A 57,671-nucleotide genomic window follows, 5' to 3' on the forward strand; every position below is an offset into this window, starting at 1 on the left:
TAGCCACACTCTTAACCGGAAGTTTTAACAGTTATGGACAGGATATCAAGCAAGAATTTTCAATTTCAGCAGGCGGACCATTTTCATTTATGAAATATTCAGGAGGCTATGTTGCCGGAAATGGTTTTAATGCAGGACTTCGTTATTCTTATTATCTAAATGAAGGACTAAGTCTAGGGATTGGAGTCGAATACCAAAGCTATTCTTCAGATTTTACATCTACAGCTTTAAACGGAAGTTATAATACTGTAGATAGTGAAAACGAAGCATTCCAATTTAGATACAGAACTACCAATTTCAGAGAAGAACAAAATCTGGGTTATATTAATATCCCGCTTAATATTCAATTTGAAACACCGGGAACTTCTAAATTATATGTAGCCGCAGGGGCAAAAATCGGATTTGCAGTAAACGGATGTTATACTACTACAATGCAAAATCTGACTACAAGCGGTTATTACCCGCAATATAATGTAGAATTGTTCTCTCCTGAATTTGCTGGATTCTTTAGTAAAAACAATGTAGATATCGGAAAACAGGATTTGGAAACAGAGATTTCTTATTCTTTTACTTTCGAAACCGGTTTAAAACAGCTTATCGGTAAACACAGTGCTTTTTATATTGGTGCATATCTCGATTACGGTCTAAACAACATTTACGATAAAGGTTCAAACAAACCTGTTGTACAATACAGTCCCGAACTTCCGGTTCAGTTGCAATACAACAGTGCTTTAGATTCTCAGTTTGTACATGATGTAAGACTCGTTTCGTACGGTATAAAGCTACGATTTGCAGTACATTAATTTCGGTACCAAAACAAAACTAAAAAAGCTATTCATTAAACTTGAATAGCTTTTTTTATATGCCTATAATGATAATTAAGAAAGAAAAAAAAAATAAACTACCTAAGTTATTTAAGAAAAATCAAGTCAAAACTTAAATTGTCTTATATAACTTATATGGTTCGAAATTTTGAATCTTTGCGAGAGACAAATTTAATTCACTTTTACATCAATAACTGAAGCTTGCAAACCAGCAGTAGTAGCTTTCAACTGAATATTTTCTTTCTTTCCATTCGACTGAATAATAACAACACATTTTCCATTAAACAATTTACAAGAATTCACTTTAAACGATTCCAAATTGGCTTGATATCCATTATCAACTCCTACTAATTTTCCTCCTCCAGTTACTTCAAAATTAATTAAATCCATGGCATTTGGCACTAAGTTTCCGTCTTTGTCCAACATTGAAACGGTTACGTAAACCAAATCGTAAGTATCGTTTTTAATGGCCGTTTTTTCCGCTTTTAAATCAATTTTAGAAGCTTCTCCTGCTGTGTGGATTTCCTTTTCTAAAACTACTTTTCCGTTCTTTCTGGAAACAGCTTTTAAAGTTCCCGGTTCAAATTTCACTTTCCATGAAATATGCAGATCATCATTTTGTTTTGATTTCTTGCCAAGCGATTTTCCGTTTAAGAATAATTCTACTTCATCAGCATTATTGTAATACGCCCAAATATTAATCTCTTGATCTTTTGTCCAGTTCCAATGCGGTAAAATATGTAGAACCGTTTTTTTCGACCATTCACTTTGGTACATATAATATACATCTTTTGGAAGTCCAGCTAAATCAACAATTCCGAAATACGAACTTCTCGCAGGAAACGGATACGGATCTGGTTCTCCGATATAATCGAAACCTGTCCAGATAAAAGTTCCAGCCATAAAATCCTGACTTTTGATAGTTTTCCAGTTTTCTTCGTGTGTTGCACCCCAATACGACTTCACCTGATCGTAAGCCGAAACTGTCCAATCGGCATTTCCATCAAAAGGAGCTCCGTATTTTGTCGGCCAAGCTTTAATAACATCTGACTGGTCATAATGTCCGCGAGTTTCTAAAGCCGAAACACTTTCTGAAGCCAAGATTTTTTGTCCTTTGAATTTAGTTGGAAAATCTTTATAATCTTCATGTTTGTAATTGAAACCCAAAAGATCCAAAGCTCCAGATTGATAAATAAAGTTTTTCTCTATTACATTTTCGGTCAAAGCCGAAGTTACGGGACGTGTTGTATCTAACGACTTTACAATTTTAGTCAATTCTCTTGTAATCGCAATTCCAGTCGAATCAAATTGTTCTCTGATTTCGTTACCAATACTCCACATCATAACCGATGGATAATTACGGTCTCTTTTGATAAAATCTTCTAAATCTTGTTTATGCCAAGCATCCCAATCTTTGTGGTAATCATTGGTTACTTTTTTCTTTTTCCAAACATCAAAAGCTTCGTCCTGAACAATGAATCCCATTTCGTCGCACAATTGCATCATTTCCAAAGAATGCGGGTTATGAGACATTCTGATTGCGTTAGCTCCCATCTCTTTCATCAATGTTAGTTTTCTTCTAACAGCGTGAATGTTTTCTACCGCTCCCAAAGCGCCGTTATCGTGATGCAAGCAAACTCCGTATATTTTGGTTGGAACACCATTTAATGAAAATCCTTTCTCTGAATCAAAACTGAAATATCTAAACCCAAGTGGTGTCTCATAATTGTCAACCAACTTCGATTTCTCGTAAACTTTGGTAATGACTTTATACAAATAAGGATTTTCAGGACTCCATAATTTAGGCTGTTTTACTTCTAAGTTATGAGTCTTTTTCTCAGATGTTTTAGCTCCAATTTTCTCTGTGGAAGCAAAATTGGCAACTTCAACATTATCTGAATTTACAATCGAAGTAACCAGTTTAAATTCTTTTGAAGAAGCATTGTCATTATCAACAGTAACTTCTAAATGTACTTTTGATTTCTCTGTTGAAACTTCTGGCGTTGTTACAAAAGTTCCCCATTTTCCAACATGCAGTTTTTCACTGGCAACCAATCTCACATTTCTATAAATTCCAGAACCTGTGTACCATCTCGAATTGGGCTGTGCATCGTTATCCACTTTTACGGCAATTACATTTTCTTTTCCGAAGTTCAAATATTGCGATAAATCATATCCAAAAGAAATATAACCATTCGGGCGAATTCCTAATGATTTTCCATTAATGAAAACTTCACTATTCTTAAAAACACCATCAAATTCAATCGAAACTGTTTTGTTTTTCCAATTACTTGGAACAGTAAAAACTTTACGATACCAGGCCTTTCCAGCCGGTAAAAATCCTTGTGCTTGCTTAGTCTTATTATCTTTATCGAAAGCGCCTTCAATACTCCAATCGTGCGCTAATTGAAGCGTTCTCCAGTCAGAAGCGTTGAAATTGACATTTATTGCTTCGGGATAATCTCCTAATTTGAAGTTCCAGTTTTTATTGAAATCCTCGACAATTCTGGCTTGCTTTTGTGCAAAAATTGATACTGAAAACAATAAGACAATTGTAATTTTTTGAAGTATGTTTTTATGTTTAATCATAAATATGTTTTTTATTCTAATCTAAATATCTTTTTGTCATTTCGACCGAAGGGAGAAATCACACTAGAAACTCCGTACAGTTATTTCCAATCTTTGTAGAATCCCGCGTGTGATTTCTCGTTCCTCGAAATGACAAACTGGATGGACAATTGGAACGTAGACGCACTGCAGTGCGTCTCTACAGTAAAAACCTTTGCGTCTTTGCGTCTTCGTGGCAAATAACTAGTTATTGAAACTCAAAATTATCCAACAACAATCCTTTCAAATCATCACCTTCCAATGTAATTTTATAGGTTCCTGCATTAATATATCCTCCTGATGTTGTATTCAAAATCTTCCATTTTTCTGTCGAAGAAGGAAACTCAATCATATCATTTCGCATTAAAATTCCATAGGCATCTTCCATTTTGAATTTCACTTTCATAGGAGTTTCATTTCTGTTCATAAAACGGAAACGCATTAGATAGATTCCTGCAACTCCTGGTTTAACTTCAAACTCAATGCTATTGTTTGTCTTTTTTGTAAACTCGATATAATCAGCTTTTTTGAAATTTCCTTTTTCGATTCCGTCTCCAGTTGTTTTTGTCTTTTCGGCTTCGATGATTACGACAGGTCTCGAATCGTCTTTTTCGCCCATATCATAAGTTGGAACGACAGCAATTGTAGAAATTGTTTCAGAATTATCAAAAAGAACTTTCTCGTCTTTCTTTACTTTTTTAATAAAAATATCAAATAAAATCCCGTTGCTGTTCTTCGCTTTTTCTTCTATTTTTTTATAATCCGAAAGCCAATTTAATACTTTGATTTTACTGTCAACAAAAACATAAACAGTCGATTCTTCTTTAGCTGTAAACGAACCTTTGTTTTTAGAATTACTTGAAAACTGTAAATAATCTGCTCCAAAAATTTCCGAAGGCAATTCGGTAAAAACAACATCAGAATCTGAATATTGTTTTGAATTAATATCCAGCCATGAAGCTACTTTGTTGGTTTTATCATAAGAATCTAAAACCAGATTTTGAATGTTTTTTGAAGATTCGGCTGCTGGTCTTGCATGAATATCTTTTGTCGCAATCGCAATCGCAGAAATAATCGCTTGCGAAGCTTTTACATTCGGGAACAAAATCACAATTTTTCCGTTTGTGCTTTTTACTTTGAATGTTTTCTTCAAAGCATTATCATGGCCAGCTTCTGCCCAAATATCAAAATCTTTTAAAACTACATTTTCATTGATAGCAACATCAAACAAACGCCAGCCTTTGCAGTCTAAGCCTCCGCCAGTTCCATACCAAGGTTCTGTAAAATACAATTCTACCAAATATTCTCCGTTTGGTGCAGGAAATTCATAGCGTAATTTGTCAGCACCATATCTAAAACTTTGAAATAACTCCGGATCTTTTGTCCCGTTTATTGGGTCGAAAGTTTTTCTTTGGCTGGCGAAAAAATCAGGGAGTTTTTCAAAATTATCAGTCCATGAAAGTGAACCCCAAGTGTTTTTTCCGTTTTTGTGTGTATCAGTTAACCAAGTATTTCCCGCTGAATCTGTCAATTCAGAACCTCCGCAATTAACTCTGTAAATGTAATTGTAACCACTTTTAGCTTTTGTAATATCGGTTTTTTCTGTAGTTAAAGCATCGAAATTTGGTGCATTCGGAAGATTATTTAAAACAATATAATCTTTCGCAACCGCTTTTCCGTTTACATAACCAACTGCAAACAAAACATTATATTGAATATTGACATTATTAAACTGAAAATGCTGTCCGATTCCTGGATTTTTTAATTTTCCTAAAGAAGATTTATTGACGTCATTAAACAATTCTACTTCGTCGCAATTCGAATAAATATCGATTCCGTTTTTGATTCCTGGCTTTTCCCAACGGCTTGGCCAAGTATGCGAAACGATATAAACCATCGGATTGGCTTTGTTCGAAACATAATTTGCTCGATACATATAAAACGCATCCAAAGGTTCGCCCCAAATCGTAAAAAGACCTTTGTAGTTTACTGGACCAACTTTGTCAATATCTCTAAAACCTTCTCCGTTTTGCACGCGTCCTGGATTTTCATGCGAAGCAAAAAGCCAGTTAAACTGTCCCGCAATTTTATCTTTAACCGATTCGGCTTCTCTAACTTTAATTTCCATTAATTGAGAAAAACGATTTTCGCTTAAAGTCCCTTTTTGGTCAAACTCGCCCTCGGTATGTAAATCGGTAGAACGCCATGCGCCGTATTCTCCGTTTAATAACTGAGTAGTCATCTCCAGATGGTATTTTAGCGGATCTCCGCCATACGTTCCTGACCAGTTCTGAACGACATTCCAATCTGTTCCTTCTCCGCCGTTGCAAGTCGTTACAATTCTTTGCGAAGCTGATAACGGATCCATTTCACGAATAATCTGCGTGCATTCTTCAGCAAATTCTTTTGGAATCGTGCTTTCATTCTGCAATCCCCACATTACAACTGATGGACTGTTTCTGCGTTCTTTAATCCATTCTCGTAATAATGTTTTAAAGTTTTCTTTGAATTCTGGCGTATCGTACCAAATATGTGCCGAAAACTGACTCCAAAACAGAATTCCGTTTTCGTCCAATTCTTTTTGATATAATAAATTATGAGGCTGATGTGCTTCTCTAAACGCATTAAATCCGCCTGCTTTGATTTGTTCGATTCTGGAATGAATCATTTCGTCTGAAAACGAATGGCTTTTTCCAATCAAATGTTCGTATTCGCAGACTCCATTTATAAAAACAGGTTCATCATTGATAAAAAAACGATTGTCTTTTCCATCACGACTAACTGGCCAGCTTACCCAACGAATTCCGTAAGACGTTGTCAACTGATCAATTATTTTTCCATTTTCGTAAACTGAAGTAACCAATTTATACAAATTCGGATTCGATGGTGACCATAATTTTGGATTTATAATCTCAGGAAGCGTCTGTGCTATTTCTTTAGTTTCTCCAGAATTAATTTTGTTGTCGGTTTTTGTAATGACAACTTTCTTTCCTGAAGCATCAAAAAGAACATTTTCGATTGTCAAATTTCGCGGTGAGGTCGCGTAATTCTTGATTTCAGTTGTACTATGAAGAATCGCTTTTTGTTTAGAAACCGATTTATCATTCCAGATATGAACACCAAAAGGCTGAATTCTCACATCATTTGTAACAACTAAAGTAACGGGTCTGAAAATCCCCATTGGCTGAGAACCTTCTGAAAATCCCCATTCGCCAGAACAGCCTCCGCAAACCCAAGGCAAATCGGCAATAAAAGAAGGATGCGAAGCTTTTACTAAAATTTGATTTTCTTTTTCTAAAGAAACTGCTTTGGTAATATCAAGCGTAAAAGTGGTACGACCACCTTTGTGTTCGCCCACTTTTTTGCCGTTTACCCAAACAGTCGCGTAAGAACTAACGCCTTCAAAAAACAAGAAAAGCTTTTTCCCTACGTTAGTTTTGTCGAGTTTTAATGTTTTTTTGTACCAAGCGGTACCGTGTAAATTTCCATGTTTTGTTCTTCTAAAACCATAATACTGATCCCAATTGTGAGGCACACTTACCTTTTGCCAATTGGAATCAGTTTTTGGATTTTCTACAAAATCTTCTTCTTTCAGCGGAAGATTATCCAAGATTACGGTCTCCCAAGATGAATTCAGCGAAATTTCTTTACGAACTGAACCTTTGCTCTGACTCCAAACAAAGCAAAGACTTGAAAAAAAACAAAAAATAAAAAAAACTATTCTATTCATATTTTCTAAACCATATAAGTGATTATAAGGTTGTTTAAGTTTTTATTTTACGCATTCTTGTCATTTCGACCGAAGGGAGAAATCACACGCGGAACTCGACAAAGATTGGCGAATTTCTGAACGGAATTTCTAGTGTGATTTCTCCCTTCGGTCGAAATGACAAGATTGTGTTTATACTTTTAGCAAACCTGACGGGTTTTGAAAACCCGTCAGGTTTAACTTTGCTTACATTCGCGTGATGGATTGAGGCGGTATCTCCCGATTTAGAAAAACAAGGCTTTTTAGCCGTAGTTTTTGTTAATCGGAAATATAGCCGAAAGCCCGACCCGGAGGGGCACGCCCACACGAGCGATAGCGAACTGACGCAGTAAATTATTAATAAAACAACCAGTCAATAGCTGCTTTTTCTCCTGCATCAATATATCCCACATCACGTGGTGTTATGGTTTGATCTGCATCGATAAAACCTAAAATCAATACTTTTCCTTTTCCTAAATCTAATTTATTCTCGCCCGGCTGGAAAGTATAGGTATGAATGTTTACACGTGGTAAATCCTTTAAATTCATGGCGCTTGCCAGAATTACTTCGGCCTGACCGTGCGCATTTCCTGCTGCATCTGTTTCTAAACTTGGCGGCAATAAAAATCTTTTTTGGTCGGAATTGAAATAACCGACCACTAATTTAACTGCTTTTGTGTTTCTAAACTTCAAATGGGTTCCTTTTTCGTTTTGGTCGTTTTCTGCGAAAGTAAATCCTTTCAGGTTTTGAAGCTCTGGAGCGATTTTAGTTAATTCAGAAATGTCTGTTCCGTACACTTTTGTTCCTGTTTTTACTAGATAGGTACCCGGTTTTTCGTCGATAAAAGTTACTTCGGAGGTTTTCCAAGGTTTTCCTTCTTTGGTTTCGATTTTGCCGTCTTTTGAGGCTTTTAGCTTTTCTAAATTTCTTTTGAAATTAGCTAATTCACGTTCGTAATGCGGTAACAATTCAGCCCAAGTTTTATTGTTTCCGTCGTCGCCTCCAATCGGAATTCGGCGTTGCGCGGTCTGCATACTGTTCGCATAATAATAGGTATCTTTTGTCAGGTTTACCAATAATTCATAATGCTCGATGCTTTTCTCCAAATGTGGCATCGCTTTGTCTAAATCCGAAATGTCGTTTGAATAACTGTATCTTAAAACCAACAGGGCTGCTTTTACTTTTTCTGAGAAGAAATCGGCGAAAGCCTTATAGGCATGCATGTCATTTTTAAGGCGTGCAAATTCTTCTTTGTCTTTGGTTATGCTGGCTTCGGCTTTGTCAATGGCTTCAACGGCCAGTCTTCCGTGTTCTGTGATTTCGGCAATAATCTGTGTTGGCAATTCGCCTGAATGCGGTTCTTTGTTCCATTCTTTTTTGGCATATTCTAAAAGCAATTCGCCTGCTGGCCCGCAAGATTCGTGGAATCCAGGATAAACGCGCCATTTTGACGGATTTACCAATTGACTTTCGAACATTCCTAATAATAAGGTCTGACGGTTTCCTTCTGTAATTCCGAAACGTCTTAATGTTTTTGGGGCAATTTCTCCTGTTTCTTCGTAGGCTTTTAAGATTTTGTTGGCTGCTTCCTGATTGGTTCCGTATTTCGAAGCCAAATCTTTATCCCAAAATTGAACTTCTTCGTTACGGTCTCTTTTGCTGTCCCAAGCATATCTTGCCCAGGCTTTGTACCAAATCCAATCGCGGTCCATTTCTAATAAACGCTCGCCAGTTTTGGTTTTATCGGCTGAATACGGCCAATCCCAATAAGAAGCCTGAGGATATAAATGCAGTGCATTGGCACCGTGAACGCTGTGCATGGCTTTTACGGTTTTTTGGATAAAATCGGGCGAACCGTATCTGAAAGGTTCTAAGTTGGCCAAAATATGGACGTTTTCAATATGAATTGATTTAAGAGCACTCAGCTGTTTATGCGTTTCTCCCCAAGGACCGCCCGGCGTGTAAGTCGTCAGCGATTCTCCTGTATATTTGCTTTCTGTATAAAGGTTTTTGTATAACGGAAGTGATTTTTCCATTACCAAAGGCCCGTCTGTATCGTGAGAACGAAGGATAATCGGTGGTTCTTCTGTTTTTCCTAATGCCTGCAAACCATCGCGAACGCCCGGAATAATCGTTTTGGTAAACCATTCGACATCGTCATCAACGGTATTGATTGCTTCTCCCAAACAAACCATTAAGCCAACATTTGGGTATTTTTCGATAAAAGCAGCAATAGATTTTCTGGTATAATCTGAAAGCAGTGGCGTAATTGGACGTGAACGGTCCTGCGTTTTTATGTTGAAATGTTCTGCAAATGGTTTGGAAACAATAATGTTATAAAACATCTGAATGACCCAGATTCCACGTTTGTTGGCTTCAACGGTCAGGAATTTATAGATTTCTTCGTTCTTTTTGAAATCTTCATCGCTGACTTCTACCGCAAACGGATAGTCTTTTAATTTCACTAAAGATGCAAAAGGATGTCCGTTCCATAAATACAGGGAATTCATTCTGTTTTCAACCAGCATATCCAAATACTTTACCCATAGTTTTTTATCGTAAAACCAAGGAAAAGTTTCGGGCGTATAAGGATATTCGTAAACGTCACGTCCAGGAAGATAAACGGGTTTCTGCATTCCGATGCAGGCGCCTCTCAAGACCATTTCGGGGCTGTCGTCAATATTGATTTCTGACGGAAGTTTTCCTGAGTTTTTAATTTGGTCTGTTAGTTCTAATGCTCCGTATAATGCTCCAGAAGCATCTGTTCCTTCAATGTAAATGATATTTTTTTGAGTGCGGATTTGGAAGCCTTCTTTTTTAGTCAGTTTGCTATCGTCGATTTTGGCGCTTTTTGCATTTTGTTTCCAAAAATCGGTTCCTTTTTCGCCAATGACAATTAGCTGGTCTTTTGAGTTTTTGAATTTATTGACAGAAGTTACTTTGAAACCTTTTGATGAAAGTGTTTCTGATAGTTTTTCGGCTCCGAATTGTGCTCGCGGAGAACTTGCATCACTTACAATTGTGATATTCTGTGCTGTCGCGAAAGTGACGAAGAAACCTAAAAAGAGTAATTGTAAATATTTCATTGTATCGTTGTTTTTTGACCACAAATTGCGCAAATTTTCGCAAATTATAGTCGTGATTAATCTGCTGAATCTGTAAAATCTGCGTGCTGATTTTTTTTTCACGCAGATTAGGCAGATTAGGCAGATTTTTTATTTTAATTCTGAAAAATGCGTTTTAAATAGGCTACGTTAGCACCATAATTGGCTTTTACATTATGAACTTGTGTTACATCACGAGAACGTTCTACAATCAGCCATCCACTCCATTTCATTTCATCCAAAGTCTGTTTTATTTTCGGCATGTCGATTGCTTTGTCATTTTCTAACCAGAACTGATCGGTGTTTGAAGCGTGAATTTGCGCTAAATATTTTTTTCCTAAGATTTTCAATTCTGATGAAATATCTCTGCCATTATCAACCGCATTGGCAAAATTAAATGAACTTTTAATGTATTTTGAACCGACTTCATCTAAAAGTTTTTTCTCTTCTGTAGCACTCAACGAAGTTTCGATTGCGATAACGCCACCTATTTTACCCACTTCTTTTCCTGCCCATCGCAGTCTTTTAATCACTTCTGGACGCAATTCTGGATTTTTAACCAAGTCTGTTTGTGTTCCTAATGGAAGATACGCCACTTTTACGTTCATGTTTTTCATGGCTTGAATACAATCTGCAATCATGGGTGTAATTTCTCTTGTGGCAAAAGATTGTGCATAAAATCCAGACATCGCAATCGAACTGATTCCAACGCCAGTTTCTTTCGATTTATCTAAGAATTTTTGTCTTTCTACAGGATCACCTAGTTTGCTGTCAAAAGTCGGACGGTTTCCTAAACCTCCCATGTCTAGCTCAATTCCGTCAGCTTTTATTTCACTTGCTAAAGCAAAAGAACCTAATTTTTGTCTTTTTAAAATCATCCAATCACAAACCGCAACTTTATATTTTTGTTTTTTGGAAGACTGAGCCGTTGCACAGCTGTTAAATGTTGTTGACATCACAACAAGCAATGCAATTAATAGATGTTTTTTAGATTTCATTCTTATATTTTTTTCTGCCACAGATTAAAGGATTATTTGGATTAAAAATCTGCTCGATCTGCTCAATCTGCGGGAAAATTTTATTCTCGCAGATTGAGCAGATTTTAGAGATTAACTAGAATAAAAAATCATTTTAATCCTTTTAATCTGTGGCTTTATATTTTTTTATTCTTCTTCAGCTTTTACTGCTGTAACCACTTTTCCTTCTTCGCCTGGCCAGATTCCGTTTTTGATTGGAAGCGCCACCAATTTACTTGGATCTATTTTCACATATTTCAGTTTTTCTCTTCTCCAAGTATATACAATATGAACCATTCCGTCTGAACTTTGAATCATCGATGGATAAGAATATTGACTGATTTTTGAATCTTCTAAAACCAAAGCGGCATTCCAATTGATTCCGTCTTTAGAAACCGAAACATTTAAAGGTGTTCTTGGCCCTTTTGCTTCTTTTCCTGGAGGAAGTACATGATTGTAAACCAATAAATGTCTTCCGTCTTTAAGTGTTACGGCATCAGTTCCTGAGTTGTTATTTGGAAGTCCGATTAACTCAACAGCTGACCAAGTTTTTCCGTTATCTTTAGAGAAGGTGCTGAAAATTGCTCTGTTTCTCGTTCTTCCAATCGCCTGAATACTTCCGTCTTTATGAAATAAAATACTTGGCTGAATCGCATTGATTTTTTGTTTTCCTCTAGGAAGTGTATCTCCCATAACCCAAGTTTTCCCGAAATCTGGAGTAGATTCCATACGAAGTCTCCAGCCGTCGCCTTCAATACTTGACGGACATAATAAAGTTCCGTTGCTTAATAAAACTGGTTTGTTTTTGATTGGACCTAAGAAACCGTCTGGCATTTTTTGAGCTTCAGACCAGGTTTTTCCGCCGTCAGATGAAGTTCTGATTACGCCCCACCATTCCGATGGTTTTGGGCCTATTTTGTAGAATAACATTAAATCGCCACCTGGGATTTGATATAAAACCGGATTCCAAGTTGGTAATCTCGGTCCTTCTTTCATAACACCGTCAGCAACTTTTACGCCTTCGTTCCAAGTGTCACTTCCTTTTGGTTTAATAGCTACGTAGATACAAACATCAGGATTTCTTTCGTGAGTTCCTCCAAACCAAGAAGCAACTAAATCACCATTTGTAGCTTCGACAATTGTAATCGCATGACAAGACGGATAAGGCGCTTTATCGTAAACAAACTGATCTACTAAAATTCCTTCTTTCCAAGTCTTTTTCTCTAAAGCCGATTTACAACTTCCTAAAAGTAAAAGTCCAAACAAAACAAATGCTAATTTTGATATCTTCATTCTTAATAAATTATGAATTATTTTTTTTGACTATAAATACATACCCTACATTTTTTTAGGTAAAAATATTTAATAAGTGTAAAAATAACACCAAAAAATTAACAATGTATCCTGTACTGTCCCGAATTATTAAAAATGCAACTTATTTAACGTTTATCGCATAATTCCCTGACGAAAGTGTAACCTTTATTTGATTTTCCTCTGTTGAATGAGAGTATGAAGCCTTATCTAACTTTTGTTTATTGATTGAAACAACTGAAACATCACTTGCAGGAAGATAAACAACAGCAGAACTATTTGCTGGAATAGTAATATTCCAAACCAAAGCTTTTTTATCCTTTTTCCAGTCACTTTTAATAGTTCCGTAAACCGATTCGTAAGAAGCATTTACATAAGTCAATCCTGCATTGAAGTCAGGTTTCATAATAATTTGTTTAAAACCGGGAGTTTCAGGATTGCTTTTGATTCCTGCCATATTTTCATAATACCAAATCAGCAAATCGCCTAAAAGCATGACATGGTTCTGCGAATTCATTGCTGGGTCGGCAGTATTTCCGTTCCAAAGTTCCCAAATGGTTGTTGCGCCATTTTCGACCATATAACCCCAGCTTGGATAGGTTTTGTTTGAGGCCAATTTGAAAGCCAAATCGCCACGCCCAAGATTGGTTAACGTTCGCATTAAAAACTGTGTTCCAATAACGCCTGTGCTTACGTGACCGTTTTTAGTCACTTCCACTTCATGTACCAGATTTTCAAATACTTTTTGCTGTAATTCTTCCTGAACCATTCCGAAAGTTAAAGGCAGTAAATTAGCTGTTACCGTATTGTTGGCGTAACTGTTTTTTGATGCATTAAAATATTTAGTATTGAATGCTTTTTTGATTCTTGAAGCTAATTCATCATAGTGTTTAATGTCTTTTTCGGCATTCGCGATTACAGCAAATTTCTTCATGATATTCAAAAGCTGATAATAAAAAGCACTCGAAATCAATTCTCCGTCAGTCAAACGAGCTGGGTCTTTGGAACGAATTAATTCTAATGATTCTGGTGGAACACACCAATCACCGTATTTGTCTTTGGTCATAATATCATCAACCAAATAGTTTTCTTCCATATAATCCATCCATTTTTTCATCGACGGATATTGTTTCTCCACTACTTTTTTATCTCCAAACTGCTGATACAGCATATCTGCAACCGTAATGTAAGTTCCTGGCCAAGTCACATTATCGCCGTAATAACGCCAAAAAGCTGGTGCTACATCTGGAATTCCGCCATCAATAGTTTGCGAGTTTTTAATATCATCTAACCATTTTGCGTACAAAGTTTGATTGTCGAATAAAAAGCTTTCTCCGTAAGCTCCAGTAGTTCTGTCTCCCAACCAAGGCTGGCGCTCGTTTCTTTGCGGACAATCAATCGGCATTCCTTTATAATTACCGCTGATTCCCCACCAGGCATTCTTAAAAATCTGATTCATAATTGGGTTCGAAGAATCGAAAGTTCCCGTAGTCTGAATATCATCATAAACCACTTTTCCAACAAAATTTTCTAAAGCTGGCTTGGTTTTAAATCCAGAAATCTCTACAAATCGAAATCCGTGATAAACAAAACGTGGCTCCCAAACTTCTTCGCCCTCGCCTTTCAATGTATAAACATCAGTCGTTTTCGCATCACGGAGATTCGCAATGTATAAAGAACCATCTGATTGTAATGATTCGGCAAACTTCATCGTGATTTTATCGCCTGCATTTCCTTTCACTTTCAGTTGAAGCCAGCCCACCATATTTTGTCCCATATCCAAGATATAAGTTCCTTTTGATGTTTGTTTGATTGAAATTGGTTTTACTTCACGTTTTACCTTCATATTCGCCGACATCTGTCCTTCATAGAATCCACCTGGTTCCTGAACGTATCTGGCGTTTATCCAGTTTTTATCATCAAAATTGGTCGTACTCCAGCCCTTCATTTCCTTGCGGGCATCGTATTCTTCGCCGTCGTATTCATTGTTAGCCAAAATCGGGCCGTCGGTTGTTAGTTTCCATGTATCGTCAGTTCTGATAACATCTTTACTCCCATCGGTATATTCTACAAATAATTGAAGAGCCATTTTCGGCAAACCAAATGACTTGATTTTATACGGTTTGTAATCCTGACGCATGGCAAAAAAACGTCCGTTTCCTAAAATCGTTCCCAGCATATTTTTTCCTTCTTTCAATTGCGAAGTCACATCAAAAACATTGTATTTTATATTTTTGGTATAGTCCGTAGGAACGGGTGCCAAAACCTGGTCACCAATTTTATTTCCATTAATGTACAACTCGTACAAGCCCATTCCCATGATATACACTTTGGCAGATTTGACTTGTTTTTTCAGGTTGATTTCTTTTCGCAGATAACGTGCCGATAATCTCGAATACTGCGAAACGCTGTCATCTTTCGACAATTTTTCATAGCCAATCCAACGCGTAGATTTCCAGTCGGCATAAGTTAAAATCCCAATGCTAAAATGTGCGGTTTCTGTAGATTTCACTTCGCCTTTATTCGTGAAAACCGTTACTTTCCAGTAAATATCTTGTCTGTCTTTTAGCTTTTTTCCGTTGTAAATTACATTAACCGATTCGTTGCTCTGCACTTTTCCGCTGTCCCATAAATCGGCGTTTCCAGCGTTTAGTTTTTCTAAAGAGGAAGATGCCAAAATTTGATAATGAGTTTGTTTTACATCATTTATTTCTGCTTTAATTTTCCAGCTTAATCTTGGCTGTAAAACATCAATTCCTTCCGGATTGGTCAGCATTTCGCATTTTAAATCACTCACAATTATTTTGTTTTGGGCTTTCGCCGAAATTGTGAAAAGCGAGATGATTAATGTAAGATGTAAAAAAAACTTTTTCATAATTTTATTTTAAGTCCCAGAGGGACGATATATTTATAGATATTATAATGGTAATTTCATTAAGCCCCAGCGGGGCGACATAATTTTCTATAGGTATCGCTCCGCTGGAGCTTTTTATCATTTGGGTGTGTATTTTGCTATAAATATTATGCTTCTCCGAAGCATCCAAAAACTTTACTTACGATAACTTCATGCTTCCAACGGATTAAAATCCGTTGCTACAATATGATTCATTCCTCTTGAATTTCGCAGCGCCTAAAAGTTCCATCGGAACGGCTAATATTGTAGGGATGGATTTCAATCCGTCCTCAGTATAAATCCGTATTAATCTGCCTCATCCGTGTCCCATTTTCACTCCGAAATCACTCGTTCCAATCTCTCAGAAACTGCAATTTCTTTTCCGTTTTTAAAAACCCTAAAACCTTTTCCTTTTTTATATTTTTCTCCTGTTTTATCCCAAAGAATCGTAATAATATTATCATGATACAAAACATTATCCAGACAAAACCAATCCCATTTTTCTTGCGGAATCAACGGATTTACTTCAATCTTTTCATCAGCACGCGGACGTAAACCAACCAAACCTGTAATCACTAAATCATTAAATGTCGAGTGATTATAATAACGGCTTCTTTCTCTGTCGCCCATTAACCAATATCCTGTTGTTTCATCCAAATATTCTCCCAAATAAGGTCTTCCTCTGTAATATTGCGACTGAACATACAATTCCATCTGTTTGAAATAATCAGGTTTTGCTACAAAATTCTGACTGTAATTATTCAAAACATTCGCCAAAGCCGTTAACGTCTGCGAACTTGCAAAAGGCCAGATTGCACCGTCCCATTCGCAGGTTCCTGTTCCATGTGTTCTAAATCTCGGACTTCTTCTTTCAGCCGTTGTCAAACCAAATGGAGCCGAAAATCCTTTTTCATCCTTAATCTGTTCCCAGGCTTTTTCAAAGTCTTTATTTTGTTCTGGAAGATTAAAATACCACGGAATAAAACCGATGGCTTCTCTAACTTGTGCTAGAGTATCTTTTTCGGTCAAAGTCTCAAAGAATTCACTTTTTGGATTCCACAATTTCGTTTGTATTGATTGTTGTAGAACAGAAGCTAAAGCTTTATATACTGTTTCCGTAACCTTATCGCCTTTCATTTCAGCCATTTTAGAAATCGCTACAGCATTTCCATACATATAACTGTTAATCGTTGGTCTTGCATTTTGCACTTTTCGCCCGCCGCTTAAGGATTCTTCCATTCCGTCTTTTACGTCATGTTGCCAAAACAATCCATCTTTACGCTGACGTTCTTTTACCCAAACAGCATAATCGGTAAGCATGTCTGGATACAAATCCAATAAGAACTTTTCATCCTTATTTACCAAATAACGATTGTACAAAGCATCGGCTGTCCAACTGCTGAATTTATACAATTTGTTCATCGGTTTTCCGTCATTTCCTCGATACCAAAGTTTTACATCCTGCTCAATGTATTTAGAATCATGAACCCATCTGAATTCGTTGATATGATGCCCCAAAGCACAACTAATCATATTATATTTATCGGCATACGAACGATCAACTAAAAATTCTGTGATCGCAAACCCTTGTGATGTATTTTTTATATGTTTACGAACGCTCCACCATCTGAAATAATAAATCTCCTCAAAATTCTGCTGTGGACATTCAAACAACGGAATATTCTTTTCCATCCAAGTCCACGCACTGTCATTCGGAATCGCAAATTTTAAATTCTCGTCTTCCATAGTGTTGAAATAATCAACATAATGTTTGAAGTTTTTTTCTTTTAAAATAATCGATTTTCCTTTTTGAGAATGTCCCGCACTTGATTTGCAACCGCTGTTTATACAAGCAATTACTATTGAAAGTATTATTATTTTATGTTTGAAATTTGTCAACATTTAAAATTCAATCTTTTTAAAGTTAAACCATATAAGTAATATAAGTTCAATTAAGTTTTACTTTATATTTTCTTATAGTACTTATATGGTTTTAAAATATTTTTTAATTCCCCGAAAAAGTATACGTCTGCCCCGCTTTCATATTCACATCATAAATAGTATAATTTGGCAATTGTACTTTAGGCAATTTTGCTTCTTTAGAAATAATTGATTTCTTCACTTCCACATCGTAAAACAACGGATTCGGATTCTTTCCTTTTGCTTTTTTAAGTGAAGAACCTTTTAAAGTATTTTCCACTTTCAATCGGCAGTTTCCTCCAATTTTCGAATAGATTTTCAACTCCGAAACTTTATTGTTTTTCCAAGTCATGTCGATTACGAAACCGCCTCTTGCAACCAAACCTTTTATGCTTCCGTCTTTCCAAACCGTTGGCAAAGCTGGGAGTAAATAAATCGCATCTTCCTGACTCTGCATCAGCATTTCAGCAAAACCGGCTGTACATCCAAAGTTACCATCAATTTGAAACGGCTGATGCGCATCTAACATATTCGGATACGTTCCTCCGCCTTTTCTTTGATCTGCTGTTACCAAATGCAATTGATCTTGAATTAATTTGTAAGCGTGATTTCCATCTAATAATCTCGCCCATAAATTCACTTTCCATCCCATTGACCAACCTGTAGATTCGTCTGTTCTGTAAATCAAGGATTGTTTTGCTGCTTCAAATAACTCTGGTGTTTTTATTGGAGAAATCTGATTACTTGGATACAAGCCATATAAATGCGAAACGTGTCTGTGATTGTCCTTTGGATTGTCCCAATCTTCCTGCCATTCCTGCAGCTGATTGTGTTTTCCCACTTTCATTGGAGGCATTTTTGCCAAAGCATCGCTTACTTTTTTCACATAAACTGCGTCTGGCGAAACCAAAGCCGAAGCTTCCATAACATGGGTAAACAAATCAAAAACCAATTGATTGTCCATTGTCGTTCCCGATGCAATTGTCGCTTTTCCTGTTCCGCCTGCGTGTGTATTTTCAGGCGAACTTGACGGCACCACTACCAAATATTTGGTGTTTGGGTCTATAACCATAAAATCCAAAAAGAAATCGGCTGCGCCTTTCATAATTGGGTAAATTTCTGCTAAATATTTTTTATCTCCTGTATATAGATATCTTTCCCACAAATCCTGACAAACCCACGCACCACCAGTCGGCCACATTCCCGAAGCAGCTGAATCTACCGGAGCAGTTACACGCCAAATATCGGTGTTGTGGTGTAAAACCCAACCGCTGGCATTGTACATTGTTTTTGCCGTTTCTGCGCCTGTCACTGCTAATTCTTTTGCCATTTGTACAAAAGGTTCGTGCATTTCCTGCAGATTGGTTACTTGTGCCGGCCAATAGTTCATTTCGGCATTAATGTTTGTGGTGTATTTGCTGTCCCAAGGCGGTGTTACCATATCGTTCCAAATTCCTTGTAGATTGGCTGGCTGACCGCCCGGCTGGGAACTCGAAATTAAAAGATAACGTCCAAACTGGAAATACAAACTCGCCAATTGCGGATCAAACTGTTTCGAGAAATCTCTGATTCTTTCGTTTGTTGGCCTTTTAACCAAATCATTTGAACCTAAATTTAAAGATACTCTGTTGAAGAATTTTTGGTAATAGTCAACATGCGCTTTCTTTATGGTTTCAAAATCTTTTGCTTCGGCTTTCGCTAAATAGTCTTTGCTTTTTGCAATTTCATCACCAGAAATGTCCTGATAGTTTTTGAAATTGGTTGCAATCGAAATGTATAATGTCACTTCATCGGCTTTGCTGATGCTTAAAACACCGTTGCTGGCATCGATTTGGCCACCTTTATTTTTTGCCGTAAGCCTTCCTTGAAACTTTACTTTTCCTTTTACACCTTCAAAGTTAGTTCCAACTCCCGAAAGTATAATCTGGTTTCCTTCTGTCGAAGCGACTGTTTTATCAATCGGACTGTTCATGAAAACGTTACAAGTAATCTGTCCCGGCTGACTCGCACTAAGTTTTACTACAATAACCTGATCTGAAAATGCGGTTAGAATTTCTCTTGTAAATTCAACACCGTTTACTTTGTATTTTACTTTCGCCGTAGCATTGCTGATGTCTAAATCGCGATAATAATCGGTATATTTTTGATGTCCTGCAAATGATATATAAACGCTTCCAAAAGTCTGATATGGCATTCCGTCATTGGTCTGCGACATAATATCCTGCGTAGCCAAATCTTGTGCTTCATCAAATTTTCCGTCAAAAATTAACTGACGAACAATTGGCAATGCTTTTATCGATTTAGTATGTGAATTGCTGTTTGGTGAACCTGCCCAAATCGTTTCTTCGTTCAATTGCAAACGTTCTACTGCCGGATCACCAAAGACCATGGCACCTAAACGTCCGTTGCCTAATGGCAAGGCTTCGTTCCAGATTGAGGCTGGTTTATCGTACCATAATTTTAAGTCGCTTTGAGCTGTTGCTGTTAAGGAAAAAATTCCAAAACAGATTGCCGTTATTTTGATTTTTAACTTCATAGTATATTTTTTTTTCGCCACAAATTCACGAATTGGCTCTAATCAATCTTTATGCTTTATTTCTCAAATTTATTTTGCCACAGATTTACATGATTAAAAAGGATTTTTATCTCCATAATCTGCTAAATCTGCGGGAAAAAATTACTCTCGCAGATTTAGCAGATTCAGCGGATTTCTAATCTGTGAAAATCCTTTTAATATGTGGCAGAAAAAAATAATTCGTGCCAATTCGTGAAATTCGTGGCTATCTCTTTTATTTCTTAACCTCGTAAACTTTCAGATTTTTTTCTCCGAACATTTCGTATAATTTATTGATGTCTTTAAGTGCATTTGCTGGCAGTTTTTCGCCTTTATCTCCAAAAACAAGCAACTTTTCTTTTGGTTCAATCACACAAGTCGATTCGTCGATTTCGCCTTTATCGTTCTTCACTTTACTCAAATCTAAATTTAAATATTTCGCCATAAACGGATACAAAGCCATGCGTTTTGAGATTCCGAAATCATGTCCTTCTTTGGCAAAATGCGCATTTTCTACTAGATCTTTCTTTCCGTACAATTCATAAGTTCTTTGAACAAAAGGAAATTCCAGTTCAGGAACCGCCAATGTCCAGTCTTTTCCGTCAGAAACAATCAATTGTGGTTTTGGCGCCATCATAGCTGAGATTTCGGCATTATTAGTTCCGTTTCCACATAAATGGATTCCACGACCGCTTTCACATGGGCAACCACCTGAAAAGTGAGAGGAAACCATTACAACCGGAGCTGAAACTTTAACTCTGTCATCAATCGCTGATAAAAACATCGTGTGTGATCCTCCGCCAGAACCACCTGTAACGCCAACTCTTGACATATCAGCATTTTTTACTGTTGACAGATAATCTAATAAACGAATTCCTGTTAGCAACTGAACAGTAGATGCAATGCTGTTTCTGTGCGTTTCTTCTGGAAACTGCAATAACGATTCTCCCCACGCAAATAAATCGTAACCTACTACAATTGCGCCCATTTTCGCCATCATGGCACAACGGTACTGCTCATCTTTTCTGTATCTTCCGTCACCAAAATGTCCGTCAGGAGTTAGAATAACAGCTGCTTTTTTATTTAGCGGGTACGGTTTGTAAATCGAACCCGTCGCGTAAACACCTGGCAAAATTTCTAAAGCAATATTCTCTACACTGTAATCTTTGTAGGTTCTCTTTGGAGTTAAAAGTGGTTTAGATTTTGGCATTGGGGGAGCCTTTTCTAATCCAAATGACGTTATCATACAAGCTTTTAACTCCGTTTTACGTTTTTCCCATTCTTCTTTGGTCGAATAAAGGCTTTCTAAGTAAAACAAGCGTTCTTTTCCTTTATCGACCGAAACTTTATGGTTTTCATACTTGCGTATGATGTAGGTTCCATCGGGTTGCTTAAAATACATCAATTCAAACGGTGCTAAAATATTGGTCAGAGAAAGTGGCAGATTTCCCGGTTCAATTCTCCAATCGGCATAGTCTAGTTCTTTTCCTTTTAATAAACCTCTGTCATCGTTGATGGTTACGTTAAAAATAGTTTCGATTTTTTTCAATGTTTCTGATACTGGTTTTCTAAAATTAGTATCAGAAGTACTTTGCGCATTGGCAAATGTCAAAGCTAAAATGGAAACTAAGAAGATGTATTTTATTTTTTTCATTTTGATATTGTTGTGTATTGGAACGCCGATGACACGGATTCGCGTTCCATTATATTGTGCATTCTATTGTATAAATTCCTGATCCTAATTCCAAAACACGCTTTTGTACTTTTTCATCAAAACCTGCTCTAACTCTTTTACCATCCATTTTTATTTCTGAATTTTTAGCAACCGGTAATTTTACTGTTGCTGTTGTATTCACTGGAATTTGAACGGTCAAAATAAACTTGCCGTCTTTCTTCCCCCAAGAAGAAGCAATTTTTCCGTAAACCGATTGATAATCCGCTTTCGCGAAAGTCATATCGCCAACCACTTCTGGCTGAATAAAGAAATGTTTGAAACCTGGTTTTTCAGGATCCGATTTGATTCCCGCTAAACTTTGATAAAACCATTCTTCGATTTGCCCTAGCATAAAGTGATTCCACGAATTTCCTTTTCTCGGATCCCATTGTTCTGTTAAAGTGGTCAAGCCAAATTTAATCTGAAAACCATAACCTGGTGCATCGTAATGATTGTGCATTTTGTACATGGTTTCGTTTTCACCATTTCTTGCCAATGTTTGAAATAAGTACCTATTTCCAACATCTCCCGTTGTTAAACGATCTCCTTTTTCTTTGATATCAGCTAGTAAATTCTGCATTACAGCCTCTTTATACTGCGGTTCTACGATATCCATAAATATCGGAACGGCGTTGCTAAACTGACTGTTTGTTCCATATTGTTTGGTTTCTTCATTAAAAAATGCCGCATTGAAAGCCGTTTTAATCTCAGAAGCCAACGTATTATATTTCTCAAAATCTTCAGTTTTACCTAATAATTTTGATGCTTTTGCTACTAAATAAGCTCCATAATAATAGTGCGAAGTCGCAGAAAGCGCAATCGGACTGTTTTTAGAATATCCAGCAGGATGCGTTCCGTAATCGTACCAATCGCCTAATCCGTGTGAAACGATATGATTTGTTGCTTTTGTTCCTAAATAATCCACGTAATTTTTCATTACTGGAAAATATTTCTCCAACAATGAAGCATCTCCGTAATATTCATAATACATCCAAGGCAGAATTACGCCTGTTACACCCCACTCTGGAGAATCGGTAAAATCGCCTCCAAAGATTACATATTCAGGAACAATTGTCGGAATTAAACCGTTTTCTCTTTGTGAATCCGAAATATTCTGCATTGTCGCAGGAAGGAAAGTCTGAAGGTTGTAATTGAACATTAAACCCGGGCCATTCAACTGGATTTCTTCCAGCCATCCTAACTTTTCACGTTGAGGACAATCGGTAAAAACGCTTTGGAAATTACTTTTGATCGAATTATTTATCAATTCGTGTGTCTTATTAAAAATTTCATTCGAACATGAAAAACTTCCCGCTTCTCCTGCCGAATTGTAAATGAAATTCGATTTTAAATCAACTAAAGTTGGAAACTCTTTATTCTTATCTTCTTTATAATTAATGTTTTCAATTTGAACATATTGATAACCATAGAAACTGAATTTTGGCGTCCATTCTTCTGTTCCGTCTCCTATTAAAGTATAATCATAATAATAGGGTTTTCCAGATCTTCCCTGCGCTATTGTACCCTCTTCATTTAAACCTTCAGCAACCCAAACACGAATGGTCTGTCCTTTTTTTCCTTTTACTTTGATGGTTGGAAATCCCGAAAGATTCTGTCCCATATCAAAAACATAGAAATTCGGTTTTAGCTCTTTTACAGTTTTAACTTCATATTGTTTCTGAATCGTAACTGGCGGAGCTGTCTGAGGTCTTAAAACTCCTTTTGGCGCTTCCTGAACGACTACTTTTTTCCAATCTCTATCTTTGAAACCTTTTCGATTCCAACCTTTTTGTTCTAGATTGGCATTGTAATCTTCTCCACCAAAAATACTGTTATAGGTAATCGGACTTTTGCTGTATTTCCAAGATCCATCTGACTTTATAATTTCTTCTGAACCGTCATTATACTTGATTTTCATCTTGAAGAATAAAGTCGGCGGGCCAAAACTCACGAAGAATTTGGTATATCTTTCTGCCAGCGTATTGTACATTCCGTTGCCTAAAAAAACACCAATTACGTTATCGCCTTTTTGAAATTCTTTTGCGCTTAACTCGTAAACATTATAATTAACCGTTTTATCATAATCTGTCCACAGAGGTGCAAATTGGCTGTTACCCACTTTTTTTCCGTTGATAGTCAATTCGTAATGTCCTAAACCTGAAATGTAAACTACGGCTTCTTTGATTTCTTTTTTTACTTCGAAAGGCTTACGTAACATAATGCTTCTTCTTGCTAAAGAATCGGAAGCATTGATAATCGCGTTCTTTTTTTCTCTGTTGAAAGTGGCGGTGTGGTAATTTCTTCCTTCTGGCAAATGACTGTTGGCTTTTGTAATGGCACCAATCCAAGTCGGATTTAAATCGGATTCTAATGAAGCTGTTCTGAAAGTAGCCGTTTTGCTCCATTTAGAAACTTTTCCTTCTTGATTCCAAACTTTAACTTTCCAGAAGTATTTGGTTTCATTTTTTAATGGTTTTCCACCATAAACAATATGCAGGTTTTTATCTGTATTTACTCTTCCTGAATTCCAGATATCTCCATCGTCATTGTTTAGTTTTTCTTCTGAAGAAGCTACTAAAATCAAATAAGCGACTTGTGACGCATCCGATTCTTTTGAAATTAATTTCCAACTCAATCTCGGCTGATTCTGAACTACCGCTAATGGATTTTCTGCCATTTCTGTTGTTAGGTGTACAGGCAGAATTTGTCCTTTAGAAACTACAGTTGCTAGAAGACAAACGGCTAATAATATGCTTTTAAAAAACTTCACTTTGTATATTTTTTTTTTTCGCCACGAATTCACGAATTAACTCAAATTTTTACTTTGCGTTTAATTTCTCTAATTTTTTCTGCCACAGATTAAAGGATTAATTGGATTATAATCTGTGTTAATCATTTTAATCTGTGGCAAAAATTACGCAACGTTTATAAAATAATTCGTGAATTGCTTCGCCCGTTCGCTATCGCTCGGGTCGTGGCTATTTTTCTTTACAACTTTTTAGTTATCAACGATTCGATATTGAATACTGCTTCTGGGATTAATTTTCCGGTTTGAGACAGATCGTCGTAATCGTCTGTGTCCGGCGATGTGTCCGGATCTGGCGAATGTCTCTGCTCTCCTGTGCGGAACATGATTCGCTCAAAACCGTCTGTTGGCGCATAAAATATCTTTGTTGATTCTTTTCCATCGTTTACTTTTATAGTGTACTGACGGTTTTTAGCATCTAATTTAACTGCGATTGTATAGGCTTTGTTTGCTTCGTACTTTGTAACTGAACTCAAACGCGCACCATTTTTAACCTTTACTTCTCCATCCGAATCAAAAATCAATCTTACAGAAGGTAAACCTTGTTTATTTTGAAACTCAATTTGTAATAAACCATGATTGTTTTGTTCTGGTTTTACGGTGAAAACCGCTTCCATTTTTGAGGCGAAAGGAATCACTCTTTCCGCACGGGAATAATCAAAATAATCCTGATCTCTTAAAGTCAGCCATTTTTTATCATCGGCTTTCTTTTCGATTTTGGTTGATGCCCAAGAAAGATCGTACGTATTCCATAGCTTTAATTCTTGTCCGTCTGGAAGATTATTGAAAACGTCATTTACATTTTCTGTTACTACCGAAGTTACAGGAACAGGAATCGAAGCCACCCAAATATCTTCTTTGTTCATACTGTAACCTACCCAGATTTTTCCGTCTGGTGGAGTTCCGTTCTTTTCTGTAATTCCACGAACGTATTGCGGACCTGCCGATTTGTAGTTTCCGCCATAACGCATCGGACTTACTTCTCCATGAACCAACAATAAATCTTTATAATTTAAACCGTCGTCACTTGTTGAAATAGCCAAAGGCCAGCGATATTCTGACGGATTGTAAAGTGTCGCATAACGATTATCTGATGTTTTTTGTCCCCAAATTTTAGCGTTGCTGTTTACAAATCCCGGAGCACGCAATGGCATATAATCCCAAGATTTTCCTCCGTCTCTACTGATAGATGTTAAAGCATGTTTCCATAAACCCACTACATTTCCGTTTGGTAAATGGTAATAACTAAACGCTTTGTAAGGTTTCTGTAACGGAATCAATTCATCGTCACGATCGGCTTCTTCAACCCATTGCTGTAAAACCAAAGGTTCTGATAAAATTTCTTCGCAGGCTTTTTTCAAACCTTTGTCTTTTGATGTGGTATAAAATGGGAATTTCGATTTCGATTTGTCCCAGGTTTTGTTGTATCTGATGAAATAGATTTCGCCAAAACTTCCATCTTTCTTGATTTCGCGAATCACACGACCAATTCCTTTTCCGTCATTTGGATCGTCTTTTTCATCCATCGCAATTCCGTAATACGCTAACGCAAAAAGGCGATTGTCTTTTGAGGTATAAAAGCCCATTCTTTGGTGCATAATCGCATCCAGATTTTTGGCAACGCCTTCAACGCCATCTTTTTTCCATCCGTCAGGAATTCGGTAAATTGGGAAAATCACTTCAGGTTTTGTCCACGTTGTGCCGTCTTTAGAAGTCATTAATAAAGTTTGGCTTGGCGGAATATGTTCGCCTGATGGATCACTTAAATAATGCAGATAAAAAGTATTATTCCAATACGCCATCATCGGCTGGTGATTGTATGTCCATCCAAAACCATCTGCTTTTTCAGGATGTTCACGGCTTGCACGCATAATTTGCGTAGCGTGAACTCCAACCGCAGGACTTAATTGTCCGTGATGGTAATCGATGCTTGAAAGTGTTTTGCCAACATAACGTACCGTGTCGTTTTGTGCATTTACAGCGGTACAAGCCAAGATAATTGTGGCTGTGATGATGTTTGTTTTTATGTTTTGGAAAGCAATCATTTTATATTTTTTTGTTTCACGTAGATTTTGCAGATTTTGGCTGATTTGAGCAGATCTAATTTTAATCTTTTTATTTAAACAAATTAAAAAATCTGCATGATCTGCTTAAATCATCTTAAATCTGCGTGAAATTTTCTAACCATTTCTTTTAACTGCTTTATCTGCTATCCCCATAGCTATAGGGAGCGGAGAAAAATTTTACTCTCGCAGATTTGGCAGATTTAGCTGATTCTTATTTTTTCTTTTGCCACAGATTACAAGGATTAAAAAGATTATTCAAAATTTAATCTTTGGAAATCTATGTAATCTGTGGCTATATAATTTATTTTCTATCAATTAATCCTTTTAAAACGTCTGCAGAGATTGTTGTAATCGTTCCGTGTTTGTGTCCTTCGGGGAGGCTTATTTTGGAGGATACATCTTCAAAATGAACAAAATCTGTTGTGCTTAATGCTTTATAGTTTTTTGAACCGTAATTGTCATAATACAACAGCCAGTTTTTACCTACTTTCACTACCGTTGGGCCTTCTGACAAATATTCGGTTAAAGGCTCAGAACTTTTTTCAAACGGACCTAAAGGCGATTTTCCGAAGGCTACTTTTATGTTTCGCATGGGTCTTGTGTTGTCTTTCAAAACCAAAACGTAATCTTTCTTTCCTTTTTTGACAATCACACAGTCGATTACGCTGAAACCGGGTTCGTAATATAATTTTGTATCTGAAAAGGTTTTGAAATCCTTTGTCGTTACATAATACATTCGGTGGTTGTTTTTCTCTTCTTCTACTCCTTTTTCAAATCGGAATGGGATTGTCGATGCCCAGATAATGATGTATTCTTTTTTGACATCGTCATAGAAAATTTCGGGAGCCCAAACGTTTACGACTTCTGGCTCGTTTTTCATGACTGGAATATATTGCTGTTCTGACCAATGAATCAAATCTTTTGAACTTGCGTAGCCAAAACCATTTCCGCCTTTCCAATCGGTTGTCCAAACCATGTGATACGTTCCGTCTGCTCCTTTTGTGATTGACGGGTCGCGCATGATTTTACTGGCTCCGATTTCGGGTTTTAAAAATGATCCTTCCAGTCCTTTCCAATTGTAACCGTCTTCGCTGTATGCCAAATATAAACCTTCTGTTGCGGGTTCTCTAAACGACGTAAAAAGATATAAATCTTTCTTTTTCTGCGAATAACTCACAGCAAAAAACGAAAGGGTTAGTATGATGAATATTTTTTTCATGTCTTGTTTTCTTTTCCTGCAAGGTTTTCAAAACCTTGTAGGTATATTTTATGTTTAATACAGAATCCTACTGATTGCAAAAAAGCCAAATCTTTCTCTCTAGCCCCGATCGAAGTGGAAATCCTTATAAGCCGGTGTTCGGCTTATAAGATTGTAACGAAGAGCGGGACGATGCTTCCAAAAATGCCTATTGTTTCTGCTTCTAAATTTACTAATCTAAATACCTACAAGGTCAGAAAAGGACCTTGCAGGATTTCGTTGTGTTATTCTGTAATTGCTTTTTTATCCAAATCTTTTCCTTTTTTAACTGTCGTTGTTACGTTGTTAAAAACATTGTTTTTCAGGAAAATATTCTTTGTTGCTTTTCCGTCAGCGTCGATAAAAATATCGGTGGCGTTGAATGGAAAATTATTGTTAATCATAATATTTGATGCGTTATCGATTTTGATGACCGGAATGCCTTTTATCGGAGTCGATGAACCTACGTTGTCCAAAATCAGATTTTTAGAATCTGATATTTTGAAAGAGGGCCCCACTGTTGCATTGACTTTTACATCGTGAAATTCAACATCAGTGGCTGTGTTTATGGTAAAACCTTCTTTTCCGTCCATGTTGATGTTGGAGAAAGTGATGTTTTGGATTGGCATTTCGGCAATTCCGCGAACGAATCCGGCTTTGTTGACGTTTCCGCCTGTAACATTGCTGATGTGGATGTTTCTAAAAATTGGCGTGCGTTCTGAAACTGGTTCTACAGCATTTTCTTTGTCGTAAAACAAGTCCAAAATAATGGCTTCTTGCTTGATGTTTTTCATGACGATATTATCGACGCGAATATCTTCTACAACTCCGCCTCTTCCACGAGCCGATTTGATACGAATTCCACGATCTGTTCCGTCAAAAACACAGTTTGAAATCGTGATCTTTTTGATTCCGCCCGACATTTCACTACCGATAACCACTCCACCGTGACCGCTTAACATGGTGCAGTTTGTAATGGTTACATTTTCTGTTGCTTTTCCATATTTACGTCCGTCGCCGTCTCTTCCTGATTTAATCGTAATACAATCGTCTCCAACACTGATATGGCAGTTTGAAATATGAACATTCGTACAAGAAGAAGGATTGATTCCGTCTGTATTTGGAGAATGCGGATTGAAAATTGAAATTCCGGTAACGGTTACATTATCACAGAATTCTGGGTTGATGGTCCAAAAAGGCGAATTTTTAAAAGTTACCCCTTCAATTAAAATGTTTTTGCAATTGTAAGCCTGAAAGAAAGATGGTCTGAAAAACTTTTTATCAACTGTTCTTTTGTAATACGGTTCTGTGTAAAGGCCTTTGTTTTGCTCTTCCCACATGGTTTGGTATTTGGTTGGTGGCAGTGGTTCTTTGGCAGTTTCGATTCTATAGACTTCATTCCACCACGCTTTTCCTTGTCCGTCGATTACGCCTCTTCCTGTAATGGTAATATTTTCAACGTCTTTTGCATAAAATAAGGGCTGGAAACTTTTCATTACAATTCCTTCGTAACGCATTTCTACATACGGAAGAAAATCATCGAAGTTCTCTGAGAACTTTAAAAGTGCTCCGGAATCTAAATGAATCGTAATATTACTTTTTAGTGTTAAAGCTCCAGTCAAATATTCTCCAGCAGGGAAAAAGATGGTTCCTCCGCCGTTTTTAGAAGCTTTTTCGATAGCATTCTGAATGGCTTGTGTGCATTTTATTCCTTTGTTGTTTCCGCCTTCGTTTAGAATGTTTAGCCAGCCGTCGTTTGCGAAAGTGGTGTTTAATCCAGTGATGAAACAGAGTATTATTAGTATGTTTTTCATAATTTATTTTTTGGTTTCACGCAGATCTTGCAGATTTTGGCAGATTAACGCTGATTTATATTTTAAAAATATCTGCAGAATCTGCTTAAATCATTTTAAATCTGCGTGAAATATTTTATTCTCATTTTTGTGAATCAAAGCATTTCACTAATCACTTTTTACTTTTCACTAATCACTTAAATAGATCTCAAAATCAAAACCCAGTCATTTCCATCTTCTTTTTTACCTTCTGGTTGAAAATTCTGAGTTCCTTTGTTATCAAATGTTCCGATTTTAGTTTTCTTGCCGTTTCTTGGATTATACCAACTTGCTTCGAATTTATCTCCTGAAATTTTTCCTAGTTTTACTTCTATTATTCTTCCGTTGTAAGTGTATAATATCGCGTATTTTTCTCCTTTTATAGCTGGAATATAATCGTATTTTTCTCCTTGATTTACGACTAAAGAAACATCTGGAACTCCTTCTAAAAATGGCACTTCTTCCATTAATTTCTTAATGTAAATCATTTGCTTTGCTCCAGGTGCATTAATGGCTGATGTCCATAATTCTTTGTTTCCGTACGCTGGTTTATCACCTTTTCTGAACATTTGCATTACAGCGTTGTGCCCATATGTGTAACCTGCTCCACCTGATAAAACCGACCAATATCCGTAACGGCGAATGTCGCTTGCTGTCCATTTTGGCTGTAGAGTATCGTGCAAACCGTGTGGAATTCCTTCGTAAGATGGTTCTCCGTCAAGTGTTGGTTTTGTTGGTTTTAATTCGAAATCTCTAAGAACGAATTTATAGTTGTCTTCTTTAAAATTCGTTTTTACAGAATCCTGATCGTATCTTCTGTGTCCTGATTGGAACATATTGAAATCGAGCCATTTTGCATTATGATAATCATCTGAAGAATCGGTTCTTCCAAATGGGTGAAAAGTCACCAACTGATTTGGGTTGTTGGTTTTTAAAGTATTTCCAATGGCATTCCAGATGTCCTGAAATTCGTTTCCGTGTGTGTCCCCACCGTTTAACCAGATTACATTGGTTCTGTTTTTATATCGGTTAGCTAAGAACTTAGCATATTCAGTTGCCTGCTCTTTGCTTACTTTATTTCCTTTTGAAACGTTGGTTCCCCAAACTGGAACCATCGCTACGTAAATCCCGTTTTTCTGAGCTACGTCTAAAGTGTAATCTACGTGGTCCCAATAATCATATTGTTTTGCATCTTTGAAATCATTTCCTGCCGTAATCAAAGGCTTTGAAACGTCTTCGTTGATCAAAGCTGCGTCGCCATAAACGTTAACGGCATTGATGTTATGCAAAACCATCACCTGAACTACATTAAATCCTTTGTCTTTTCTGTCTTTGAAATATTTCTCAATTCCTGCTCTGTCCAGTTTTCCGAATGCAAGCCAGCCTGTGTCGCCTAACCAGAAAAATGGTTTTTCGTTTTCGGTAACAAAATAATGCTGATTTTTAGATACTTTGATTTCAGGTAGAGATGCTTTTGTTTTGGCAGATTGCGAAAAACCGCTTTGTGCTGTAAACATAAAGCTTATACAAAGAGCGTGTAAAGATTTAATTTTCAGATTCATTTTGGTTGTTTTTGAATTTATGTTTTTTGGGTTTGGTTGCCACGAATTCACGAATTATTTTTTTATAATCTTTGTGTTTTTATTTCACGCTCCCGATAGCTATCGGGACTGCTGATTTTGGCAGATTTACGCAGATTAAAATTTAAAAAATCTGCTAAATCCGTTTAAATCTTTTTTAAATCTGCGTGAAATTTTTCTCTCACAGATTTGAGCAATTAAACAGAATTAATTGTTTCCGATTAATTCGTGAATTCGTGGCTATCAAAACCTTTTATTTTTTCACTACAAAAAGCACTTTTTCTTTTATTTCGGCTTGTGGAATGGTTATTTGTTTTCCTCCGCTGATATTTGCTTTTTTGGTTATGGTTCCTGTTGAAGCATTGATTGCAAAGACTTCAAATGTTCCTTTTTCGTTTGCTAAATCGATGGTAATATCCTGATCGTTTTTCAAATAGAAAAGATAACTTTTTCCTTTGTTTTCTAATTTCCAAAGATTGTCTGAAAACGTATTTCCTTCAACTAATTTCATTTCGCTTAAAGCGGAATAAAACTGAGGCAATTCGATTTTCGGAATGTTTGGCATTGAAGCTCCCGCCATTAAAGCCGGCCATCCGAATCTTGAAGAACCGTCTGTTGAATATAAAATGACCTTTTCAGGATATTTTTTACGGTATTCACGAACGGCACGATACACCTGATTGTCAGTTTCTTTTCCGGTTTTTAATTTTCTGGCGTGCTGTCTTGGTGCTAAATTTACACCTCCTTGCGGGGCATAAGTAGAACCGTCTTCTTTGTAATACCAATAACGAATGTCGATTACATCAACCGTTTTTACTCTTTTGACATCATTTAAAATAGCATCCTGAACGTCTTTGGTAGCACTTAAACCAATTAAGCCTTTCTTGCCAGTTTCATCTTTCCATTTTTGGGCTTGGTCAATCCAGAATTCCATAAAATGTAATGGACCTGTGTATTCGGCACTTGTCAACTGAATTACGTTGCTGTTTTCCTGAAAGTTTTCGAATGATTTTCTAATGAAACCTTCGTGCAATTTTCTTCTTTGAGCATTGGTAATATCGTAAAACTGCTCTGCCATAAAAATACGTTTGTCTCCTGCATAAGGCGGTGGTTCAGGGAATCCTGTGCTGTTAATGTTGTTTGCTGAACGCCAAGGTGAACTTGCCCAATGTGCTCCCGCTTCTAAAATATTATGCTGAAAATATTGCTGATTGATTAACAATTGTCCGTTTGGTTCTGCAAGCGTTGCGAACTGCGCTAAACGACTCCAATACCAATCGTTGAATTTTGTTAAATCGTATTTACTTAAATGGTCCCAAGCGAGATCTTGTCCGCTTCTGGCGAAAGGCTGTTCGTAAAACGGCGGCCAAACATCGTCATCAATTCGACGAACACGCTCATGATCATCCATTCTTCTGTCGTACCATAAACCATAATTGTGCTCTAAGGCAACGATATTGTTTTTAGTTAAATAATCTACCGTTTCCTGAACTTTATCTGTCAATCCGTTTCCTGTTCTTCCTGGAACGAAACGTGTGATATGTGGTGTAGATTTATTTACGAAATCATCACTTAAATCACCTCTCCACCATGCTACGTTGGTTTGTTTTCCTGCAATTACTTTTCCTTCAAATGTTAACCAGCCATTTTCTGTGATTACTTTTGAAGTCGATTTTTCTGTTTTACTTGCAATAACTTTTAAATCGTTTGCATTTTTTAAACCTTTACTATCTACATTTATTGGATTTGCTTTTGAAACTTCTGCGATTAACTCCTGTAGACTTTTTGCCGTTGTAGCAGCATTTTTAGTCAATTCTGCAGCAACTTCTACACTCGGACTTGAAGAAGCTTCTGAACCTAAATCATAGATAAAAGGTTGAACTGGAAGTTTTCCTAATCTAGCTTCTAGTTGTGTGTAGAATAAACTTCTTGGACTGATATGTTCGTTTACGTTTTTCCAATGTCCGTTTCCTCCAAATTGTCCCCAAACTCCAAAAGCCCAGTTTTGCGCTGTTGGCGGACTATAACATTCTACTTTTGATGCTGATGATTCCCATATAACAGAATTCGCCGATGTCCATCCTGCGCCTCTTCCGCCTTGCTCTCTGTTATTATAACTTAATGCTTTTCCGTCGATATTGGCAATGTCAAATAAAACTCCAGTTGCCCAGCTTCCGATTGCGCCACTGTTTTCGAAAGGCAAATGTGATTCGCATTGTACGAACGCATTTGGTCCAGTTGTTCCAAATCCGCCTACAGCGAAATCATGATATCCAAATTCTGAATAACAGCGTTGGAAAAGTGTTTGCTGACCTTCTGTATAAAAAGTATGTCTTCTGAATGAAGCGATTTCTGAAATCGGTTCTGTTGCAATACAATCTTCAACCGTAACTTGCTGACTTGTTTTTAAAACCGTAACGGCTCCGCCTGCAAAGTGTTTGAAATTCACTTGTTTTACCCACGCATTTCTAGTGTTTTCAATACTGATTGCCTGCCAGCGGTGTTCTTCGTCTTTTAAGTTTGAAGGATTGTAGGTTGATTTTATTAAGATATTCTCAATTCCGATATGCTCGATTCTTCCTGCCCATGAATAAGCAGTTACTTTTGAAGTTCCGAAAGCATCATCCAAAGACATTGTGATTGGAGCGTTTACGGTTACTTCGTTTCCGTTTATTTTGGTAACGACACGATTCCAAGTTGTAGTCCAGTCTCCTTTTTTCCAACCAATCCAAGAAGTTTCTCCACCGAAATCCTGCATGTTTACTTCTTTAATGAAATTATCCGTTAAAGGTTTGCTGATTTCGATTTCGTCTCCAACTTTTAATTTTGATGCATTTTTTAATTGGATTTTCTGCGTTCCAAGTGGTGTGTAAGCATTGGCAAATTCAAATGAATCTTTAAACACTTTATCGTTTACACCTAAAATTCTAATTAAAGCTTCTCTTTCTAATCCGGTTCCTAAAAGTACGGTTCCGTTTTCAGAATTTCCGCTTCCTCTTAAAACTACACCCGATTTTCTAATGTATAAAGTTCCGCTGATTTTGAAAGTTCCTTTGTCCAACAAAACCGCTCCACGAAAACCTGATTTATCTGGTTTAAGAGAACTTACATAATCAATCGCATTTTGGATTTTCTGTGTTGCGTCTTCTTCTTGTTTGGAAACAAAAATTTTATTCTCCAGATTCGGAATGGCAACTTCTGAGTTTCTATAGCCCGCAAAAGAAAAATCTGGGATTTGATTTCCTTGATTATCTGTTGTGAAAGAAAGTTTGCCTTCTTTAGTTTTTACGATGTCTGGGAAATTGTTTTGGGCTGCGATGTTTAAACTTAAAAGCAACATCAAACCTGACAAAATCATTTTATCTTTTTGAAGAGAGATTGTATTTTTTAACTGAATAAAATTCACCTTAATATTTTTTTAGACTTTAAAATTAAACCATATGAGTAATATAAGCTCATATAATTTTTAGGTTTGTCTCTTTCCATAATCTTGTCATTTCGACGAAGGAGAAATCGCATTAGAAATTCTACTCTGAAAATCGCCAATCTTTGTCGAGTTTCGCGTGTGATTTCTCCTTCGTCGAAATGACAAACTATGATGGATATTGTATGTGTATTTAAACCTGACAGGTTTTAAAGCCTGTCAGGTTTGCGTCGAAAATACTTTCGTTTTAATTATTGCAATAAAGACTTTAATTTCGCTAAAGTATCCGTATTATTTTCGATTTTCGTCCAGTCTGTTTTGCTATTTGGATCGATTCCGTTAAAATACTTCTCGATGTTGGTGTATCCGTCTCCGTTTGCATCTTTATTGGCATCTGAAGCATCGTTCGGATTTAAACCGTATTTCTTTTCCCAAGCATCTGGAATTCCGTCATTGTCTGAATCTTTATACGCTTTTCCTTTGTAAGTAGGATATCCTCCCACTTGGTCAGGATGCGTTATAATTCCTTTTTTATAAGAATCGGCAGGCAATCTTCTTTTAATAAATTCTTTTCCGATTGAATTTTCTAAACCGTCTTTTACTTCGATTTTTCCTGTACGAACTTGTTTTAAGATTCTTTCGTCAACTGCATCTCTTTTTGGGATTGTCGCTCCAACATTAGCCAAAACAAAATCATAAGCTTCTTCTGCCGACATTATAGGAAACTTTGGCATTGAGAAAGGTTTCGGTTGTTTGATAGATGCTAAAAATTCTTTGGTTTCAGCTTCTGGAAGATTTTCCAATTGCACTCCGCCATTCCAGTTGTCTGCTGTTACTTCAGGAGAACCTACAATAAAGTTTCCTGAAACATATGCTCTTCCATATTGTTTTGGTTCAATATAACCCGATTCAGGTTTTACGATTCTATATGAAATTGGCTCGTTTTGTGGTGTAATTGGTCCTGGTTTGAAATAGTTGTTGATAATGTTCAACATCGAACGATAATCTCCTCCGTCCAGCGTACGATTCCACCAATTGAATACTACGTTATTCACAAAATTAAAGTCGCCATACATTCCGATAGAAGCATTTCTAGAAATGTTGTCTGCCCACAAGTTGCGCATAAAAGTACTATTCAATCCGCCGATTGTACTTCCGAAAGCATGATTATACGTATCTAAACCTTCTGATGAAATAGTGTTTTGAATCGTAATATTACAAGCTGGCAGTTTTTCCAGCTTTGATTTTGCGTTAGCTGCAAACTGATGTCTGTATAAAGAAATATTCTCATCCAATCCCCAGCTTACTGAGCAGTGATCTACAATGATATTTCCCATCGGATTTCCTCCTAATGCATCATCTCTTCGTGTAACATCTGTAGCTCCACGACGGAAACGCATATGTCTGATAATAACATCGTGCGTGTCAATTTCTAAAGTTTCTCCCGCAATACAGATTCCGTCACCAGGAGCAGTTTGTCCTGCAATGGTTACGTAAGGCGCACGCATGCTGATTCTTTTTTTCAACTGAATGATTCCCGAAACATTGAAAACAATCGTTCTTGCTCCCACTGCTTCACAAGCTTCGCGGAAAGTTCCTTTACCACTGTCTTCTAAACTTGTCACTACAAATATTTTTCCGCCACGGCCACCTTGTGTGTAAGCTCCACCACCTTCAGCACCCGGGAAAGCTGGAATATCTGCAAAAACAAAATCTTTTGGGTACGAAGCCCAAGGTAAATATGGCTTTCCTTGTTTTGCTTCTTCTTTGATGATATGAAGATTGGCATTCCAGATTTCGCTCAGTCTTTTTTCTTCGTCGGCCAAAATAGCATCTGCTTTTGCTTGAACATCTTTTGGTATTACAGGATATTGGGCATAAGCCGACGACATAAGCGAACAAAATGAGAAAGCCATTAAGGTTCTCTTTAAAGTACGGTTTGGAAAAATATTTTGCATTGAATTGTGTGGTGTAGTTAATAGTAGTTAGTTTTTTTTAAGAGATTATTCTTTTGCAGTTGAATCTTTTGCTTTATTCTTTTCTCTTTCCTCAATACGTTTGTGCCAGTCAGCACTTTCTTTGTTTAAATCGTAACCTTGTTTTGATAAATAGTTATTGATTCTTCCTTTGTATTTACCAAACCAACCGTGTTTTTCTTTAGATGAACCAGCGTCCATTGCATGTTCTCTGGCTTCAACCAAAGCTTTGTAGATATAGTCTTTTTGCTCTGTCGTTAAATTTGGAAGCATGTCGTTGTAACCTGCAACTGTAATTGGAAGAACTCCATAAGTCATTCCGTCTTTAACTTCAGTAATTTTGTCTTCTGACAATTCTTTACCTAATTTTTTGATGTAAGATTTGTGCAGTTTTGCAATTGATTCGTCTGCTTTAGCTTTCAGTTTATCAATCTTTTCGTTTTGCTTTTCTTTTGCTAGAGAACTGTCTTCTTTTACTTTTTTAATTTCAGCATCTCTTCCATCCTGAATTTCAGTTAAATCTCTAAATTGTTGTGCTATAATATTTGAAACTGCTTTTTCTTTCGCCTCGTTTTTCAAATCTAATTTGGTAACAATTTTTGCAGCTCTTTCGTTGGTAACTTTTACATATTCAGGATCCAAATGCTGCTGCGCATTTAAAGTTGAAAATGCGAAAACCAGCGATAATAAACCAGCATTTATTTTATTTAGTGCCATTATTTTTCTTTTTTATGAAGTTGTTAAACTTAATTAGAAGGCCAACGGCCTTTAAGAAACACCATAGGATAACATCCTATGACTCAAAAATCATGCAAACATAGCCCTGAAAGGGCGTAAGCCTTTATCAGTAACGTCTTTAATTAATTTCTTTCACCCTTTCAGGGCTTTTTTATTCCCCTATCTTATACACAGGACGTTGTCCTATGTTACTGCCTTCAGCCTTTCAGGCTCTTTTCAAAAATATTCCTGTCTCTTAATAAAAACAGGAGTGTTTTCAAAAACTGTTCCTATTTTAAATCTAACAAAGGTCTTACCAAAGTTTCTTTGTTATTTGCCAAATCTTTCCAATTTACTTTTATTGCTGGATTAACACCATTAATATAATCTTCAATATTAGAATAACCATCACCGTTTAAATCTCCTTGTGCATCAGATGGATCATTCGGGTTTAAACCGTATTTTTTCTCCCATGCATCTGGCATACCGTCTTTATCTGTATCTACATAAGGTTTTCCTTTGTATTCTGGATATCCACCAACTTGAGAAATGTCTGTAATGATTCCTTGTTTGTATGAATCCATTGGCAAACGTCTGTGTTCAAATTGATAAAAAGTCTTTTTTTCTAAACCTTTTGCATATTCTGGAACTCCAGTTTTTACTGTTCTTACGATTCTTTCGTCAACTTTATCTCTAATTGGCAAAGTTGCTCCAACGTTTTTAAGTACAAACTCATAAGACTCTTCAGCTGTCATGAATTTATTGAACCATGGCATTGGGAAAGGTTTGTCCGCTTTCATTTTAGCAAAATATTCTTTTGCTTCATCATAAGCCATCAACTCACCTTTTTTGTTTTCGATTTGAATACCACCGTCCCAGTTGTCTTTAGTCACTTTTTCGTTTCCGTTAACTACGTTTCCGTTTACAAAAGCTCTACCAAAAACCATATAAGGCAGTTTACTTCTTCCAGATTCTGGTTTTAAAATTCTATAACTAATTGGTTGTGTCAAATCGGTTACAGGTCCAGGTTTGTAGAAGTTATTGATGATGTTGTAATTTGCAGTGTAATCACCACCATCTGTCGATCTATTGTACCAGTTGAAAACAACATTATTCACAAAATTGAAAATTCCATTCCAGCCGATTGAAGGGTTTCTTCCTGCATTATTAGCCCACATATTTCTCATGAAAGAACAGTTTTCTCCTCCCAAAGTACTACCAAAAGCATGGTTGTAAGTGTCTAAAGCTTCTCCGAATAAACTATTTTGAATTGTAATGTTTACTGTTCCAACTTTAATATCTGGATATCCTGGACCTGGATTGTACATATGTCTGTAAATTGACATATTTTCGTCTAATCCCCAAGTGGCAGAAACGTGGTCAATCATGATATTTCCAACAGGATTTCCTCCAATAGCATCATCACGACGACCTACGAAAGTTTCTCCACGACGGAAACGTACGTGTCTGATAATTACATCATGCGTATCAATCCAAGTTGATTCTCCAGCAATACAAATACCATCACCTGGAGCAGTCTGTCCAGCAATTGTAATGTAAGGAGCACGAATAATCAATGGACTTTTAAGTCTGATAATTCCGGCAACATTAAATACGATAATTCTAGCACCTCCTTGTTCGCAAGCTTCACGTAAAGTTCCAGGTCCGCGGTCTTCTAAACTTGTAACTGTGTAAACCTTTCCTCCACGACCTCCAAATGTGTACATTCCTCCTCCTTCAGCTCCTGGAAAAGCAGGAATGTCTGCCTGTGGCAAATCTGTTGGTCTTGATGCCCATGGAATGTATGGTTTTCCATGTTTAGCCTCTTCTTCAATTACTATTAAAGCTTTTGCCCATGCTTCGTCAGAAAGTTTTTGAGCTTCTTCTTTAATTGCTTTTTCCTGCGCTTGAACTTCTGGACTAATTTTTGGATACTGAGCAAAACATTTTGCACTTCCTAAAAAAAGCAGAGATGATGCGATAAATAATGCGGAATTTTTCATGTTAATTTTGAATTTTGGTAATTCTTTTTAAACAAATCACCTGTATTTTTTTTAGAAATACAGGTGATATCGTTATTAATCTCTAATTATTATTTAATAAAGATGTAATATCCCTATTATTTCGTTTATTGTTGGTAATTGTAATCTCCTTCTCCGCCTGAAGCATCTTTCCATCCAATTGTTTGTTTCAGCCATGGATTTTGTGCTAATACTGTATTTTGTAATCCTTGAATGTAATAGTTAGGGTTAAACTTGATTTTAACTCCCACATTATTAACCTGATCCATTGGTACTGGTGGTGCCACAAGGATAAAATTATTAGTATAAAAAGTTGCTAATGTTGCCAACTGAGCCTGGAAATTAGCAGCATCTGGATCTGCAGAAATACTTGCACGTGCTGCAGCTAAAGGGTCTGCAGATGTAGCTGTATTTTTATACTGTAGATAGTTTCCTGTACGTTGCGTTCCGTTGATTGGAGCTAAACCTAATTTTGAAACTGTTCCTCCTGTTGTTCCAGGAAGTGTCACATTATCATAAAGCATCCATCTTTGAATATCCCAAAAACGTTTTCCTTCATAAGCTAACTCTACTCTACGCTCATATAAAACAGCTTCAATAGCCGCGTATTTATCAACCGGAGTTCCGATTCCGTAATTGTTTCCAGATGGAATACCTACACGGTTTCTAATTCTTCCTAAATAAGCAACAGAATTACTTGTTTGTCCTAATGCAGCATAACATTCTGCAATATTCAATAACAACTCTGCATAACGGTATTCTAAAATATCATTTCCTGAATATTGAAAACTACTTGCGTTTGTAGCAGTAACATCTGTCATTTTTCTAACCAATGCAGGACTTGTTTCATTGTTTGAGTCACTATAGTATGGCTTGCTCGCATTATCCATCCAACGATAAGCCCAAATTACCGGCTTAGCATTTTCTTTATAATCCCATTTAACTCCAGAAAAAGCAAATGTTCTATAAAATCGCGGGTCACGTTTTACAAAGAATAAAAACGGGTCATATCCATTCGCTGTAGTTGGTCTTCTACCATCATCCAAAGGAAATAAATCAATCATTTCTTTTGGAGCTTCCATACCGCTTACACCTCCCTGGCTGAATAGACGAATACCTCTCTCCCAAGAGTTATTAACCCCAAGATTAGTATTATTTGTAGATAAAAGCTGCGTTGTAATAGCTTCAGGACAAAAACCATTGTTAGCAGAAATTGCAAACATATTCTGCCAATCTTTAGCAGAGCTTCCGTATAAACCATATCCAGCAGATGATAATTCTGTCTCAGCAGCCAAACCAGCTTGTAATGCAGCATTCCAACGTTCATTTGAACTATCCCAGTTTTTATTAAACAATGGACTTGCATAAGTAAGTAATACTCTTGATTTTACTGCCAAAGCAGCTCCTTTAGTAACACGACCATACTCAGCAGAAGCCCAGGTACTTGGTAATAAGCTTGCAGCCATATCCAAATCTTTAACAATTTGCTCGACAACTTCACCTACTGTAGCACGTGGTACTTTAATTGCTTCATCTATGGCACTTGGTGTTTGAACTTCTGTTACAATTGGCACACCTCCATATACTTTCATTAAATCAAAATACTGTACAGCGCGCAGGTAATACAACTGTCCTTTTGCCTGATCACGAAAACTTTTGCTCAAATTAGCTCCTTTTACATCTACCTCTGCTATAAAAGAATTACAATCTCTAATTCTGTTGTAAGGAACGTTGTTAATCTTATCTTCTAATTTACCTCCATAATATCCAGATGCATCTGCTGCATTCACATAGGTAATATTTGGATTAATAAGAGGTTGAACTCCTCCGATCTCTTCTGTCATTCTAGAATATACATCTGTAAACGAACCTACCAAACTTTGTCCTGGAGATTTAAAAGCAGAATAATAATCAAAATAAACATTATTTATATACCAAGTTGCACGTTCCTGGTTCTGATAAAATGAATCATCGACACTTCCGAAATTCTTCTTTTCTTCTAAAAAGTTGTCACTACAAGAAGTACTTAACACTGCGAAAAGTGCTAAAGCTATATATTTATTAATTTGTCTTTTCATCTTTAATTGTTTTAGAATGTAATGTTAAAAGTAACAGCCCATGTTCTAAGTGTTGGATAGTTTTCAGAAGAACTATCATACATATTACGATAATGATCTGGATACGGATTGTATAAATCCCAAAGGTTATTTCCTGTAACACCAATTGACCATTTTGAAATTTTAATCTTATCTAAAAGCTCTCTTGGCATATCAAAACCAAGCGTCAAGTTTCTAACTGTACAACGGAAAGTATCAAGCATCCAGAAATCTGAAGGTGCAGTAATATAATCCTGACCTGTTGTGTTTAAGTTTGGATATTTACCATTTACGTTATCATCTGCTGAGTACATATCGTTCCAGAATGTCTCACGAGCCCACATATTATGTGCAGATGAAGTTCCCTGTTTTACCACATCGATAGCTCGGTAGCCACCCCAAGATGTTGCAATTTGTGTTTTGATAAAAAATGATTTGTACCTTGCTCCTAAGTTAGTAGTAAAACCGTATGTTCTGTTTCTATTTACTAATTTAATATAATCTTCATTTTTTTGAATCTGACCATTTGGACCTGCTTGAGTTCCATCTGTACTGTTAAATTGCCCTCCAACGTCTTCATAAGCCAACATACCTTTTCTCATATTGGCAACATTAGAAATACCCATATAGTTAGGCTGAACACCTGCTGCAGTTGCACGCTCTGTCAAATAAGACCAATAGTTTGCAACATCCTCATCTGTACGTAAAATACCATCTCCTGTAGAAGTTTCTTTCCATGTTCTGAATCCCCATTGTGGAAAAATCAAAGAATGACCTGCTTGTGTTAAGTTATTTGATGGATGTAATGTCGCAGGTTCTGGATATTTTTTAACTTTATTATCAGCCAATCCAAAGTTTACACCTACATTATAACTGAAATTTTTGTTAACATTATCTTTCCAGTTTACACTTACCTCAGTTCCCCAAGAATCAACAGCTGCATAATTCTCTTCTGCATAGCCTCCTCCAACAGAGATAGGTACACCAACCATACCAGCCATACCTGTAAGCATTTCTTTTGATTTTTCATAGTAAAAATCAGTTGTTAGAGACAATCTATTTTTTAAGAAAGCTAAATCAAAACCTAAGTTGTTTTTTATTGTAGCATCCCATCCAACATTTCTGTTTGGTTCAACTCTTGGTGTTACAGAACCTCCAAGTACTCCTCCATTACTTCCAAATTGGAATCCTTTATCTGCAACTACATCATAAAGCTTCATCCATCTCCATGCATTGATATTATCATTTCCAGTTTTACCAATAGAGTAACGAACTTTGAAGAAATCTACCGCTGGTACATTAAACCATTTTTCTTTCGAAACAATCCATCCTGCTTGAACAGATGGGAAGAATCCCCAGTAGTTTTCAGGTGCAAACTTTGTTGATGCATCACTTCTAAAAAGAAATTGAAGCATATAACGTGATTTATAGCTGTAGTTAAGACGTCCTAAATATGATAAAGTTCCTTGCTCACCTTTTAGTGCTTGTGAGTTTGAATTTAAAACACCAGCTGTCTGATATGATCCTCCGTAATCTTTTCCTGTACCTTCATAAGCTAAACGAGTTGTATTATATTCTGTTTCAGAACGCTCAACAGAAAACATAGCTCCAATTTCATGGTTGTCAAATGTTCTGTTATAATCTGCAAAGAAGTTAGTCTGAACAGCTTTAGAGAGAGAAGTATTGTAATAAACTCTTGCACTACGAACGTTTGTTTCTATAGCATAGTAGTTATGAACTCCATCATTTACAGTTGTAGGAAGAGCTGAACTTGCTAAGTGACTATCGATTTTTTCGTAACCCATTATTCTTGCTAGGTCATATGGAAGCTGAATTTGCTCTGAACTGCTTGAAGTTTGATTTCTTGAATAAGTACCTTTAAGTGATAAACCTTTAATGAAAGGAACTTTCCAGTTTAAAGACATATTTACATTATAAGTAAAATCACTTGAGATTTGTTTAGAACCATTATTTAGTGACGCAAAGTAATTCCATCCCGCAATAGTATTATTAGCATTCGCAGATCCTAACGTACTAGTTGTACGTGGAAATGGAGACATATAATAATCTTGTCCATTTACAACAGTTTGCCAAGGAATATATTTTGGCATGTGCAACAATAATCCGTAATCGGCCTGCTCACCACCTGCCGCAGAACCATAACTGCTGTCATTAATACCAGAAGAAGCTTTAGTAAAAGACTTTTCAATATCACCTGAGTTTCCAGATACAGAAGCAGAAAAATCTAAAGAGCTACTAATTTTTGCTGTAACCCCAGTACGGAAATTCCATTTGTCATAACTTTGTCTTCCTAAATTCGCTCCTTGTGTAAAGTAGTTAATACCTGCAAAATAAGTTGCTTTTTCAGTACCTCCACTAACATTTAAAGTATGTTTTTGCTGTATAGCAGGTCTCCAAGCTTCTTCCAACCAATCATAATCAAGACCTTTCATCTCTTCTAACTCTCTATCAGTAAAAAGGTTAGACCCGTTGTTACCAATATTATTATTTCCTTTGAAATATCTATTAGAGAAAACACCATATTCGTAAGCAGACATAGTTTTACTATGACTTACAGCATCATTAACTGCAAACTGACTAAAGTATGAAAAAGTTGGCACTCCGCTTTTTCCTCTTTTTGTTTTAATTACGATTGCTCCTTGAGATGCACGAGAACCATAAATCGCAGCAGAAGCATCTTTAAGAACTGTCATACTTTCAATCTCCGAAGGATCTAATCTGTTAAATGCATCCAATGAAGGTCTACCATTAATAGGGTCAACCTGAATCATATCATCAATTACAATTAATGGCGTTTTAGAACTACCGTCTTTTGAGAAACCATATGTTTGACGAATTTCAATTGCAGCTGCATCTCCAGGACGGCTACCGCCAGTAATAACCGATAAACCAGGAACCTGACCTCTCAAGGCTTCAGATAAATTTGAAACTGGAAGATCCTGAATTTCTGATACATTTATCGTAGCGATTGCTCCAGTAAGTTTTTCCTTTTTCTGACTACCGTATCCAACAACTACTATATTCTGTAATTCATTAGAATCTTCAGATAATTTAACATTTACAGTTGTACGTGTTCCAATGGCTACTTCCTGTTTTTTCATTCCAATAAAAGAAAAAACTAAAGTCGCATTTGCCTTAACTTTAATTTGATATTGACCATTGAAATCTGTGGTCACAGTATTTTTTGTAGATTTTTCGGTTACGTTTACTCCAGGCAGTAGACCAGATACATTATCTGTTACAACTCCAGTCACAGTTACCGTACTGCCAGAATTTTGAGCGTAAGTCAATACACTCATCATCGCAAACAAAAGAAAACTACATCTTTTAATAAGTGCTTGTTTCATAAATGTCTTTTTTGGTTAGTTTATAAATTGTTAGTTAGTCATGTTAATGCGTCTTTTTTCAAAAAACAAAAATTTAATTAAATCTTAAATTCTTCAATTAAATGTCAAAAACACATTTATTTTTAGTAATCCAAAAATAGGATGATGGTATATTACAACCGTCCTGCTCTATCCTGTTTTAATCCTTTTATTTCATTAAAAGCAGGCAAAAAAAACAATATTAATAAAAATTGGATTGAAAAAATATACCTATCTAAAAAAAACAGTTGATTTCTTTGAGTAAAATAAAATTTAGGAACCTGTTTTGGGATAAATACAATAAAAAATTCATCAAAAACATTCAATAAGTAATTTTAATTCAACACAACCTTCTAGTCATACTGACATTTAGTATATTAAGATTATACTGAAAAAACAGAAAACGTTTTCGTAAAAGCACTTTTTGTGCTCCATTTTATATTAAAAAACTTATAAAATACGCTGTTTTGAACTGTTAATTATTAGCAAAAAAAAATTGAAAAAAGTTTTTTTTAAACGTAAATTCTGACCAAGACAGCTACTAATAATACGTTTTCTAATGTTTTTTTTAAGGATAAGTAGGAATTTTATTATTTCGAAAAATTAAGAATATCCAATAAACATAGTAAGTGGCAAAAAAGATTACAAATCTTTCATTGCATTAAAAACAAGGCGTGCAATTTCTTCTCCTCCTTTCGTCTGAAAATGGGTATTGTCTTTCTGTCCTTCGGGAAAAGCAGGATACTTATCTGCTTCAAAATTCATGAAATAATTTGTAGTAACATATTCCTGTCCTTTTGATGAGAAGAAGCTCATTGAAAGCTCATTCAAATCAATATACTTTACGTTCAATTCTTTTGCAACATCGATTGCTGCCTTTGGATAATCGCCGTGTACATTAGAAAGTCTTCCGTCTTTCCACGGATAATTCCTTGCAACTGGTGTCAATATAATTGGCGTTCCTCCTTTTTCTTTTGTTTGACTAATAAAAAGTCGAAGAAACTCTTTATAGCCTTCAATGTTTACATAACGTTCTGTTTTGTCCACAGCTGCATCATTATGACCAAACTGCATCATGACGATATCTCCTTTTTGAAGTGATTTGTAAACCGAAGCCCAACGTCCTTCCTGAAAAAAAGTTCTTGTGCTTCTGCCACCTTTTGCTCGATCATCAATTTTTACCTCTTTGACAGAACCTAAAATATTTTTGACGAGTTTTAAGCTATCTTTTTGAAAAAAAGGCTGAAAAACCTGTCCCCAACCTACTTGTGGAAATTTCTTTGTTTGATAATTTTCTTCCAACGAATAATCAGCAACCGTAGAATCACCAATTAAATAAATAGTCGTTACTTTTGACTTAAAACTAAAAGCGCCCAGTAATAAAACTGAGCACGTTCCTAGTATAAAAAATTTAATTTTTCTCACAATCTTACTTATTTGGATTCCATCCGTTTAACACTAAATCCTTATTATATTTCTTAATCTCTTCTTTTTTTAGTTGATGCGACCATGAAACACGCTGTCCTAAATCTTTTGCGCTCGCTCCATTACTACCATATTCAGCATAATAAGCTGTTTTGTCTTTGTCTGGGAATCGAGTATCAATCCAAGCATTCCAACCTTCTGGAATAATATGCGAACCTAAATCTGTATTGATAAAAACCGTTTGTGCATAAGGTCTCCATGGTCTTCCTAAAAAAACTTTATCTACCGATTTGTCATTAGCGGTAAGTTTACAATCTGTAAAAACAAAACCATAAGCCTGTCCTTTTGGAGTTGAAGCAGCTGTTATATAAGAATTAACTAAACTTTCAATCGTGCATTTATAAAAATAAGCCGTAGCAGCTCCAAAAATGAAATCGGTCGTTCCGTTGATAAAACAGTTTTCAAAATAGATGCGAGTTTTTTCTTCAGATAAATAAAGGGTATCTTGATTTCCTAAAAGATTACAATTTTTTACAGTAACTCTATCGCTTTTAATATGAAGAGCTACCGCCTGTCCTACTCTTCCTGCTGTATTTTCAACCGTTAGATTTTCCAGTGTACAATCATTTCCTTTTATTAAAAAGGAATAAGAAGTTCCTGTTCCAAATTCCTTTTTACCTGATGAATCTGGTTCACGAAGTGGTTTTCCAGAATAATCATCAAATGAAATAATGGTTTTATTTCTGTCTATACCTTTTAAAGTAATGAAAGGTTTAGAAGCAGGAATTTCCAATTTCTCGATATACTTTCCTGACTTTATTGTAATTATGACTCTTTTCTCTGAATTATCTTTGACATTATTAATAGCTTCCTGAATTGTTTTGAAATCGCCCGAACCATCTTGTGCAACGGTTAATGCGAGTTTATTATCAAGCGTTTGGGCTGATAGAGAGAGTGTTGTTAGTAAAAGTAGCGTTAGAATGTATTTCATATATTTTTTGTTTTTTTTTGTCATTTCTGACCGAAGGGAGAAATCACACACGGGATTCGGCAAAGATTGGCGATTTACTATGAGGGGCTACTTGCGGAGATTCCTCGTTCCTCGGAATGACAAACTGAGCGTTGCAACTTTGACAAAAATGTTTGAATTTCAAGAAAATTAAAAAATCCGTTTTTAATCCGCGCCTTTACGAAGTAAATCCGTTTCATCCGCGTACCAAATTAATGCGACATCCAAACCGTCATTTCTCCTTTTCCTTTATTTCCCCATGCAAAATACGGAATCAATTTTACTTGTACCATATTTTCATTTTTAGAAGAAAGCGGTTTGTATAACGTTTTCTCCCATGAATTATTAGAATTTATAACCGCTTCAGCATCAATGCTTACTAAATTTCTATTGTTTAGTGTAAAAGGATTCGTTTTAAATTGTGAATTCACTTTTAAAGCCACATCATTCACACTAATTTTAGCAGGCAATTGATCTGATTCTAAACAATAAACTAATGGTCCTCTTTTTACCGCAACCTGATTTTTAGCTTCTTCCACCAACGGATTGGCTTCCATCAACTCAACTGGCATTGGAATGTTTAATTCAATAACATCTCCTTTTTTCCATTTTTGATTCAATTTCAAATAAGTTCCAGAAACAATTTTATCTGTAATTTTTGAATTATTTATTGAAACTTCAGCATTCTGACTCCAGCCTGGAATTCTTAAAAAGAAGTTCTGCAAATCTTTTGGCGCTTTTATAATTTTCAAAGTTATTTTTCCATCCCAAGGATAATTGGTCTGCTGTTCAATTTGCAACGCTTCTCCATTAATTGTTTTGGTATTCAAAGAATTGCTTCCGTATAAATTGACAAACAAACCTTCTTTTGAAAGACTGTAAGCATAATTTCCAACTTCGGCAATTGTTCTGGTTACGTTTGGCGCACAGCAATTTGACAAAGCAATGTAGCCCTCACGTTCATTTCCCCATCTTTGATGAAATGGTAAATCATTTGAAACGTTCAGCGGATTATTATACAAGAATTTTTCTCCTTCCAAATCCATTCCCGAAAGCACACTGTTGTAAAGTGCCAACTCTACAATATCAGCATATTTGGCATCTCCCGTAATTTGAAGCATTCTCCAGTTCCATAAAACATTTCCAATATTGGCACAGGTTTCGGTATGAGCCGTTGCATTTGGTAATTGAAAAGGCCTTCCGTACGCTTGATGGATTTTCTGCACCACCGTAGGATCATAAGAAGTTCCGTCTGGCGAAACTCCGTCGTATAAAGAACCACAGCCTCCTGTAATGTACATTTTTCGATACGTTACATCATCCCAAATCGATTCTAGATTATCTAGCAGTTTCTTTTCTCCAGTTTCGGCATATAAATCAGCTATTCCAGCGTATAAATAATTTGCTCTTACGGCGTGTCCCATCGCAGTTGTCTGCTGTCTAAACGGAATTCGATCTTGATTATCATCAGTTCCGTCATTTGTAGTTCCTCTAATATCGATTAGATTATTGGCCAATTCCAGATATTTTGGATCTTTTACTGTTCTATACATCTCAACAATTCCCATATAATGTGATGGACAAATTGCATTTCTGGCCAATTCTGGCGATGCTTTTTTGTAGAAATCATATAAGAAATCGGCAACTCCTTTGGCAATATTTAAGAAATTTGTTTTCCCAGTGGCACGATAATGAATACAAGCCGCAGTCATTAAATGTCCCATATTGTATTTCTCAAAACCTAACTGTTTCTTAACTTCTTCTGGGCCTAAAGTTCCCCAGCGTTCGTCAATTAAAACTGGCGTATGAATATAACCGTCTTTGCGCTGTACTTTCGCGAAAAGTGCAATAGCTTTATCCATTTCTGCATCGAGTTTTTTATCTTTTGTAACAGCATACGTCGCAGCCATTCCTTCAAAAATCTTGTAGAAATCACCATCATGAAATGAAGGTCCTTTAAAAGCTCCTTTGCTTAATCCTGCTGCAATTTCGAAGTTTTTGTAAGCATGCGAAATCTCATCGTTATGATACAAATCCCACATATACGGCAAGGTATTTTTGGTTTCTACATCAAATTGTTCTTTCCAAAAACCATTTGTCCATTTTACATCTTGCAGACCTACACTTTGTAATTTGGAATACGGGCTTTCTGAATTCGCAACCAAACCTTTGTTCTGGGCAAAGATTACGGTTGAAAGAAATAAGGATGATATGATGATATTCTTTTTCATTTTGAATTTAATTTTATCTGCTTGATCTGCTAAATCTGCGAGAGATTAATTTTTCACGCAGATTCGGCAGATTTTAGCAGATTATTTTTTGTTTTTTATTTCTTGTCTAAAATCTGCGAGAATAAAAAAAATTTTCTCGCAGATTTAGCAGATTCTACAGATTTTTTCTTTTTTAAATAAATCTGCGCAGATCTGCTTAAATCAGCCAAAATCTGCGTGAAACCTCTTTACTTAACAAAGAAATTAATAGTTCTGCTCATAGAATCTCCATCGGCATCTTTTACAGTTACGATGAAAGAAGCGAAACCTTTATCTGAAGCTGTAAACTGAATTTCTTTTCCTTTTAAACTCGCTTTTCCATTTTTTACTTCAGAAAAAGTATAAACGGGTTTATTTTCAAAACCTTTGAAATAATCCGCTACATTTAAAACTTTTTTATCTTTTAAATTGATAAAATAATGAGGCTGAGTCAACCAGTCTAAATAGTTATCCAACTGCGTAAATCCGTCTTTATCGATATCTGAATTCGCATCTGAAAAATCTCCTGAAACCGAGTTTTCATTTAATCCAAAAGCTTTTTCCCACCAGTTTGGCAAACCATCATGATCCGTATCCCAATCTGCTGGACGAGTTTCTGAAACAAAGTTTGGCCATCCTCCAGCATCTTGTTCGTTATCAATCATACCGCCTAAACCGCTTTTGCTTCCTTTGTAAGTAAAAGTTCCTTTTAAAGTTTCATTGATAATTCGGTTATCGTGTTTGTCAAAAAACGGCTGATTAGCACCAACATCTGAAAGCACATTTTTATAAGCCGCTTTCGCTGATTGCGTTTCTACGTAAGAAGGAAAAAATGGTTTATCGACAAAAGTTTCATATTCCACTTTTTCTCTATTTGTTACAGTAGATTTTCTGCCTTTGTCCTGAGATTTCTCATCGAAATAACCTGGCATAACATTTCCATCAAAATAATAACGTTGCATTCCTTTCCCAACGCCTTCATGCTGTGCATTTAACGCTACAAAAATTCCCGTTGAAGCACCCGGTTTATAATAATTATTGACAAAATTTACCTCATTTGCACCACCGTCAGTTGTTCTTTTTCCCCAGTTGTAAACCACATTATTAGTAATATCCAATCTTCCTGTATAAAATCCGTCACCGCTTAGACCACCACCAATACTCCAGTTTCGTCCGTAATTATGAGATAATAAGTTATGATGAAAACTACCTATATCGCCGCCAATTGTAGCTGCATAACCATGCATTTTTCCTGCTTCGTATTTATCATGTCCCGCAACATTTAAAGCTTCCGAAATTAAAGTTCGCTGTAATGTAATATGATGCGCACCACGTGAGCTAAACGACTCATCAATTGTCCAGCTTATTGAACAGTGATCGATAATACTGTAATCTGCACCTGTTAATCCCATTCCGTCAAAAGTAGTTCCGCCTCCGATTCTAACTTTTAGAAAACGAATTACTCCATCATTTCCTGTCAATCCAATTGGCGCTCTGCTGATTGTAATTCCTTCTCCCGGCGCCGTTTGTCCCGCAATAGTGATATAAGGCTGATTTGCTACTAATCTCGAAGCCAGTTTTATATTTCCTGAAACATTAAAAACAATGGTTCTTGGTCCAATTTCCTGATTGATGGCATCTCGTAAACTTCCTGGTCCGTCATCATTTAAATTGGTTACTTCAATCACTTTTCCGCCACGTCCACCAACAGCATATCTTCCGTAACCTTCTGCGCCTCGAAACGCTAGTTGAGCTGGCTTAAACGACCAAACGTTTCCTAAAGTCACTTCGCCATTATTATCCACTTCATCGACTCTCCAATAGTAAGTTGTACCACTGTATAAATCAGAAACTGTAAAAGATTTCTCAGTTAGTTTTCCTTTAAATTCTTTTGAAGATTCGGTTGCTGTTTCTACCGCATTTTTATCTTCACCAAAATACAGTTTATGAGAAGCCACATTTTTTACAGCGTCCCATTTTAAAGTTAAAGTTTTCTCCACTTCAACATGTTCATCTCTATTTTTTGGTTGTGGAGTACGAGCCTGATTCATCAAATTTGGCGTATCAATTTCGAAACCGTTGATTACGATTTGTTTTACGATATCAGGATTTGAAGTTGGATCAATTTCAAAACGAACAATTACATCTTTCCCTTTTTCAGCATTAAAAGCAATATATGCCATCGAAGCATCAATTTTAGCATTGGCTCTCTGACTTGCATTTACCGTTTCCTGAAGTTTTCCGTCTACATAGATTTTTATGGGTGAAAAAGTTTTTCCTGTAATCACATCAAAAGCGTTATGAAAAGTCAAAAGTGTATGTTTTCCCGCTTTCAGTCCACTGATTTTTAGTTCTAGATTTTCAGCCGTAACCAAACCGTCGCTTCCTAATTTGTTATAATGTGGAGCGCTCATTCCAACTTTATACCATTTTGAAGTAAAGTTTCCTTTTAACTTAAAAGATATATTATTAAATGATTTTTCGTCCTCTTTTCCTTCGTTAATCACCCATGAATCATAACTCGGATCATGAACTTCTTCCAATCTTCTTTGAAAAAAGTCAAAATCGACTTTTACGATTTGTTTATCAGTATTCTGAGCTGATTGTGCTTGTCCGTTTGTGGTCAAAAGCATGGACAAAACTGCAGCACTTATTAATTTCTTAATCATTTTTGTTAATAATAGTTAGTTTAATTTCGTTTTCTCTGCTTCAGATTTTCCGAGCAGATTTATAATGTCTTTTTTTCGTTCTTCAGGAATTACTTTTAAAACCTTTAATTCTCCATTTACAAGTTCGACTTCAATCGTAGTATTTTGTTTGGCATGTAATCTAAAATGAACGTTCCAATCTTTTGGCCAAGCCGGAAAAAGATAAATTTTACCGTCTGTTTCCTGCAAAAGCATTTCCTGCATGCCAATCATTCCCGAACCTCCCCAATTATGATCAGGAACCCAGTCAAAACCTGGTCCCCAAAAAGCAGGAAAACGTCTTTCTGAATTCGCCATTTTAAGTGTATTATATTTCATCGCTTCTTCGGTTAAGCCCAAACGAGCCGAGAAAATATTATCTTGCTTCCAGCCTACATGGCTTCTAAATTTTAATGCATCTGGATCGTATTTCCATGTATTTAAAGCGGTTTCTAAATCAGGTTTTCCAACGCCGTAAATTCCCCACGGATACACTGGATATAATTGCGGAACTTCTGTATTATTAACTCTTTCCCAAGTTTTAGCAGGAACCAAAACTTTATGATTTTCAATCTGTCCAAAATTCAAAGGCGGAATTCTTGTTTGAAATCCTTTTAAATATTCTGAGTCTTCTTTTGACAATTGATTACCCGAAAGGTTTAAAAGACTTTCGGCAATTACCTGTAAAGCCGAAATGGTACTATTGGCATTATTCGCCATTTTATACGTTTCTGCTCCAGAACCTGGATATAAAACTAATTTTCCGTTTCCGTCCAAAGCTTTTCGACCTCTTTGTTTCGCCAAATATTGATAATGTTCATCAAAAAAACGAAGACAGCTGATGATGAATTTATTATATTTCTGAATGTCTTCTCCAGCATATTCTTTCTGTTGCAACATCATTTGACAGAATTCTAAAACCGTATCCCATTCGTATTCTAACCACGCATTATATTCCATTCCCGGATCATAATCTGCGGGACGTTTCCATTCGTATTCAGCCGGATTTGGAAGTGCAAAATTTTCTAATTGTTCGGTGAATGATGCTCCGTTGTGATTCCAATACACTTTTGAACGTAATTCAGCATTTTTTTGAAGACTTACGTAATAATCCAATTGAGATTTCATCATATCAAAATCCCCACTTTTTACCATCGGAAAATAAACCAATCGTTGGTTTTGAGCTGTCATGGTTCCTCCTCCCCAATTTCTGAAATCGGGCGTAAAATTCAGGTCTTTATTCGTGTAAACAGGATCAACTGTAAAAAGTCCACCGTTGAATTTCGTTGGATATTTTCCATACGCATTGCATCCAAGCATATATCGGAACAATTGATAATTCTGCCCCATTTGATAAACCGAATCTTTGGCAGTCGATTGATTTTTTTGTGTAAAAATAAAACTGCGGTTCCAGAAAGTATTCCACCATTTTTGAGTGTTTTTTTCTGCTTGTTTGAAATTGTTTTTATTAGCTGAAATCAAACTTTTCAACCCGTTATTCCAAGTAGAAAAATCAGATTGATTGGTGTTTAAATAAATTTCTAATGAATGTTTTTTGGATGGTTTAATGCTCGTTAAATTAAACCCTTTAAAATCGGTATCCTGATATTTTCCAAGATACGTTCCATCTGGCTTTAGATTATCGCCTTTCATAAATCCACCGAAAGTCAGATTCGAAATCGGGTTCAACATTTGATCTTTTACCGATTCCATTTTTTGTTGTTTTACCGCTACGTCAAAAACCGTATTATCTCTGTTTCTATGGTAAAATTTAATTCCGTTATTTTCAAACGATATAGAATCTTTATAAGTAATAAGTTCTCCCTGAGGTGCCCATTTATAAGAATTGGCATTATTTTCTTTTCCTTTCGGAAGACGGTTTTGAAAACGCCAGCTTTCATAAGAAGTTGTCATTTTCAACGATTTTTTGCTTACTAAATCAACATGAATTATCGGTTTAAAAACATCTACCCAAAGTTTGATTTTAGTATCATTCTGCCCAACTAAAACATATCCATCTTTTAGTTTCAGTTCCTGATGAAAACCGTCTTTCCCTTCAAACGGATTCGGCGTTAAAGTAACTTTTACTCTTCCTAATTTCAATAAAGTATTATCTTCGTCGAAAGTACCGCTTCGTGAAAAATAGAAATACAAATCGCCTTTCTCCACCCAGACATTCATGCCAATATCCCCGCCACCCAAAGGCATAGATTCTGATGAATTGTTGCTTTGCGTTGTCCAAACCTGATTGTAATTATCAAGTGTAGGAATTTGCGCTTTGAGGCAAAGCGTAGTGAAAAGAAAAAATAGAATTATTAAATTTTTCAACGTATTAATATTTTATATAGAACACTATTATTGAACCATATAAGTCATAAAAGATAATTTAAGCTGAGCTTTCATTTCTAAACTTATATTTCCTAAAAGACAAGCAAAACACAAAACTTACATTTTCTTATATAACTTATATGGTTTAAAAAACTACCATTCGTCTGTTCTAAACGAAGAAACTGGCAATCCTCCAGCACTAAACAATTCCGCTTTTACGAAATCCTTCCATAAATAGCGTATTGCAACAGGTTTCTTTACTTTATCTGATGTCAGCACTACTGATTTTCTTCTTACGACTGTTTTTGCAGGATAGAAAACCTTATCTTCTCCTGCGATTTCAAAACCTAAAACTTCTTTATCGTAAGATGTAATTCCGTTTGCCACATCATCAAAAGAAACGGTTACAGCACCATCCTTTATTTCCATTGATTTGTATTTCGGACTTTCGAATTCAAAACCTTCAATTCCGTACGTTCTTGCCAAAGCCTGAAAAGCCAGACGATTTCCGCCTTTTTCTTTATCCATTGGGTGAATATTGTTTTCTTCTCCAACATCCATTAAAACCGCCATTGCTGAATTCGGGATTTCCTTAGAAGCTTTAAACTGAGCCTCTCTCAAATAAGCCGAATTGTATTTTTCCTGATAATCTTTTGGATGAAAAGAAGCATAATTGAATGGTGCAATCTGCGCATAGTAAAACGGAAAATCTCCCTGTTTCCATAGCGCTCTCCAACTGCTTACCATTTTCTTCATTAAAGCGGTATACTCAGAAGCTCTTTCATAATTTGATTCTCCCTGGTACCAGATACAGCCTTTTATTCCGTAACCTATAACAGGCGAAAGCATTCCGTTAAACAAAGTCGTCGGAACACGATTTGGGTCTTTTGCTAATTCTTCTTTTGTGGTCGGAATTTTAGCGCTGGCAAAATCTTTCAGCATTTCCTGATTCATCCAAGCTTCCATACTTGAACCTCCGTAGGAAACATGAATCAATCCAACCGGAACGTCTAAAACTTCCTGTAAAAGCGAGCCAAAATACCAAGCTGTTGCACTAAAATTGGAAGTCGATTTTGGAGAAGCTTCTTCCCATTTTCCTTCAAAATCTTGTAAAGGTTCTAAAACTGTTGCACGAGGAATCGTAATTAAACGGATATTTTTATTAGTAGATCTCACAATAATTTCGTTTCCGTTTTTAACAGGCTGTCCTTGAAATCCTTTCAACGGCATTTCCATATTCGACTGACCCGAACAAAGCCAAACTTCTCCCAATAAAACATTTTTGATGATTATTTTTTCCGTTCCTTCTGAAACTTCAATCGTGTACGGTCCACCGAAGGAAATAGTTTTCAATTCTGTTTTCCATTTTCCTGAACCATCTGCTTTTGTTTTGTAGATTTTAGAATCCCAAGAAGTTTTAATAACGATGTTGGCGTTCTTTTCTGCCCAGCCCCAAATTGGTACGTTGGATTTTTGCTGTAACATCATGTTATCAGTAAACAATGCTGGCAGTTTGATTTTGGCATTGATTTGAAGACTTGCTAAAACCGTTAATAATGCAATAATTGATTTTTTCATTTTTTATTTATTTTTTGCCACAGATTAGAGGATTAAAAAGGATTATTAATCTCTTGAAATTCTTTGATCTATTGATATTTTTCTTTTCAATTGCCTCCAGCTAAAGCTGGAGGCAATTAACTTCTTTCTTTGTCAAAAAAATAATCCTTTTTAATCCTTTAATCTGTGGCTAATATTTTATTTTTCTTTTACAATACTCACTGGTCCTAATAATCCCGCTTTTAACAACGGCTCTCCTTCCAAACGAAATGGCGCTGTTGTCCATGTCAACCTTTCTTCTTTTGGCAATTTTTGATCGCCGATTAATCTGTTTGCCCAGGTATTTGTAATTTTAATTACAATTTCATTTTTACCTCTTTTGAGCACTTTCGAAATATCGACTTTATAAGGAAATGTCCAGAGTGTTCCGCAATGAATATCGTTAATACTCACTTCTGCGATATTGGCTATTTCACCCAAATCCAGCCAAATTTTATCTGTGCTTTTTCCTTTCCAGACAAAATTTTTTCTATAGATTACAGTTCCTGAATAATACTTAATCTGATCATTTTCTGAAGTACTCCAGTCAAAAAGTTTATTTGTTTTTACTATTTCTTTCGGTCCTTTAAATTCAGGATCAAATTGTAATTCCCAGTTTTCATCTAAAGTCTGAACTTTTTCAAACTTAGATGATTTTCCTTGAGCTAAAACTTCTTTTGTTTCTTCTTTAAAAATCACAAAACCAGATTCGTTGGCTTCTAAAGTTATCGAAACAATTGTTCTTCCGTTTTCTATTTTCCAATTGGCTAAAGCCGAAGTTTGATCTGTTACCGGATTGTACCATTGCGGCACTTTTCCTGAGATTCTGAAAGAAGCATCGAACGTTCTTTTTTCTCCTTTTTGATTGGAAATGAAATAAATATCTTCCGTCTCCGATTTTCGATGTGTCCACGCTAATGTTTCGGCTTCAGAACGCCTTAAATTTGGAAAATAAATATCCTGAGTAATTCCGATGGAAGCAAAATCATTTCCTAAATACGGTAATTTAATAACCGTTCCTTTTCCAATTTTCCAAGTTGATGAATTGGCATTATTCCAGATTTCATCAATTATATTCTGCCATTTCTTTTGATTGGCTTCTGATTGAATTCCCGGTTGAAGGTTTGGTTTTTCATCCACAAAAATGGTTCCACCGTCTTTTAGCAATTGCAGGATTTTTTCGGCGCAAGCCAAAGAAAGCATTTTATTCGGTGCCATTTTATGACTTCCTGGAAAGAATAAAGCGCCGTATTCAATTCCACCCTCAAACGAAATTTTTCCGTTTACTACTTTCGCACGATTGATTAAAACATCGGCATTGAAAGAATCATATTGATATCCATTTAGCGGATTAATCCATTGTGATAAATCGGTTATGTTTTTAGAATAGGTGACTTCTTTTGGCATTTTTGCCGTTGGCTGACCTTCATTTTCTAAACGGATTTTCTCGCTTTCCAATCTTTCTTTTCCAAACACATTCGGAATAAATGGCACTAAACGATCTGGAACAAAAGAACGCGAAGGAAAATCTTCTCCAATAAAAA

The 57,671-nt window shown here is 36.2% G+C and carries 28 protein-coding genes (2 of these 28 only partly in view); 1 reads left to right on the forward strand and 27 read right to left on the reverse strand.

Annotated features, from left to right (window positions below; translation table 11 throughout):
* Window positions 1-803, forward strand: the 3' portion of a protein-coding gene (locus tag ACFFLS_RS13110; RefSeq protein WP_379682030.1) for a porin family protein. The gene continues 31 nt to the left of window position 1, outside the view; the window shows 803 of its 834 coding nt (coding positions 32-834); its start codon lies beyond the left edge, outside the window; its stop codon occupies window positions 801-803.
* Window positions 804-995: 192 nt separating this feature from the next.
* Here ACFFLS_RS13110 and ACFFLS_RS13115 read toward each other — a convergent pair whose 3' ends face one another.
* The 27 genes from ACFFLS_RS13115 to ACFFLS_RS13245 all read right to left on the reverse strand — a co-directional run.
* On the reverse strand, window positions 996-3,413 hold the full coding sequence (locus ACFFLS_RS13115) for a glycoside hydrolase family 2 TIM barrel-domain containing protein (RefSeq protein WP_379682031.1): 2,418 nt from the start codon (window positions 3,411-3,413) through the stop codon (window positions 996-998).
* A gap of 226 nt (window positions 3,414-3,639) precedes the next feature.
* Entirely contained in the window at window positions 3,640-7,161 is a 3,522-nt protein-coding gene (locus ACFFLS_RS13120) for a malectin domain-containing carbohydrate-binding protein (protein ID WP_379682032.1), read from the reverse strand.
* A 375-nt stretch (window positions 7,162-7,536) separates the two neighbouring features.
* Window positions 7,537-10,266 carry an alpha-d-galacturonidase gene (locus ACFFLS_RS13125; RefSeq protein ID WP_379682033.1) on the reverse strand — a complete coding sequence of 910 codons (2,730 nt, stop codon included), beginning with the start codon at window positions 10,264-10,266 and terminating at the stop codon, window positions 7,537-7,539.
* A 134-nt stretch (window positions 10,267-10,400) separates the two neighbouring features.
* Window positions 10,401-11,282, reverse strand: coding sequence for a sugar phosphate isomerase/epimerase family protein (locus tag ACFFLS_RS13130; RefSeq protein WP_379682034.1), 882 nt, complete (start codon window positions 11,280-11,282; stop codon window positions 10,401-10,403).
* A gap of 165 nt (window positions 11,283-11,447) precedes the next feature.
* Entirely contained in the window at window positions 11,448-12,593 is a 1,146-nt protein-coding gene (locus ACFFLS_RS13135; protein ID WP_379682035.1) for a sialidase family protein, read from the reverse strand.
* A 142-nt stretch (window positions 12,594-12,735) separates the two neighbouring features.
* Entirely contained in the window at window positions 12,736-15,486 is a 2,751-nt protein-coding gene (locus ACFFLS_RS13140) for a glycoside hydrolase family 78 protein (RefSeq protein ID WP_379682036.1), read from the reverse strand.
* Between the two features lie 351 nt (window positions 15,487-15,837).
* Entirely contained in the window at window positions 15,838-17,406 is a 1,569-nt protein-coding gene (locus ACFFLS_RS13145) for an MGH1-like glycoside hydrolase domain-containing protein (protein ID WP_379682037.1), read from the reverse strand.
* A 103-nt stretch (window positions 17,407-17,509) separates the two neighbouring features.
* Window positions 17,510-19,960 (reverse strand): glycoside hydrolase family 95 protein, encoded by a 2,451-nt coding sequence (locus ACFFLS_RS13150; RefSeq protein WP_379682038.1) that lies wholly within the window; start codon window positions 19,958-19,960, stop codon window positions 17,510-17,512.
* 253 nt (window positions 19,961-20,213) lie between these two features.
* A complete protein-coding gene (locus tag ACFFLS_RS13155) occupies window positions 20,214-21,632 on the reverse strand; it encodes an acetylxylan esterase (RefSeq protein ID WP_379682039.1) in 1,419 nt (472 codons plus the stop codon).
* Between the two features lie 49 nt (window positions 21,633-21,681).
* The gene (locus tag ACFFLS_RS13160; protein ID WP_379682040.1) at window positions 21,682-24,462 is read right to left on the reverse strand and encodes a glycoside hydrolase family 78 protein; all 2,781 of its coding nucleotides are present in this window, start codon (window positions 24,460-24,462) and stop codon (window positions 21,682-21,684) included.
* A 218-nt stretch (window positions 24,463-24,680) separates the two neighbouring features.
* A complete protein-coding gene (locus ACFFLS_RS13165; protein WP_379682041.1) occupies window positions 24,681-26,543 on the reverse strand; it encodes a six-hairpin glycosidase in 1,863 nt (620 codons plus the stop codon).
* Window positions 26,544-26,865: 322 nt separating this feature from the next.
* Window positions 26,866-27,783, reverse strand: coding sequence for a glycoside hydrolase family 43 protein (locus ACFFLS_RS13170; RefSeq protein ID WP_379682042.1), 918 nt, complete (start codon window positions 27,781-27,783; stop codon window positions 26,866-26,868).
* A 263-nt stretch (window positions 27,784-28,046) separates the two neighbouring features.
* Entirely contained in the window at window positions 28,047-29,615 is a 1,569-nt protein-coding gene (locus ACFFLS_RS13175) for a glycoside hydrolase family 28 protein (RefSeq protein ID WP_379682043.1), read from the reverse strand.
* Between the two features lie 176 nt (window positions 29,616-29,791).
* Window positions 29,792-31,195, reverse strand: a complete 1,404-nt coding sequence (locus tag ACFFLS_RS13180; protein ID WP_379682044.1) for a glycoside hydrolase family 140 protein — start codon at window positions 31,193-31,195, stop codon at window positions 29,792-29,794.
* Window positions 31,196-31,466: 271 nt separating this feature from the next.
* Window positions 31,467-34,619 (reverse strand): DUF6298 domain-containing protein, encoded by a 3,153-nt coding sequence (locus tag ACFFLS_RS13185; protein WP_379682045.1) that lies wholly within the window; start codon window positions 34,617-34,619, stop codon window positions 31,467-31,469.
* A gap of 269 nt (window positions 34,620-34,888) precedes the next feature.
* Window positions 34,889-36,595, reverse strand: coding sequence for a polysaccharide lyase (locus tag ACFFLS_RS13190; protein ID WP_379682046.1), 1,707 nt, complete (start codon window positions 36,593-36,595; stop codon window positions 34,889-34,891).
* Between the two features lie 45 nt (window positions 36,596-36,640).
* On the reverse strand, window positions 36,641-37,330 hold the full coding sequence (locus ACFFLS_RS13195; protein WP_379682047.1) for a DUF3826 domain-containing protein: 690 nt from the start codon (window positions 37,328-37,330) through the stop codon (window positions 36,641-36,643).
* Window positions 37,331-37,620: 290 nt separating this feature from the next.
* The gene (locus ACFFLS_RS13200; RefSeq protein WP_379682048.1) at window positions 37,621-39,333 is read right to left on the reverse strand and encodes a polysaccharide lyase; all 1,713 of its coding nucleotides are present in this window, start codon (window positions 39,331-39,333) and stop codon (window positions 37,621-37,623) included.
* A 125-nt stretch (window positions 39,334-39,458) separates the two neighbouring features.
* Window positions 39,459-41,429: a RagB/SusD family nutrient uptake outer membrane protein gene (locus tag ACFFLS_RS13205; RefSeq protein WP_379682049.1), complete on the reverse strand. Its 1,971-nt coding sequence runs from the start codon at window positions 41,427-41,429 to the stop codon at window positions 39,459-39,461.
* 11 nt (window positions 41,430-41,440) lie between these two features.
* The gene (locus tag ACFFLS_RS13210) at window positions 41,441-44,815 is read right to left on the reverse strand and encodes a SusC/RagA family TonB-linked outer membrane protein (RefSeq protein ID WP_379682050.1); all 3,375 of its coding nucleotides are present in this window, start codon (window positions 44,813-44,815) and stop codon (window positions 41,441-41,443) included.
* Between the two features lie 660 nt (window positions 44,816-45,475).
* Window positions 45,476-46,258 carry a rhamnogalacturonan acetylesterase gene (locus tag ACFFLS_RS13215; protein WP_379682051.1) on the reverse strand — a complete coding sequence of 261 codons (783 nt, stop codon included), beginning with the start codon at window positions 46,256-46,258 and terminating at the stop codon, window positions 45,476-45,478.
* Window positions 46,259-46,262: 4 nt separating this feature from the next.
* Window positions 46,263-47,249: a pectinesterase family protein gene (locus ACFFLS_RS13220; RefSeq protein WP_379682052.1), complete on the reverse strand. Its 987-nt coding sequence runs from the start codon at window positions 47,247-47,249 to the stop codon at window positions 46,263-46,265.
* A 230-nt stretch (window positions 47,250-47,479) separates the two neighbouring features.
* Window positions 47,480-49,498 (reverse strand): aceric acid hydrolase, encoded by a 2,019-nt coding sequence (locus ACFFLS_RS13225; RefSeq protein WP_379682053.1) that lies wholly within the window; start codon window positions 49,496-49,498, stop codon window positions 47,480-47,482.
* Between the two features lie 227 nt (window positions 49,499-49,725).
* On the reverse strand, window positions 49,726-52,185 hold the full coding sequence (locus tag ACFFLS_RS13230; protein WP_379682054.1) for a pectate lyase family protein: 2,460 nt from the start codon (window positions 52,183-52,185) through the stop codon (window positions 49,726-49,728).
* Between the two features lie 15 nt (window positions 52,186-52,200).
* Window positions 52,201-54,531: a DUF5703 domain-containing protein gene (locus tag ACFFLS_RS13235; RefSeq protein ID WP_379689440.1), complete on the reverse strand. Its 2,331-nt coding sequence runs from the start codon at window positions 54,529-54,531 to the stop codon at window positions 52,201-52,203.
* Between the two features lie 153 nt (window positions 54,532-54,684).
* A complete protein-coding gene (locus ACFFLS_RS13240; protein ID WP_379682057.1) occupies window positions 54,685-56,109 on the reverse strand; it encodes a sialate O-acetylesterase in 1,425 nt (474 codons plus the stop codon).
* A 177-nt stretch (window positions 56,110-56,286) separates the two neighbouring features.
* A protein-coding gene (locus tag ACFFLS_RS13245) for a glycosyl hydrolase (RefSeq protein WP_379682058.1) crosses the window boundary here: on the reverse strand, window positions 56,287-57,671 show its 3' portion. The gene runs 2,002 nt beyond the window's last position; 1,385 of the gene's 3,387 nt are visible here — the last part of the coding sequence; its start codon lies off the right edge, out of view; its stop codon occupies window positions 56,287-56,289.

The sequence above is a fragment of the Flavobacterium procerum genome (assembly GCF_042431625.1).
In the GTDB taxonomy this organism is placed as follows: domain Bacteria; phylum Bacteroidota; class Bacteroidia; order Flavobacteriales; family Flavobacteriaceae; genus Flavobacterium; species Flavobacterium procerum.

Bases quoted from the DNA above. Each gene is read 5' to 3' on its own strand.
- ACFFLS_RS13205 (WP_379682049.1), bottom strand. From the start codon at position 41,429: ATGAAAAGACAAATTAATAAATATATAGCTTTAGCACTTTTCGCAGTG.
- ACFFLS_RS13195 (WP_379682047.1), bottom strand. From the start codon at position 37,330: ATGGCACTAAATAAAATAAATGCTGGTTTATTATCGCTGGTTTTCGCA.
- ACFFLS_RS13125 (WP_379682033.1), bottom strand. From the start codon at position 10,266: ATGAAATATTTACAATTACTCTTTTTAGGTTTCTTCGTCACTTTCGCG.
- ACFFLS_RS13145 (WP_379682037.1), bottom strand. From the start codon at position 17,406: ATGTTGACAAATTTCAAACATAAAATAATAATACTTTCAATAGTAATT.
- ACFFLS_RS13175 (WP_379682043.1), bottom strand. From the start codon at position 29,615: ATGAAAAACATACTAATAATACTCTGTTTCATCACTGGATTAAACACC.
- ACFFLS_RS13170 (WP_379682042.1), bottom strand. From the start codon at position 27,783: ATGAAAAAAATATTCATCATACTAACCCTTTCGTTTTTTGCTGTGAGT.
- ACFFLS_RS13130 (WP_379682034.1), bottom strand. From the start codon at position 11,282: ATGAAATCTAAAAAACATCTATTAATTGCATTGCTTGTTGTGATGTCA.
- ACFFLS_RS13150 (WP_379682038.1), bottom strand. From the start codon at position 19,960: ATGAAGTTAAAAATCAAAATAACGGCAATCTGTTTTGGAATTTTTTCC.
- ACFFLS_RS13190 (WP_379682046.1), bottom strand. From the start codon at position 36,595: ATGCAAAATATTTTTCCAAACCGTACTTTAAAGAGAACCTTAATGGCT.
- ACFFLS_RS13165 (WP_379682041.1), bottom strand. From the start codon at position 26,543: ATGATTGCTTTCCAAAACATAAAAACAAACATCATCACAGCCACAATT.
- ACFFLS_RS13135 (WP_379682035.1), bottom strand. From the start codon at position 12,593: ATGAAGATATCAAAATTAGCATTTGTTTTGTTTGGACTTTTACTTTTA.
- ACFFLS_RS13225 (WP_379682053.1), bottom strand. From the start codon at position 49,498: ATGAAAAAGAATATCATCATATCATCCTTATTTCTTTCAACCGTAATC.
- ACFFLS_RS13180 (WP_379682044.1), bottom strand. From the start codon at position 31,195: ATGAATCTGAAAATTAAATCTTTACACGCTCTTTGTATAAGCTTTATG.
- ACFFLS_RS13115 (WP_379682031.1), bottom strand. From the start codon at position 3,413: ATGATTAAACATAAAAACATACTTCAAAAAATTACAATTGTCTTATTG.
- ACFFLS_RS13155 (WP_379682039.1), bottom strand. From the start codon at position 21,632: ATGAAAAAAATAAAATACATCTTCTTAGTTTCCATTTTAGCTTTGACA.
- ACFFLS_RS13230 (WP_379682054.1), bottom strand. From the start codon at position 52,185: ATGATTAAGAAATTAATAAGTGCTGCAGTTTTGTCCATGCTTTTGACC.
- ACFFLS_RS13140 (WP_379682036.1), bottom strand. From the start codon at position 15,486: ATGAAAAAGTTTTTTTTACATCTTACATTAATCATCTCGCTTTTCACA.
- ACFFLS_RS13200 (WP_379682048.1), bottom strand. From the start codon at position 39,333: ATGAAAAATTCCGCATTATTTATCGCATCATCTCTGCTTTTTTTAGGA.
- ACFFLS_RS13220 (WP_379682052.1), bottom strand. From the start codon at position 47,249: ATGAAATACATTCTAACGCTACTTTTACTAACAACACTCTCTCTATCA.
- ACFFLS_RS13210 (WP_379682050.1), bottom strand. From the start codon at position 44,815: ATGAAACAAGCACTTATTAAAAGATGTAGTTTTCTTTTGTTTGCGATG.
- ACFFLS_RS13240 (WP_379682057.1), bottom strand. From the start codon at position 56,109: ATGAAAAAATCAATTATTGCATTATTAACGGTTTTAGCAAGTCTTCAA.
- ACFFLS_RS13120 (WP_379682032.1), bottom strand. From the start codon at position 7,161: ATGAATAGAATAGTTTTTTTTATTTTTTGTTTTTTTTCAAGTCTTTGC.